41 protein-coding genes (1 of these 41 running past the window's edge) are annotated in these 57,671 nt (G+C 28.8%); 8 read left to right on the forward strand and 33 right to left on the reverse strand.

What is annotated here, in order from left to right; translation table 11 throughout:
• Together BN2920_RS19560 and BN2920_RS19565 are read right to left on the reverse strand one after the other, a co-directional pair.
• Positions 1-347, reverse strand: the 5' end (the start) of a protein-coding gene (locus BN2920_RS19560; protein ID WP_058296638.1) for a carbohydrate ABC transporter permease. The gene continues 547 nt to the left of window position 1, outside the view; the window shows 347 of its 894 coding nt (coding positions 1-347); the start codon lies at positions 345-347; its stop codon lies off the left edge, out of view.
• Positions 348-1,342: 995 nt separating this feature from the next.
• Positions 1,343-2,674 carry an ABC transporter substrate-binding protein gene (locus tag BN2920_RS19565; protein WP_058296639.1) on the reverse strand — a complete coding sequence of 444 codons (1,332 nt, stop codon included), beginning with the start codon at positions 2,672-2,674 and terminating at the stop codon, positions 1,343-1,345.
• A gap of 169 nt (positions 2,675-2,843) precedes the next feature.
• Between BN2920_RS19565 and BN2920_RS19570 the strand changes: the two genes are divergently transcribed.
• Complete coding sequence (locus BN2920_RS19570) at positions 2,844-3,704, forward strand: glycoside hydrolase family 16 protein (RefSeq protein WP_058296640.1); 861 nt, start codon at positions 2,844-2,846, stop codon at positions 3,702-3,704.
• 119 nt (positions 3,705-3,823) lie between these two features.
• Positions 3,824-4,723: an SDR family oxidoreductase gene (locus BN2920_RS19575; RefSeq protein WP_058296641.1), complete on the forward strand. Its 900-nt coding sequence runs from the start codon at positions 3,824-3,826 to the stop codon at positions 4,721-4,723.
• Between the two features lie 102 nt (positions 4,724-4,825).
• Here the strand turns inward: BN2920_RS19575 and BN2920_RS19580 are convergent, their stop codons facing one another.
• From BN2920_RS19580 to BN2920_RS19590, 3 genes are all read right to left on the reverse strand, one after another.
• Entirely contained in the window at positions 4,826-6,157 is a 1,332-nt protein-coding gene (locus BN2920_RS19580) for a PTS sugar transporter subunit IIC (protein ID WP_058296642.1), read from the reverse strand.
• 184 nt (positions 6,158-6,341) lie between these two features.
• Positions 6,342-6,647 carry a PTS sugar transporter subunit IIB gene (locus tag BN2920_RS19585; protein ID WP_058296643.1) on the reverse strand — a complete coding sequence of 102 codons (306 nt, stop codon included), beginning with the start codon at positions 6,645-6,647 and terminating at the stop codon, positions 6,342-6,344.
• A gap of 78 nt (positions 6,648-6,725) precedes the next feature.
• Positions 6,726-7,046, reverse strand: coding sequence for a PTS lactose/cellobiose transporter subunit IIA (locus BN2920_RS19590; protein WP_058296644.1), 321 nt, complete (start codon positions 7,044-7,046; stop codon positions 6,726-6,728).
• Between the two features lie 349 nt (positions 7,047-7,395).
• Here BN2920_RS19590 and BN2920_RS19595 point away from each other — a divergent pair, with 349 nt between their 5' ends.
• Positions 7,396-10,062: a sigma-54-dependent transcriptional regulator gene (locus BN2920_RS19595; protein ID WP_058296645.1), complete on the forward strand. Its 2,667-nt coding sequence runs from the start codon at positions 7,396-7,398 to the stop codon at positions 10,060-10,062.
• 67 nt (positions 10,063-10,129) lie between these two features.
• Positions 10,130-10,852, forward strand: coding sequence for a MurR/RpiR family transcriptional regulator (locus BN2920_RS19600; RefSeq protein ID WP_058296646.1), 723 nt, complete (start codon positions 10,130-10,132; stop codon positions 10,850-10,852).
• Between the two features lie 360 nt (positions 10,853-11,212).
• On the opposite strand, the gene BN2920_RS19605 is transcribed toward BN2920_RS19600, so the two are convergent.
• The 17 genes from BN2920_RS19605 to BN2920_RS19685 all read right to left on the reverse strand — a co-directional run bounded on the left by BN2920_RS19605 (position 11,213) and on the right by BN2920_RS19685 (position 32,666).
• Positions 11,213-12,640, reverse strand: coding sequence for a 6-phospho-beta-glucosidase (locus tag BN2920_RS19605; RefSeq protein ID WP_058296647.1), 1,428 nt, complete (start codon positions 12,638-12,640; stop codon positions 11,213-11,215).
• Between the two features lie 52 nt (positions 12,641-12,692).
• Positions 12,693-12,944 carry a SemiSWEET transporter gene (locus tag BN2920_RS19610; RefSeq protein WP_058296648.1) on the reverse strand — a complete coding sequence of 84 codons (252 nt, stop codon included), beginning with the start codon at positions 12,942-12,944 and terminating at the stop codon, positions 12,693-12,695.
• Positions 12,945-12,964: 20 nt separating this feature from the next.
• Positions 12,965-13,306, reverse strand: coding sequence for a Lin0368 family putative glycerol transporter subunit (locus BN2920_RS19615; protein ID WP_058296649.1), 342 nt, complete (start codon positions 13,304-13,306; stop codon positions 12,965-12,967).
• A complete protein-coding gene (locus BN2920_RS19620) occupies positions 13,307-13,678 on the reverse strand; it encodes a Lin0368 family putative glycerol transporter subunit (protein WP_058296650.1) in 372 nt (123 codons plus the stop codon).
• A 432-nt stretch (positions 13,679-14,110) separates the two neighbouring features.
• The gene (locus tag BN2920_RS19625; RefSeq protein ID WP_058296651.1) at positions 14,111-16,288 is read right to left on the reverse strand and encodes an N-acetylmuramoyl-L-alanine amidase family protein; all 2,178 of its coding nucleotides are present in this window, start codon (positions 16,286-16,288) and stop codon (positions 14,111-14,113) included.
• Between the two features lie 444 nt (positions 16,289-16,732).
• On the reverse strand, positions 16,733-18,145 hold the full coding sequence (locus BN2920_RS19630) for a glycoside hydrolase family 1 protein (protein WP_058296652.1): 1,413 nt from the start codon (positions 18,143-18,145) through the stop codon (positions 16,733-16,735).
• 248 nt (positions 18,146-18,393) lie between these two features.
• Positions 18,394-18,702 (reverse strand): PTS sugar transporter subunit IIB, encoded by a 309-nt coding sequence (locus BN2920_RS19635; protein WP_058296653.1) that lies wholly within the window; start codon positions 18,700-18,702, stop codon positions 18,394-18,396.
• Positions 18,703-19,093: 391 nt separating this feature from the next.
• Positions 19,094-20,452 carry a 6-phospho-beta-glucosidase gene (locus BN2920_RS19640; RefSeq protein ID WP_058296654.1) on the reverse strand — a complete coding sequence of 453 codons (1,359 nt, stop codon included), beginning with the start codon at positions 20,450-20,452 and terminating at the stop codon, positions 19,094-19,096.
• A 344-nt stretch (positions 20,453-20,796) separates the two neighbouring features.
• Positions 20,797-21,732 carry a phosphate ABC transporter substrate-binding protein gene (locus BN2920_RS19645; protein ID WP_058296655.1) on the reverse strand — a complete coding sequence of 312 codons (936 nt, stop codon included), beginning with the start codon at positions 21,730-21,732 and terminating at the stop codon, positions 20,797-20,799.
• Positions 21,733-22,067: 335 nt separating this feature from the next.
• Positions 22,068-23,375, reverse strand: coding sequence for a PTS sugar transporter subunit IIC (locus BN2920_RS19650; protein ID WP_058296656.1), 1,308 nt, complete (start codon positions 23,373-23,375; stop codon positions 22,068-22,070).
• A 273-nt stretch (positions 23,376-23,648) separates the two neighbouring features.
• Complete coding sequence (locus BN2920_RS19655) at positions 23,649-23,957, reverse strand: PTS sugar transporter subunit IIB (RefSeq protein WP_058296657.1); 309 nt, start codon at positions 23,955-23,957, stop codon at positions 23,649-23,651.
• A gap of 82 nt (positions 23,958-24,039) precedes the next feature.
• Positions 24,040-24,360 carry a PTS lactose/cellobiose transporter subunit IIA gene (locus tag BN2920_RS19660; RefSeq protein ID WP_058296658.1) on the reverse strand — a complete coding sequence of 107 codons (321 nt, stop codon included), beginning with the start codon at positions 24,358-24,360 and terminating at the stop codon, positions 24,040-24,042.
• A 258-nt stretch (positions 24,361-24,618) separates the two neighbouring features.
• Positions 24,619-24,918 (reverse strand): PTS sugar transporter subunit IIB, encoded by a 300-nt coding sequence (locus BN2920_RS19665; protein WP_058296659.1) that lies wholly within the window; start codon positions 24,916-24,918, stop codon positions 24,619-24,621.
• A gap of 31 nt (positions 24,919-24,949) precedes the next feature.
• On the reverse strand, positions 24,950-27,637 hold the full coding sequence (locus BN2920_RS19670) for a sigma-54-dependent transcriptional regulator (protein WP_058296660.1): 2,688 nt from the start codon (positions 27,635-27,637) through the stop codon (positions 24,950-24,952).
• A gap of 541 nt (positions 27,638-28,178) precedes the next feature.
• Positions 28,179-29,123: a DMT family transporter gene (locus BN2920_RS19675; RefSeq protein WP_058296661.1), complete on the reverse strand. Its 945-nt coding sequence runs from the start codon at positions 29,121-29,123 to the stop codon at positions 28,179-28,181.
• Positions 29,124-30,044: 921 nt separating this feature from the next.
• Complete coding sequence (locus BN2920_RS19680; protein WP_058296662.1) at positions 30,045-30,977, reverse strand: N-acetylmuramoyl-L-alanine amidase family protein; 933 nt, start codon at positions 30,975-30,977, stop codon at positions 30,045-30,047.
• 222 nt (positions 30,978-31,199) lie between these two features.
• Entirely contained in the window at positions 31,200-32,666 is a 1,467-nt protein-coding gene (locus tag BN2920_RS19685; protein ID WP_058296663.1) for an oligosaccharide flippase family protein, read from the reverse strand.
• Between the two features lie 542 nt (positions 32,667-33,208).
• Between BN2920_RS19685 and BN2920_RS19690 the strand changes: the two genes are divergently transcribed.
• On the forward strand, positions 33,209-33,808 hold the full coding sequence (locus BN2920_RS19690) for a TetR/AcrR family transcriptional regulator (RefSeq protein WP_058296664.1): 600 nt from the start codon (positions 33,209-33,211) through the stop codon (positions 33,806-33,808).
• 7 nt (positions 33,809-33,815) lie between these two features.
• On the forward strand, positions 33,816-34,520 hold the full coding sequence (locus BN2920_RS19695) for a hypothetical protein (protein ID WP_058296665.1): 705 nt from the start codon (positions 33,816-33,818) through the stop codon (positions 34,518-34,520).
• A gap of 94 nt (positions 34,521-34,614) precedes the next feature.
• Here the strand turns inward: BN2920_RS19695 and BN2920_RS19700 are convergent, their stop codons facing one another.
• The 3 genes from BN2920_RS19700 to BN2920_RS19710 form a co-directional block, all read right to left on the reverse strand.
• Positions 34,615-35,310, reverse strand: coding sequence for a sugar phosphate nucleotidyltransferase (locus tag BN2920_RS19700; protein ID WP_058296666.1), 696 nt, complete (start codon positions 35,308-35,310; stop codon positions 34,615-34,617).
• Positions 35,311-35,414: 104 nt separating this feature from the next.
• Complete coding sequence (locus BN2920_RS19705) at positions 35,415-37,265, reverse strand: NTP transferase domain-containing protein (protein WP_058296667.1); 1,851 nt, start codon at positions 37,263-37,265, stop codon at positions 35,415-35,417.
• A 281-nt stretch (positions 37,266-37,546) separates the two neighbouring features.
• Positions 37,547-40,573 carry an N-acetylmuramoyl-L-alanine amidase family protein gene (locus tag BN2920_RS19710; protein WP_058296668.1) on the reverse strand — a complete coding sequence of 1,009 codons (3,027 nt, stop codon included), beginning with the start codon at positions 40,571-40,573 and terminating at the stop codon, positions 37,547-37,549.
• A gap of 302 nt (positions 40,574-40,875) precedes the next feature.
• On the opposite strand from BN2920_RS19710, the gene BN2920_RS19715 reads away from it, so the two are divergent.
• Positions 40,876-41,880: a YeiH family protein gene (locus BN2920_RS19715; RefSeq protein ID WP_058296669.1), complete on the forward strand. Its 1,005-nt coding sequence runs from the start codon at positions 40,876-40,878 to the stop codon at positions 41,878-41,880.
• A gap of 123 nt (positions 41,881-42,003) precedes the next feature.
• Here BN2920_RS19715 and BN2920_RS19720 read toward each other — a convergent pair whose 3' ends face one another.
• From BN2920_RS19720 to BN2920_RS19745, 6 genes are all read right to left on the reverse strand, one after another.
• A complete protein-coding gene (locus BN2920_RS19720; RefSeq protein ID WP_058296670.1) occupies positions 42,004-42,399 on the reverse strand; it encodes a hypothetical protein in 396 nt (131 codons plus the stop codon).
• Positions 42,400-42,904: 505 nt separating this feature from the next.
• Entirely contained in the window at positions 42,905-44,914 is a 2,010-nt protein-coding gene (locus BN2920_RS19725; RefSeq protein ID WP_058296671.1) for an N-acetylmuramoyl-L-alanine amidase, read from the reverse strand.
• 511 nt (positions 44,915-45,425) lie between these two features.
• A complete protein-coding gene (locus tag BN2920_RS19730; protein ID WP_058296672.1) occupies positions 45,426-47,744 on the reverse strand; it encodes an N-acetylmuramoyl-L-alanine amidase in 2,319 nt (772 codons plus the stop codon).
• Positions 47,745-47,917: 173 nt separating this feature from the next.
• Complete coding sequence (locus tag BN2920_RS19735) at positions 47,918-48,187, reverse strand: ATP cone domain-containing protein (protein WP_058296673.1); 270 nt, start codon at positions 48,185-48,187, stop codon at positions 47,918-47,920.
• Between the two features lie 375 nt (positions 48,188-48,562).
• Positions 48,563-49,066, reverse strand: coding sequence for a hypothetical protein (locus BN2920_RS19740; protein WP_058296674.1), 504 nt, complete (start codon positions 49,064-49,066; stop codon positions 48,563-48,565).
• Positions 49,067-49,154: 88 nt separating this feature from the next.
• Positions 49,155-49,835 carry a hypothetical protein gene (locus BN2920_RS19745; protein ID WP_058296675.1) on the reverse strand — a complete coding sequence of 227 codons (681 nt, stop codon included), beginning with the start codon at positions 49,833-49,835 and terminating at the stop codon, positions 49,155-49,157.
• Positions 49,836-50,087: 252 nt separating this feature from the next.
• Between BN2920_RS19745 and BN2920_RS19750 the strand changes: the two genes are divergently transcribed.
• Positions 50,088-51,746: a DNRLRE domain-containing protein gene (locus tag BN2920_RS19750; protein ID WP_058296676.1), complete on the forward strand. Its 1,659-nt coding sequence runs from the start codon at positions 50,088-50,090 to the stop codon at positions 51,744-51,746.
• 58 nt (positions 51,747-51,804) lie between these two features.
• On the opposite strand, the gene BN2920_RS19755 is transcribed toward BN2920_RS19750, so the two are convergent.
• On the reverse strand, positions 51,805-53,400 hold the full coding sequence (locus tag BN2920_RS19755) for a peptide chain release factor 3 (RefSeq protein WP_058296677.1): 1,596 nt from the start codon (positions 53,398-53,400) through the stop codon (positions 51,805-51,807).
• A 717-nt stretch (positions 53,401-54,117) separates the two neighbouring features.
• Positions 54,118-57,543 (reverse strand): InlB B-repeat-containing protein, encoded by a 3,426-nt coding sequence (locus BN2920_RS19760; protein WP_058296678.1) that lies wholly within the window; start codon positions 57,541-57,543, stop codon positions 54,118-54,120.
• Between the last annotated feature and the right edge of the window lie 128 nt (positions 57,544-57,671).

The following is a 57,671-nucleotide window of genomic DNA, read 5'->3' on the forward strand; positions in this document are numbered from 1 at the left end:
GAAAAGATTATAGCTTTATAAAAAGCGCCACCTTTTATTGATTTCTTTAATAGAACAGCTAAAGCAAGTCCTATGATTATTGTTGGTATTACAGTCCCTATCATAAATGCTAATGTATTTTTTAATGCCTGATAAAACATCTCATCTGACGCTAATGCCTTATAATTATCTAACCCAACTATATTATAAATTGAGCTCATATAATCCCAATCAGTAAAACTTATAAATATGGATTTAACCATAGGATAAATCCAAAATATACTCAAAGGAACTGCTGCTGGCAAAACAAATAATAAAATAGTTAGTATTTTTTTTATCTTTCCATTAACTCTGCTTTGATTAATCATAAAATTCACCCGCTCTTCTTATAGTTCATTTTTTGAACGTCTTAATACTATCATCGTTCATTGTTCAATACAATATGTTCATGCTTTTTCTTTATCTAAATATAATTTAAATAAGGGACGTACTAAGTTTAGAGTGAAATAACCGAAATAAAGCCCTTATGTTGGGCGGTGCCCTGCATTCAAAAATGAAGCTTTAGAATTCTTAATGTAGACTTGTTCCACAATTGTTTGTCCAATTTTACATTGGAGCAAACATTTGTGGATGCAAGTCTGCATGTTTGAATTCTTAGCTTCATTTTTCTAGCAAGCGAGCCACACATAAGGACTTTATTTCTTTGTTTCATCTAAATTCTAAGCACCTCATTATTATTTTTGTAAATAAATGCATTTTAAAATTACATCATAGTTATTTATACATGTTAAAAATTTAAAAAGTTAATATTTTATAATTTTTAAAAATGTATGAATCTATAAAAGAAAACTTCTTCATTAATAGATGAAGACGAGCTATGTTCGTAGCTCACCAAGCATTATATAGTCAAATAGCATCTATGCTGCGATTCGGATCTTTCCTTATTTATTGGGCACTACAGAAATTTTATAAGCAATTTCATAATTGCTACAAATATTTGAGAACCATATTTTTAGACATATAATATTCCTAAAAATATAAATTATACCAAGAAAAATTGGTTATTTGTGATTTTAGAGAAAAACAAAGAAATTGAATATATGAATACCCGACTCACATTCGTTCGCTGGGTAAGCGATTCACACCAAATCAAAGATTTGGGTTCTCTGCTTATGCGTAGTATTGTATTAGAAATTTTAGCTTTTAAATTCTTTGGCAGAGGCTGTTCCAAAACTTGTTTTTGGAGAAAACATTTTTGGGCACAACCTCTTTCATTAGAATTTTGGGCTGAAATATTTACGCAATCGAGCATATCATATATTGAATTTCGGTTGTTATACTCTAAACTCTGATTCTACGTCCATTATTTATTAGCACTATCAAGAGCCTTTTGTGCTATTTTTTGTGCTTCATCTAATGCTTCTTTAGCTGATGCATTTTCTATTTCAACTTTATCAGCTGCTACTTTTAGAGCATCATAAATCTTACCATCTGTCGGGTCACTGAATACAGAACTAGCATGTGATGCTTGTGATGTTGGGAATGCTGCTTGCGGATTTTTTGAAATATAATCCTTAAAAGCATCTGTATCTGCACTCAATTTATTAACTGATATATATCCTGATGCTATTGACCATTTAGCACTTACTTCAGGATTTGTGAAATATTTTATAAATTCATATGCACCTTGAACCTGTTCTTCATTAACACCTGCTGGAACTGAAAAATATCTTCCTTCTGCTACTGGTTTAGCTTCCTTACCTTCTTTAAATGCAGGTTGTTCCATTGCTCCAAGTTTTGTGAAATCTAAATCTCCTTGATCCCCTGATGATCCAGTATATCCAGCTGCTTTACCTTTAACTACATCATCTATTGTTGCATACCAATACTCCCAACCTTGTCCAGATGAATGAATTTTCATAGTTTTATCATCATGAATCCATTTTCTAAAGCTTTCCCAAACTTCAACCCATTCATCTGAATTAATAGTTACTGTTTTTCCATCTTCACTTAATAAGCTTCCACCATTGCTTAATGATGCATCAACTAAATTATCTGGTCCCCACATTGGTTCCCATCCATAAAATTTTACTTCATCACCATCTTTTTTAGTTAATTTTGTTGCTGCTTTTGCAAGATCCATCCATGTCTTAATTTCTTCTGGATTTACTCCAGCATCTTCAAAACTCTTCTTGTCATAATATAAAAGTTGTGTAGTTCCATACGCAGGAAATCCAATCAATTTGTCTTCCTTTTTTACTATATCCATAAATGACTCTAAATAATTTTCATCATTATAATCTGAGTCGTTTGTTGTGCATTTGCTTAAATCTGAAAGCAAATCTTTATCTGAAAGAATTTTAACTTTATCGCTTTCTAATAATGCTAATGCTGGAGTTTTATTTCCTGCAATAGCAGCTTGTAGATTTTTAAATGTAGTATCATAATCTTCTTGAGCTACACCTTTTACTATGTATTTATCTTGTGATTTATTAAAATCACTAATTATGCTTTCCATATTTTCACCTAGTTTTCCACCAAGGCCATACCAGTATTCTACAACTATTTTTCCATCTTGCTTTGCATTGTTTTCATTCGATGCATTAATACTAGTGTTTCTTCCACATCCTATAAAACTACTACCAATAATTGTTATCATTCCTAGTGTAATTAATTTTTTTAATATTTTATTCATACCATATCCCCCTAATTTGTTCTTGAGTTCATTTTTTGAACAACTTAATATTATCAACGTTCACTGTTCAACACAATAAGTTCATAGAAAAATCTTCTTTAATATGTATTTTATATGAGATTAATAATGTATAATTAACATATACTAAAAGTGCTTTGGAGGGTATTACATGAAGAAATTTAACATTAAATCTATTCTAATCTCAGTTCTAATTATTTCATCACAAATTATTTTTACAAACTGTACATATGCTGATGACATAGCCGATTCTAATAAAAATAATAGCTTGAAGCTTATCTGGAGTGATGAATTTGATGGAGACACTATAAATACTAATAATTGGACCTATGATATTGGGAAAGGTAATAGCGGATGGGGAAATAATGAATTGCAATATTATACAAACAGAAATGATAATTCAAGAATTGAAAATGGTAACTTAATAATAGAAGCAAAGAAAGAAAATTTTGGTGATAGCCAATATACTTCTGCTAGATTAAAATCTAAAGGACTTCAAGAATTTACTTATGGAAGAATTGAAGCTAGAATAAAACTTCCATCCGACCAAGGAATATGGCCAGCTTTTTGGATGCTTGGAAGTAGCTTTAATGGCGATGAAGACTGGCCATATTGTGGCGAAATAGATATTATGGAGAATGTTAGTAAGCAAAAAGATATATATGGATCTATCCATTGGAATAATAATGGACCAAATACTTTTGGTTCAAAATTATCTATAGAAAATGTTGAAGATTACCATGTCTATGCAATAGAATGGACTCCTTCTTATATTAAATGGTATGTAGATGATGTTTTATACAACACAGCTATAATAGGTCCTGTGCCCTTAAATAATAGTAGCTACTATATCCCAAATGATACTATTAAAAATAATGAAGCTTTTCACAAACCATTTTTCTTATTACTAAATGTTGCTGTAGGCGGAAACTGGCCAAAATCACCTGATAACACAACAAAATTTCCTGCAAAGATGTACGTAGATTATGTACGTGTATATGAATCTAATTAATATACAAACTAAATTTATAGATTAATAATAATAATAATAATAATAATGTTGTTGTTAAGTATTTAGAGTTTAATCCTCTGCATATATTTTATTAGATTAATATATATGGAGGATTAAATTTGTCTTTTAAATATAAATATTTAGGATACAAAGAGGAATGTAAAAAAAAGCCAATTTCTTTTTTACCACAACACCAAAATAAGCAACCTGGACTTGAGTACTTAATGAACCCACCTCCTATTTTCGATGATCCCAACTATAAAGGAAGTAACAAATTAACTAATAAAGTTTCTGTAATCACTGGCGGAGACAGTGGTATTGGAAGAGCTGTATCTGTAGCATTTGCAAAAGAAGGTTCACACATAGTTATTGTATATCTCGATGAGCATAAAGATGCAATTGATACCAAAAATTATGTTGAGTCTTTAGGTAGAAAATGTATTCTGCTTTCAGGAGATATAAAAGATGAAAAGTTTTGCAGCCAAGTAATAGAAAATACAATTTCTAAATTTGGACATTTAGATATATTAGTTAATAATGCAGGCGTTCAATATCCTCAAAACAAATTAGAAGACATCTCATCAAAACAGCTTGAAGATACCTTCCGCACAAATATATTTTCAATGTTTTATCTTACTAAAGCTGCATTAAAATATCTTAAAAGAGGTTCCAAAATAATTAATACAGCATCTGTTACTGCTTATAAAGGGCATAAGCTTCTTATTGATTATTCAGCAACTAAAGGTGCTATAGTCACATTCACCAGATCACTGGCCCTTTCACTTATTTCCCAAGGAATAAATGTTAATGCTGTTGCTCCAGGTCCTATATGGACCCCTCTGCAGCCTTCAAGTTTCTCTGCTGAGTATATAACAACATTTGGTACTGATACCCCTATTGGAAGAGCTGGTCAACCTGTTGAACTTGCTCCTGCATATGTATATTTAGCTTCTGACGATTCAACTTATGTTACTGGTGAAGTTCTTCATATAAACGGTGGCTCATTTATCACTTCATAATTTTAAATTTAAAAATAAAGCCCTGTGTTTTTTCAAACATAGGACTTTACTTTTAGAAATTTAATCTCAATATATTTTAAATTGTTAATAAAAGGGCTTTAATTAAGCTTGAACTCCATTTGCTGCATCAAGTTCTTGTTGATAGTTCATTGTATCTATCTTCTTAATGAATGGGAAGTAGATAACAAATCCAACTGCCAATAATACTGCTTGTGCTAAAGCATATTTAAATCCACCTAAAATGAAACCTGAAAGTATTGGTGGAGTTGTCCATGGTGGTAATTGTCCACCCATTGGAGGAAGTATTCCAGTACTAATTGCTAAGTATAATAATATTGCATTTACAACTGGTACTGCTATAAATGGAACACCTATTATTGGGTTCATTACTATTGGAGTACCAAATAATATTGGTTCATTAATGTTAAATAAAGCTGATGGTGCTGATAATTTACCTAGTTGCTTAAATTGAGCTGATTTTGCTAGGAAACACATAAATATAACTATACCTATTGTTTGACCAGAACCTGATAAGTTGATAAAGTTGTCAAGGAATTGCTGTGTAACTATGTGAGCACCGTGAGCTAAATCTAATGTACCTGCTGCTTGTAAAGCTGCATTGTCCATAGTGTTAGCTGTCAATAAAGTACCAACCATTCCACCAACAGTAACTCCCCCATGAATTCCAAAGAACCATAAAAATGGAACGAAGAATGCGATTAACATTGCTCCACCTAATGAATCTGAAGCTCCTTGTAATGGTGTTTGTACAAACTTATAAATCATTTCTGGTAATGAAGTATTAAATCCAAATTTGAATATTCCATAAATCAAAGTTGCACCTATAAGGATTGCAGCTGCTGGAATTAATGCTGAGAAAGAGTTAACAACACCTTCTGGCACACCTTCTGGCATTTTAATTCTTATATCCTTGTGGATAAACCAAGCATATATTGCTGCAACAGATAAAGAAACTAATATAGCTGTAAACATACCTTGTCCACCAGTCCATGTCATTGGAATTACGCTTCCAACTTGTACAGATTCTGTAGCGCCTTCTGGAGTGAACATAACAAAATTATTATTAAGAATTAAATAAGTACTTAATGCAATTGTTGAAGCTGACATTGGCTCAACGCCTTCATTTCTTGCATAAACATAAGCCATACCTATAAGACCTACAAGTGCCATTATATTCATTGTAGCACCTTGACATTTGTATAATGGATCATTCCAGTTTGGACCAAATGTATTTGCCATAAAGTTAGTGAATGATTCCAATGGAAAAGCAGCTATTAATAAAAATAACGATCCAACAATGTTTAATGGTAATGTGTAAAGCATACCATCTTTTAAAGCTATAATACCTTTCATGTTAACGAATTTCATTATAACTGGAACTACTTTTTCGTTTAATGTTTGATTAAAAGACATGATAAATTCCTCCTTTAAAATATAATTTAAATTTTTTATAAATAATTACAAATAAATAATTTGTTATTATTATCCCTTATATGATATCTACCCCTTAACCTCTTTACTTCCAAGAATACATTCCCCTACCTCAATTTTTTATGATTCTTAGAAATATTTTTTCATTGGTATAGTTGATTAATAATTATTTAACTAGCTTTAGAGCTAATTCTAATACTTTTGCACCATTCATCATTCCATAATCAATCATAGGAATAACTTCAACTGGTACACCAGCTGGGTCACATTTTTCCTTTACTTTTGATAGTGTGTAAGCTACTTGTGGTCCAAGTAATGCTACATCCATACTATCTAAATGTTGATCAATTTGAGATTCTGGATATGCATTTATCTCACATTCTACTCCCTTTGCTTTAGCTGCTTCCCTCATTTTGCTTACTAATACACTTGTTGACATTCCTGATGCGCAAAATAATTTAATCTTTGTCATATTTAATTCCTCCCTTTTATTTTTATATATAATATATTTAATAGACTATCATTTTATTGTTATTATTGATTTAATTAATTATTTAGCTAATGTGTTTATTATTTTTCTTAACTCCATAATTTGCTCTATTAAATTTTTTTCAGTAATTGCTGTCATTAAATGATCTTGAGCATGTACAAACAATATAGAAAAATCAACCTTTTCTCCTGCTGCTTCTTTTTGAAGCATTTCTGTCTGAGAATCATGAGCTTTTGATAATGCTTCATTAGCTAATTTTATTTCTTCATCTGCTTCATCATACTTACCTTCATTTACTTTACCTAATGCCATATATGCATGATTCTTACAATCTCCTGCATTTATTATTATGTTCATTATTGCTAATTCTAATGGTTCCATTACTATACCTCCTAGTTTCTTCTATCGCTTCTTACACTCATATATAGAGCAATTCATGTGCCAAACACTATCCACTGTGTTTATTTTTTAATAGCAATTTATTTAAAGGTCTCGGTATTTCTATACTTGTCCAATATTATTATTTTTTTATAAATTTTATAATTTATAACGTATTTTTTAGTGTTTCTAGTTTCTTTTTAGTGTGTGTGAGAATATTTTAGTGTTTTAAATTTTAGTCATATATTTAAACACTAAAATATTTATAATTGACCTTTTAATTTAAATTATGTTATTATTTTCATATAATGTAATAGTTATCAATGAATTTAATATTTCATGGAGGTTCCAAATGACAAAGAAAGAGTTAATATATCAAAAATTTCTCCAATTGCAATTTTCAGAAGGAATAGATACGAAAAGTTTATCCGAAATAGCGAACATGTCTAGAGCAAATCTTAGTCATGAACTAAATGAATTGTGTAAAGAGGGTAAACTAATAAAATCTACTGGGAGGCCTGTATTATACTTCTTAGCTTCCCAAAAAAAATCAAATAATGATTCACAATTAGATTTATTATCTAAAAATAATATCTCATTAAAACCTGCAATTGAACAAGCTAAAGCATCTATTCTTTACCCTCCAAAAGGAATGAATTGTTTGATTTTGGGTGAAACTGGTGTTGGTAAATCAATGTTTGCTTCACTTATGCATAATTACGCCATAGAAATGAATGTAAAATCTGAAGATTCTCCTTTTATTACATTTAACTGTGCTGATTACTCTAATAATCCTCAACTATTAACCTCACAGCTTTTTGGGGTAAAAAAGGGGGCCTATACTGGTGCTGAAAGTGATAAAGAAGGCCTTATAGAACAAGCTAATGGTGGAATACTTTTTTTAGATGAAGTCCATAGATTACCACCTGAGGGCCAAGAAGCATTATTTATATTTTTAGATACCGGAAACTTTAGACGTATTGGTGATTCTCAAACTAGATCTTCTGATGTTTTAATAATTTCCGCCACAACTGAAGATCCTGGCTCTGCACTTTTAAATACATTTAGAAGAAGAATTCCTATTATAATAAATATTCCTTCTCTTAAAGATAGAACCCTAGAAGAGCGTTTATTTCTGATAAAAAGCTTTTTTAAGCATGAAAGTATTCGTTTAAATAAAGAATTATATGTATCATTAAATACTCTTAGGGCATTACTTTCCTATGAATGTACAAATAATATAGGACAATTGAAAAGTGATGTTCAAATGCTTTGTGCAAAAGCATACTCTGAATTTTTAACTAATGTAAGAATTGATGTTAGAATCAATAGCAGCACCCTTCCATCTTATATAAAGGAAGGTCTTTATAAGGAAAAGGAGCATAGAGTATTATGGAATAATTTAATGAGTGAAGAAATCGAATTTTTCAGATTTAATGGAAATAACACAGATAATGATGAATTATTTAGTAGCAATGAAAATACCATATATGATTTTATTGAAAATAAGTTAGAAAAATTAAAATCTCTTGATATTTCTGATATAGATATTGAAAATATACTAGAAAAAGATATTGCAAAACACTTTCAAAACAATTTTTCTATGATATCAAAAGATTTTAATAAAAAAAATCTTTTGACAATAATTTCTCCAGATGTACTAGAATGCTATGATGATATTGTATCTTATATTTCTGAGAATCTGAGTTTAACATTTGATAACAATCTTTATACAGCATTTGCTCTTCATGTTAATACTTTAATTGAAAGAGTTCATAGCAGAAAAATGATAAATAACCCTAATCTAGATAAAATACGAAATTTGTATCCAGTGGAATTTTCTATTGCATTAGAAGTAAAAAAAATGTTAGAAGACTTTTTGCATCGACCAATTCCAATTGATGAAGCTGGATATATTACATTATTTTTAATACCTGATGTTACTATAAAAAATAATATTCCTGATAAGGTTAAAATAATTTTAATTGCTCACGGTGAATCAACAGCTACTTCTATGTGTAATGTAGTTAATACTTTACTTGGTGAGAACTATGCTATTCCAATTAATGCACCAATAGATATCCCCCCATCAAAGGTCCTTGATCATTTAAAACTTATTATAAATGAAAATCCATCTGATTCAGGATACTTATTACTAGTTGACATGGGATCTTTATTAACCTTTGCAGATACAATTCGTGATGAGTTAGGTGTCAAATTAAAAATTATATCACTAGCTTCAACTCTACATGTTTTAGAAGCTACACGTAAAGCATTACTTGGATTATCCTTAAATGAAATTTATAATGATGTAATTATGATTAATTCTTACTTACAATTACATAAGAATTTAAATAATCATTCTGTTCCAAGTAACAAACGCTTAATTATCACAGCCTGTTTAACTGGTGAAGGTGGCTCTGCTGCTATAAAAGATTTCTTAACTGTAAATTTACAATATCCTAAAGATTTAATTGATATAATATGTTTAAACTGCCTTGATAAAAATGATTTTATAGAGATGGTTCATAATTACGAATATTACAATGAGGTCCTATTTTTAGTATCATCTTTTCCTGTGGATTCTTTAGGAGTTAAACAATTTTCTATGTCTGACACCATTAGTGGTAAATCATTAAATGAAATGCAGAATTTAATTAATACTAAAATAGCACTATCAAATATTCCTATGATACTGAATGAAAATATTCCAAACATTTCAGGAACAGAGTTAACCGATGATATTAATTTATTTTTATCTGAATTACAAACTAAGCTTTCCATTCATTTAACTTCTGAAAAGCTTGTTGGTATAACACTTCATCTATCATTCCTTATTGGAAGGCTTAGAAATAATGAGAAAACTGTGGTATATCCTAATAAGGAAAATTATATAAAAGAAAACTTTTCTCTTTATAATATAATAAAAGAAAGTATCATATTCATAAGAAATAAGTATAACATTGAATTCACTGACAATGATATATGTTATTTAATACAACATTTCTCTTCTAAATAAAGACATCAACTTATGTTAATGATATAATTAACGTAATTGATCATTATAATGAGAAAGGTTGATTATTATGTTTAGTAATGAAATAATAAAAAACTTGAATGACCTAGAGCTAATGCTATACAGATATATAATGAAAAACATAGAAAAAGTAGTCTATATGAGAATTAGAGAATTGGCTGATGAAGCTCATGTTTCAACAACAACTATATTAAGATTTTGTAAAAAGCTTAATTGTAACGGTTACTCTGAATTTAAAGTAAAATTAAAACTATACATTGAAAATAATGATAATAAGAAAGTTAATGGCGATAAATCAATAATTATTGATTACTTCAAAAAATTAAATACTGAAGAGCTTGATGAAAAAATTGAAACTATATGTGAATTAATAAATTCATCAAGCAATCTTGTATTTTTAGGTTCTGGAACATCAGGTATAATTTGCAAATATGCTGCTAGATATTTTTCAGCTATTGGTAAATTTGCCACTTATATTGATGATCCATATTTTCCAACAAATTATAAGACATATGAAAATTGTGTCATTATAGTTTTATCAGTATCAGGAGAAACTCAATCTGTTATAAATTTAATTAATAATTTTAAAAGAGAAAATTGTTCAATTGTCAGCATAACTAACAGTGAAAATTGTACAATTTCCAAAATATCTGATTTAAATATTTCATATTACATACATCAAGAAAAAGTTGGAATAGCAGATATAACTACTCAAGTTCCTGTAATGTATATAATCGAAAATATTGCTAAAGTACTTCATAACCAATACTAAATCAATGTCAACTTATCGATAGAATTCAGATGGATTCGTTTACGTAAATCTATCTACATTGCCGATAAACTTAATTATCATATAAAAAATATATAAGAAAATAAAATCTGTTACTTTTACAAATTTTGGTTTCATTATTATAATTTTTCTGATATATCTAGCATTTTATTTTTAATAAAATAAACATATTGCTTACCAGTACATAGAAACACTCCAAAGTAAAAAAGTCTATAGACTAGATAATTAAAATCTAATCTATAGGCTAATTTTTTATAAATACTTGTTTAAATACATATATTGTTTCATCTAAGATATAAACATGATTTATTATAAAATATTAATTTATTTTGCTGTTATCTATTAAAGTTCTTCACCATTTGTAACTATAACTTTCTTATACCAATCAAATGATTTTTTCTTGCTTCTATTTAAAGTTCCATTACCATCATTATCTTTATCAACATAGATAAATCCATAACGTTTCTTCATTTCTCCAGTAGTGAATGATACTAAATCTATGCATCCCCATGGAGTATATCCCATTAAATCAACACCATCAAGTTCAATTGCCTTTTTCATTTCTCTAATATGAGCTGCTAAATAATCAATTCTGTAATCGTCGTTACATGTTCCATCTTCTTCTTTAACATCTATTGCTCCAAATCCATTTTCAACAATAAAAAGTGGAAGTTCATATCTTTCATATAATGTGTTTAATGAATATCTTAATCCCACTGGATCAATTTGCCATCCCCAATCACTTGCCTTAACATAAGGATTCTTAACGCTTGCAGAATGTCCAGATAATAAATCTTCAGTATTCTCAGCATCAGATTTAACTGCATTTGACATATAGTAACTAAATCCAATATAATCAACAGTTCCCTCTGCTAAAATCTTAGCATCTTCTGGTTCCATTTTTATGTTATAGCCCTTTCTTTCCCATTCCTTAAGAGCATATGAACCATAATGTCCTCTTGCATGAACATCACTGAAGAAATATCTATCACGCATTGATTCTACTTGTAACATCATATCATCCGGATTACATGAGTATGGATATATTGGAACAAATGAAACCATACATCCAATCTTGAAATCAGGATTTATTTCATGACCTTTTTTAACAACCAATGCACTTGCAACTAATTCATGATGGGCTGCTTGATACATTACTTCTTCTCTATTATCTTCTTCTTCAAATTGAACTGCTGAACAAGTCCAAGCGAATATATCTACTCCTGTTTGTTTTTGATTATTTATTTCATTAAAAGTCATCCAATACTTAACTTTATCCTTGTATCTTTCCATAACAGTTGTAGCATATCTTACAAACATATCTATAACTTTTCTGTTTCTCCAGCCGCCATAGTTTTTGTATATTCCATATGGAATTTCAAAGTGTGATAATGTTATTACTGGTTCAATGCCATATTTAAGCATCTCATCAAACATGTCATCATAGAATTTTAATCCTTCTTCATTTGGTTCAAGTTCATCTCCATTTGGGAATATTCTTGACCACGCTATTGATGTTCTAAAGCATTTGAATCCCATTTCTGCAAATAATGCTATGTCCTCTTTATATCTATGATAAAAATCTATTGCTTCATGATTTGGATAATTCAATCCTTCAATAACTCCATCTGTTATTTTTCTTGGAACTCCATGTGCACCTGCAGTCATAACATCTGCTGTACTAGGACCTTTTCCGCCTTCATTCCATCCACCTTCTAGTTGGTGTGCTGCTACAGCTCCACCCCATAAAAAATCTTTACTAAATGCCATAATTAATTCTCCTTTTCTAGCTGTGATTTATCTATAAATTAAGTTTTATTAATTAACTATATTTTTTATTATATCTAATTTTATGATATAGTATTATACTCGCTGATATAAATGATATAGAATTAGCCATGAGTACTGGTATATCTTTATTAATCATTCCATAAACAGCCCAAAGAAATATTCCTATAGTAGTCATAAAATACATACCAAGTGATATTGCTTCTGTATCTTTAGTTTTTACCACCTGAATTACTTGTGGTAAAAATCCTAATGTCGTTAATGTTGCTGCAATTGTTCCTATCATACTATGATGCATCCAAATTATTAATTTATTACTGTTAAAACGTATCCACTTAACACTGTAGCTACTATTACTGCAATTAATGTACCTTGGGCTTCTTTTATTTTTCCCCCTTGTATCTTAGATGATATAAGCATAGCAATTCCAACTGATATCGCCATATCAATCCAGACACTTCCACTTTGCTTTATTAATGAATTCTCTATGCCATGATTTAATACCCACATAGTTCCTGGTATGATTAAAGCAGCTATAAATCCTCCAGGTGATCCTAATTTATCTACAAATTTTCTCCAAAATAATATTACTAATATTCCAAATATTGCACTTCCAAATATAGTTGATAATACTTCCCCATAAGTCATTTAAGATTCACCTGTCTTTTTATTTTTTTGTATGCATCCACCAACTATTCCAGCTATTATTCCACCAATAGATACACAAATTAATGTAGGAAATGAGCTTTTAAGACTACTGATTCCATTAAGTATAATATCTCTAGTTATTAGAGACAGTCCTACAACAACTCCCATATCAATAAATACTGCATTTTCCTTATTTTTTGTTAACCCTAAATAGTGATTTATATACCACATACTTCCTGTGAGAGTCAAAGCTGAAATCCAGCCACCCTTGGCTCCAAATATGTTTACAAATATTCTCCATCCACCATTTATCACAATTGCTGCAGTTGAAAGGCCTATTACACTTTTAATAAAAGATTTTACATCTTTCATTTTAATCCCCCCATAACTTCAAATTGCACTATTAATTACCTAACTTTACTATAACATAATGGACTTCCTTTTTCTCATCAATTCAAGTTTTAGTAACATATAATTAGAAGTAGTCATTTGTTTTTTTCTATAACGTATTGTTTTAGTATTGATTCCCAAAATAATATCTATTATAAATTGTAAGTATACTTTTTAGATATAAGTATATTTAAAACACTTAATTTCAATACTTATTTATTTTTAATATATATGTTTCAATAATAAAATTTCATTTAATATGTTTACAGGCTAAGTAAATACCAGCATACAAAATGTATAAAAGTAATTGCAACATATATATAATTTTCAGGAAATTCAGTACTTAAATTATAAAAGACCACTAATTCAAAATTAGTAGTCTTTTATAATTTAGTTAATAAATACAAATATTTATCAACCTATTTCTTCAGTTGTTTCAAATTCATATACTATTCTTTCACCATTAACTGTTAATATTATTTGGTGCTTACCTTTATTAATTTTTACTCCATTGTTAATCGTCATTCTAATAACATCACTAAAACCATCCGGATTATTAGGAGATTCAGTTGTAAAGTTTGCCTTTCCACTAAGATTTGTTATTTCTTTACTTGTTATATCATAGAAAATATCTACAACTTTATTTAATTTAAATTCAACATATGGTCTTCCTCTGTCATCTGTATTTACTTCTGCATCTATTATTTTCAGCTTTTCTTCTTCTGGTTTATTTTCTTCTTCTTTATACTCTGGAATTTTTATATATTCAAAGTATAATGATCTATTTTTATATTCATCTTCTGTCGCCCAAGCAATATATTTTCCATCTGCAATATCTTTATCTTCTATATTAATTATATTTGTACCATAACTAATATCTTCCTTAGTTCCATTTTCATAAATATCACTCGGATCTTTTACACTTGTATCTTCTGAAACATGATCTAATATAGAGTAATATATTGTACCACCTTCATCAAATCTAAGTTCTAATTGTACAGCATCCTCTGTTGTTCTAGAAATTGAACTTCTTAAAGTATTAGGCGCAGATAAATCTACATAAAAGTCTTTTTCTACAGTAGTGCCATCCTCTAAAGTTATTATTCCTGTAAATGAAGTCTTATCAAAAGGAATGTGTCCTGATTTCATGTATACATTATAAGTTTTATTATCTTTTGTTTCAACATTCCCTAATGTCAAAGTTCCTTTTGGACATGTAACTACAAAATTCTCTATGTTAAGTGGCTTATCTGTAGCTTTATTAAGTTCAAATGTAAACCAATATTTTGAGGCAAAAACATCACCTGGAATTATTTCTTTATTAGGCTTTATATCCTCTATTTGAATTTCAGAACTTTGAGAGTCAGAAATTACTTCTGAACTTATAGTTTCAGTTTTTATCGGTGTAACTTTTCCCTCTACATCTTGAGCTACATATTGTATTGTATATGAGCGACCTTTTTCTAAATTTGATATATCAACTTTATTGCTTCCAACCTTCATTTTTGATTGTGATCCTAAATCTAATATATCATTAACAGTCAAATTAGCATTTGATGAAAAGAAGCTTCTGCTTGGCTTGTCTTCAGTTAAAACATAATAGAATATTCCTTCTGCATCAGAAATATAACTTAAATCTGCTACATCATCACTTAATCTTCTAACCTTTTGATTTGTTATTAATGGACAATCATATTTACTTTCAAAATCTTTATCTATAGTCTTTCCTGATGGTAATGTAATATGTAATGTATATATTTTATCATCATAATAAGCAGTTTTTAAAGTATACACTTTATTCTTATCTTTTCCTGTTGGAGTTTCAACACTAAAAATTGTCATATCATTAAAGCCTGGGCATGATATAGCAAATGCTTCTTTATCTAGAGTTTTAGATGTTGCATTATTTAAGTAAACTTTTATAACTCCATTTGTTACAGTTTCGATCTTATCAATTTTTGTAGTTTTGGGCTTACTTGAGCTTGAACTACTTGATGAACTTGAACCACTTGATGAGCTTGAAGTACTTGATGAAGTATTATCTGAGTTGCTTGTACTATTAGATGCATCTCCATTCACATTATTGGTACTTTCTTTAATGAAACCAGATTCGTCTTTAGTAAATACTTTGCCCACTTTCGGTTCTTCATTACTTATGTTCTTTCCACTCTCATCAAAAGTATAAATCCTACCATCTATCATTACATTTCCTTTTAACATGGCACCATTATTCGCTAAGCAATATATATTTCCATCTACTTCTACTGTACCAGTCTGCATAGCACCATTTTGATTTGTAAAATACCAAGTACCATTATCATTAATCCATCCAGTTTTCATAGCACCATCTTGACTTGCAAAATACCAAGTTCCATTATCATTTATCCATCCAGTCTGCATATATCCTGTACTTGGATTAAAATAATACCAGTTATTATTTATATTTCTCCAACCCACAGACCATGAACCACCTTCTGTATTCCACCATCCATTAGAATCTTGTTTCCATTCTGCATTTGCACTAATTGGCATTAAAACTGTACTAACCATTATAGACATTGCAATAATTCTTTTTAAAAAGTCTCTTTTCATAAGTTTTATATTTTCCCTTTCTGCTTTAGTATTATTTTAAACATTAACCAATTTAACATATCTTTTTCTATATATTAACATTTATTCGTTTTATAATATTAGATTACTATGTATTTTTACTTTTTTCAATAATTTTCCCCTATTTTTTTATAATAATTGTATATTTTATTTTTAAAATATATGTTTTAATTTATGATTTACATTAAATCCTTTTATTTCCATTGAATGTTTTAACAATACTAATTAAAACTTATATATAACTCATACTATTAATACAACTTTAAATATAAGTTTAATTCTTAAAAAATACATTTAATCTTCAGAATTAATCTTAAAGAAATAGATTAAACTAATTAAATAATTTTTTAAAAATGATTATGGACCTGGCTAAAAATAGAAATATAATTTCTGTTTTAGCCAGGTCCACAATCCTTTTAAATATTATTATAACTCTTTTCCATTTGTTGAGATTACATTCTTATACCAGAAGAAACTCTTCTTTCTTATTCTTCTTAAATCCTTAAGATCAAATTCATCTCTGTTAACATATATAAATCCGTATCTCTTTTTGAATCCTTCATGGGTACTTATTAAATCAATAGCTGACCAAGGGCAGTATCCAATTAAATCGACTCCATCAGATATAGCTAATTGCGCCTGTTCTATGTGCTTTCTTAAGTATTCAATTCTGTAATCATCATTTATAGTATCATTTTCTTCAAGTTTATCATAAGCACCTAATCCATTTTCAGTTATAATTATTGGAAGTGCATATCTTTCATAAACTTCTCTTAATGTATTTCTAAATCCTACAGGATCTATTTCCCATCCAAATTCAGTCTTTTGTAAATTTGGATTAGATACGCCTTTAAATACTCCACTTTCACCATGTCCACTTTGTTGATCTCCACCAGATCTTTCATTAGCTATTTCTCCAGGAAATTCCTCTACTGTAGCAGTATTATAATAATTAAATGCTATAAAATCTGGTTTACCACTTCTTAAAGCTTCCATATCTCCTTCTTCTATTGTTGGTTCTATTCCTTTTTCAACCATGTAGCTCCAAGCTATTGCATTATATCTTCCATGTACAGCCATATCTAGGTATAACCAATTTCTTATTGCTGAACAATTGCTTGCTGCAAGTATGTCTTCTGGTTTTGAACTTGCTGGATATACAGTACTTATATTTGGTGCAGGTCCTATTTTACCATTTGGACACATCTCATGACATAGCTTCATAGCTTTTGCTTGAGCTATTAGCATATGATGGTTTTGCTTGTATAATTCCTTTTGAACATTATCTGTTTCAATTCCATCAAGTGTTCCAATAACATCACCAACAAGAGTCATCATATTTTGTTCATTTATAGTTAACCAATACTTAACTCTGTCGCCATAGTTCTCGAACATAACTTTTGCAAAATTCACAAATGCATCAATAGTTTCTCTATTTGACCATCCACCTTTTGTTTGAAGTGCTGCTGGTAAATCAAAATGATACATTGTAACTATTGGCTGTATATCGTATTTTAAACATTCATCTATTAAATTGCTATAGAATTCTATTCCTTGTGAATTTATTTCTCCAACTCCATTCGGAATAAGTCTTGACCATGAAATTGAAAATCTATAAGCTTTAAATCCCATTTCTGCAAATAAAGCTATATCTTCTTTATAATGATGATAATGGTCACTTGAAACCTTAAAGTCTGGTGTTCCTTCTGGTATTTCTTTTATATCCTGCACAGAAGGACCTTTTCCATATTCTAAAGATGCTCCTTCAACCTGATAAGCTGATGTTGATGCTCCCCATAAAAAGTTTTTAGGAAATTCTTTTAATTTTTTATGAAACATAAAAACAACTCCATTCTTAATTAATATACTTATTTAGTTGATTTGATTATACCATCTAATAAATAAGAATTGTGCCATATACCTTGTTTAGTGACATCTTACAGATTTATGTTATTTGTTTTATGATAAAACACTACGTTTTATCACTTTGCATATATAAAGTAAAAGAGGAATTATATTTTTAAAATATAATTCCCTTTTTACTTGAATTTTATAATAATAGTAAAGTATCAATAATAATTTACTTATTATTTGCCTGCCAATTTTAAAGCGAAGTCTAAAACTTTTTCACCATTCATCATTCCATAGTCAACCATTGGAATAACATCTACTGGAACCCCCTTAGGTCCACATATTTCTTTAGCCGACGCCAATCTGTACCCAACTTGTGGTCCAAGTAATGCTACATCTACGCCATCTAAATTTGCATGCATTTGGCTTTCTGGGAATGCCACTATATCTGCTTCAAGTCCTCTTTTGCTAGCTGCATCCTTCATCTTATTTACTAACAAACTTGTTGACATTCCTGCTGCACAAAATAGTCTAATTGTTACCATAAAAATCATCTCCTATAATATAAGTTATCGTTTATATTTATTAAAACGTTTAAATTTGAATTTTAAATTGTTTTGTTTTATCCTATACTATATTATATAGCAATATGCGTGCCAACTTTATATAAAATCATTATTTTTTCTTTATCCCCTATATTTCTAGGCTTACATCTATTGAACTTCATTATTTGTTCTATTCAATGTGTTTTGTTTTAAATAAAAAAAACGAAACACAGCATATATGTGTTTCATTTTTTATAAAAAAGAATAGGTAGCTATCTTATGAAATAATATCATAAAAAGTGGCTACCTATGCTTTTTATATAAATTTTATATTATAGGGCTTACTTATAAAAAAGTATTTATATGATAAATACACATTGTCTATTCTAAATTATTTATTTTCAATTTCTGCTATTTTATCTGCAAATTGTGGTAAGTGTTTTTTATGTGCAACTAGCATTTCATCTAATAATTCTTTTGCTATTTCACCACTTGGTACTAATGGATTAATTGTGAATGCTTGAAGTGCTCTTTCATAGTTTCCTGTAACGGCTGCAGATATAGTTAATTCTTCCATAGCTTTCATCACTTGAACCATTCCTCTTGGTGCTGAATCAAAATTTCCCCAGTTAATTGGTTGTGGACCGCTTGAAGTAATTATACTTGAAACTTCGACAATTGATTCATATGGTAAATCATGAATAGCACCATTATTCTTTGTACTTACTACCATGTTTGTCTTCTTATCATTTAATATTGAAGCTATAAGCTCACAAGCTGCATCACTATAATGTGTTCCACCTCTTTTGGTTAGCTGTTCTGGTTTATAATCTAAACTAGGATCCTTATATAATTCAAATAATTCAGCTTCGGTTCTCTTAACAACCTCTGCTCTTGTTTCACCATTCTTATATTCTTCAAGTTCATCTTTTAACATATCGTCTGTAATATAGTAATATCTATGATATGGACATGGTAGTATACCTAAATCTTTAACTTGTTCATAATTGAATTTAATATCTTTTATATTTGCTACACCAGAATCTTCTTGTTCTTGCTTTTGATCTGGATCATACAATTTTCCTATTAATTCTTCAGTTATTTCATTTCCTTCTTTATCCCAAACTCTGTGCCAATGGAAATGATTTAATCCCGCAAATTTAAATGTTAAATCTTCTGTATTCTTATTTAAAACTTCTGCACATCTATGTATACAGTTTATTGGAACATTGCACAAACCTACAGTCTTCTCCCATCCACCGTATTTAATGGCAGCTTCTGTAACCATTCCTGATGGATTAGTAAAGTTTACAAGCCATGCATCTGGGCATAATTCTCTCATATCATCAATGATATCTAGTATTACTGGAATTGTTCTGAATGCCTTAAACATACCTCCTGCCCCATTTGTTTCCTGGCCAATTATTCCATGACTTAAAGGTATTCTTTCATCCTTTATTCTTGCATCTAAAAGACCCACTCTAAATTGAGTAGTAACAAAATCAGCACCTTTTAATGCATCTCTTCTGTCTAGAGTTAATACTACTTTCCAATCAAGACCTGCTGCCTTAACCATTCTTTGAGCCATTGCTCCTACTATTTCTAATTTTTCTCTACCTTCTTCTATATCTACAAGCCATATTTCATTAATAGGGAGTTCATCTTTTCTCTTTATAAAACCTTCAATTAATTCTGGAGTGTAACTTGATCCTCCACCTATAGTAACTATTTTAATTTTATCCTTTATCATGCTTAAGTCCCCCTTCTTCAATTCACAATTCACGATTTACAATTAAATTTTAAGATTATTAGCTATGCATAGCCTTGTTATACCTTTACATTATCATAATTTTAAAATAATTACTTCTATTTTTACCTTTTAGTAACACTTACCTTATTGTTGTTATTTGTTATAAAAAAAAACATCCTGTTTTAATCTATATAATAATTGTTTTATCTCTATATAAACTAATTTTCATGAGTATGAATAAAAAAGTTATGTATATATAATTTTAGATTAAGCAAAAATAAAGGCCTCATATTCTGCAAAATGAGCAGAATTGAGACCTTTATTTCATACTAAACTTCTAATTACTATTTAGCTTTTATTTCTGATCCATTTATAAATCCTAAACTTTCTAAACTATCAACATTATCACTGCTTGTAATAAATTCAATGAATTCTTTTGCTGGAGTAGTTGCTTCTCCTTTTGTATACATATGTCCATATGACCAGAATGGATATGAGCCATCACAGATATTTTTAGTTTCACTAGTTACTCCATCTATACTTACTACTTTTAATGCTGATTTAGCTTCATCACTATTCATATAAGCTAGTCCTAAATAACTAATTGCACCGTCATTTGCTTTCATTGCTTCAAGAACTGCACCATTTGAATCCTGCATTACTCCAAGTGAATCATTTTCTAAAGAAGCATCACCATCTAAAACTGTTTTTTCAAAAGTAGCTCTTGTACCAGAGCCTGATTTTCTATGAACTATAAATATTTCTTTATCTGGTCCGCCAACTTCCTTCCAGTTAGTAACTTTTCCTGAGAATATATCTTTAATTTGATCTTTAGTTAAGTTATCAATTCCAAGAGAACTGCTTACTACTATTCCAAAACCTTGTCCCACAACTTGATGATCAACTAATTCCTTAGCTTTATCTGCATCTAATTTTTCTTCTGCAAATACATCAGAATTTCCTATATTTACACTTCCTTCTGATACTTGAGAAAGTCCTGTACCTGATCCTCCTGCTTGTGCACTTATTTCTACATCTGGATATTTTTCATTAAACTTTTCAATTGATTTTTCCATTAAAGGAAGCAATGCAGATGAACCACTTATTGTTATTGCCCCACTTAACTTTTCTTCCTTTGGAGTTTCTTGTTGTTCTTGTGCTTGTTTATTGTTATCCCCTTCTTTATTAGCACCATCGCTGCCTCCACATGCAATCATGCTAAATCCCATCATTCCAACTATTAATGTAGTCAATATTACTTTTAATGATTTCTTTTTCATCATCTTTACCTCATTTCTAAATTTTGAATGATTTAGTTTTTATCTACAGGATTAATTTTATCTTTGTAAAGTTAATAAATTATTATGGTTATGTTAAAGTTAATTTTAGTTTTGTTTTATATTTTTAACATAAGATTTTTCAATCTATCATAGAACCAATAAATAAAAATTATAATCAAAAAGAATATTTTAATATTTGAAATAAAACAAATAAAAAGACCTTATCCCCAAGAATAAGGCCTCTTATATATATTTCATCATTAATATTAATGAAGATATTTATATATTATATAATTTTTTATGTTTGGATTATTTAATATATCTAATTCTAATGCTTAGTTTTGTGCTGACTTTTCATTTTCATAGTTCATGTTATCTACTTTCTTAAAGAATGGGAAGTAGATAGCTGTTGAAATTGCAATTACAACTACTTGGAATAATGCTGTTCTCCATCCACCAGTTAAGAAACCACTGATTATTGGTGGTGTTGTCCAAGGCACTACAACTCCTGTATATAATGGAATTAATCCCATTGAAATCGCTAAATATTGTAATACACCTATAACAACTGGTGTTGCTATAAACGGAATTGCCATAAATGGATTCATAACTATTGGTGTACCAAAAATAACCGGTTCATTAATGTTAAAACATGCTGGAACTATTGCAAGTTTTCCTAACTGCTTAGATTGTGCTGATTTAGCAAGGAACAGCATACAAATTACAAGACCAATTGTTGCACCTGCACCTGATAAGTTAACTACACAATCCTTAAATTGTTGTGTAACTATACGTCCACCATTTTCTATTGTTAAAGGTAATCCAGAATCAATGATTGCTTGGTTAGATGTAGCATTAGTAATTAATATACCATCCATTACTCCACCAACAATTGTTGAACCATGAACTCCAAACCACCATAATGATGGTATTAAGAAACACATAACAATTACTCCACCAAGTGAATCTGATAATCCTTGAAGTGGTGTTTGAATCATTTTATAAATCCATTCAATAAAAGTTGTATTTAAACCATATTTAAATATTGTATATATTATAGTAGCACCTACAATAATAACTGCTCCTGGAATTAAAGCTGCAAAAGAATTCGCAACACCTTGTGGAACTCCAGCTGGCATCTTAATTGTGATATTCTTTCTTAAAAACCATGAATAAATCATACCTACCAATAAACCTATAATAATTGCTGTAACCATTCCTTCTCCACCTGTCCAGGCTTTAGGAATAACTTCACTCACTTTTTCTCCTGATTCAAGTGTAACATAAGAATTAGTTGTTAATAAAAATACTACTAAAGATATAACTCCTGCTGAAAAAGGTTCATGCCCCTCATTTTTAGTATACACATACGCAATTGCCATAGTTGCAACTAATGCAATAATTTTAAATGATGCACCATATGCTTGCATTAACGGCTCTGTCCAGTTTGAACTCAGCATACTTGCCATCCAATCATTAAATGGTTGATATGGTATTTGAGCTAGTAATAAAAATACTGATCCTATTAATGTTAATGGTAATATAAACAATATACCATCCTTTAATGCTACCACCGGTTTTAAGTTTACAAATTTCATTACAGCTGGTATTACTGTTTCATTAAGCTTTTGACTTATAGACATACGTGTCTTCCTCCTTTGTTTCTTTCGCATACTTTCAGTATACGTTTACTTAAAGTTTATAAATTTATCAATGATAACTAAATATATAAATTCATATATTAATTAAATTTATACCTTATAAGATATTAGTTAGTCATTGGATTTATCTTTTTCTAAAGTTACACACTCCTTAGTTATTAATGAAGAAGGTAAGATTATATCTATATCTTTATGTAATGTTCTTAAATTTATAAATAAAAACTTTCTTCCTCATTAGCAACATGGTTTATAGTACTACTTTCCTGCTAATTTTAAAGCAAAATCTAATACTTTTTCTCCATTCATCATTCCGTAATCAACCATTGGAATTACATCTACTGGTACTCCCTTAGGTCCACATATTTCTTTAGCTGCTCCTAATCTATATCCTACTTGTGGTCCAAGTAATGCTACATTTACTCCTTCTAAATGCTCATGCATTTGTCCTTCCGGGAATGCTGCTATATCTGCTTCTATTCCCTTTTTAGTAGCAGCTTCTTTCATTTTATTTACTAATAAGCTTGTTGACATTCCTGCTGCGCAAAATAATCTAATTGTTACCATAATTTATTCCTCCTAAAATCCTTATTGCTTTTATTTGTTTCCTAATTTATTATCTATGCTAATAAGTAAATTAAAAATTTTATTATTTAACTAATGTATTAACAACTTTTCTCAATTCCATAATTTGAGTTATTAATGATTTTTCTGAAATTGCTGTCATTAAGTGGTCTTGTGCGTGTACAAATAATACTGAGAAATCAATTTTTTCTCCGCCTGCTTCTTTTTGTAAGAAGAATGTTTGACCATCATGAGCTTTTGCTATAGCTGCATCTGCTAATTTCATTTCTTCATCTGCTTCATCATACTTTCCCTCATTTACAAGATTAAGTGCTGCATAGCAATGATTTTTACAATCTCCTGCATTAACGATTATGTTCATAATTGCCATTTCTAATTCATTCATTTTTAATTACCTCTTTCCTAAAATATATATTTAATTTCTAATTATTTTTTTGATGTGTCTTACACTAATATATAAAGCAAGTTGCGTGCCAATTTTTAAAAATGCAAAAAATTTTTTAAGTTTTTTATAAATCTGCGCCATTTCTAAGTTTTCTATCTATTGTTTTTATATTTTATATGTTTCATATAAAAAACACATATATGAAACACATTAAAAATGTGTTTTATATATGTGATATCTCCAACAAAAGTGTTTCAATTATAAATTTAAAGCATCAGTTAATACCTTTTCTCCATTCATTAATCCATAATCAATACTATCTATAATCATAATTTTAATCTTATCCATATTATATTTACTTAATATTTGTTCTTCTAAGTATCTAATCTGAGGGGCAAGTAATAAAATATCAGTTTCATCTTTATATTGCTCAAACTTTGATTCAGAAATTGCATTAAACTTTATATCCAATCCTTTTTTATCAGCACTTTTTTTCATCTCGCTTAATAACATACTGCTAGAGAATCCACCTGCACATATTAATGTTATTGTCCTCATGATTTTCTCCTTTCATAAAAATGAAAATATATTATTTTATTGTAGAGCCCTCTTTTAAAAATGTCATTATCCTGCATATCTCATCATCAGGAATAATTATTGAATATTTTGTGTTTAATGGAGTACATGCATTTTTAACAGCTTTATATAACTCCATATTTTCTTTTATATACGTTTCTTTATTCTCAAATTCATCTCCTGGCTGATTATCCATAATCCTATCTATCATACATGCAATATGCAATGTTATTCCTATAAATATATTATTGTTCAAATAAACATTAAGATCTTCTTTAATTGTATTATTAAACTTCTTTATATCTTTTATTATTCCTTTTCCATCAACATGATTTAATTTTGAATCAAGTGTTTCTTCCATTTTTATAAGAGTTTTCTCCACATCAATAAGCTTTTGTATTTCAGGGATACATTTACCACTCATTATATCATCAAGCATAAACTGAGGGTATTCAACATCCAATTCAAAAGGGCCAACAAAACAAATTATTTCATAGCTAAATTTTAATTTATTTATTCTTTCATAAATATTCTCTTTACCTATAAAATTAATTGGTATTATCTTAATTAAATTGCTATCAAAGTTTAAACTCTTTTCAAGCATTACTTTAATAGTTTTTGCTCCTCCCTCTCCAGTTGTACATACTGTCATTATGGCTAGTTTCTTTTCTTTAGTATCTGGTTCATAGTCTAATATGTTATTATCATATAAATTATTAACTTCTAATGTTTCTTTATATACTTCATCTAAAGGATATCCCATCATAGATTTTCTTGCAGCCTCTATTGCATGAAGAGTACTAACTAACGGTATAGTTCTTGTTCTTATGTTAAATTCCTTTTCAATTTCTCTTCCAAACGTTGTTAATGAGCCCATATCAACTAGAAATAATATATCAGATTCAATTGAGTTTTTTCTTATATATTCTTTAGTTTTTTCTAAAACGCTCTTTGGTTTTTCTTCTATAGGAGCATTTATTCCAAAAATATTTTTACATCCAAGTAAGCTGCTTACTGCATCTGCCATTGATGTTGCTGTACTTATTCCATGAGCAATTATTATTACCATTATATTATTGCTAGCAATTTTTTCTGTCCTATCATTATATACTAAAAACATTGTCATAAATCCTGCTTCATCAATTGGCATACTTACATCAATACTTCTTTCAAGTATCTTTAGTGATTCTAAAGCAGCGTTAAATTCTTTTTCATAGCTTTGCCTTATTGTATTTAATCGTGGGTTTATTATTTTTTTATGACGTCTAATTCTATCTATTGAGTTGTTTATATGAACAGCCAATCCATAGTATATTTTCTTATTTAGCTTTATTTTTAATTCTTCTTCATAAAATAAAATCACTTCTTCAATGGCCTTCATAATTTCTGGTTCAATCATATTTCTGATGTTTGTTATATCAATTTTATAACTATCTTTATTTGCATATTTAGTAAAATAATCTTCTATATCTTTCTCTATTTCATCTTCTAAACTTATACCTTTTAATCCTTTATTTTTAAGTTCCCTTGTTCTTCTATCTATTATTTCATATATATTTTCATCATTTGAATTTTCATCAAAGAACATTCCATCTTCATCTTTATCAAATATACAATATCTCTTATTTATGTCTATAAGCTTATTCCATAATTGTCTGTGCTCTACCTCTTTATATAATCCCTCTCTAATATATGGTGGAAGGTCCAAACTGCTTATTCTTATTTCACTATTTTTAGATGACAAAAAATCTGCATATGCTTTTGCACAAGCTAATTGAACATCTGATTTAAGCTGACCAACATTAGCTGGACAATCATATGATAAAAATGCTTTTATTGAATTTACTGAAAGCTTAATGCTTTTTTTAAGTCTTGCAGATTCATCAATCATAAAACCTTTTATTAAATCGAATCTCTCTTCCATAGATCTATCTCTTAAAGGTGGAATACTTATCACCATAGGTATTCTTCTTGTAAACGTCCTTAATAGCGTTGCATTTGGATCTTCAGTAGTAGCAGTTATTATAAGAACTTTAGCACTTCTTTCACTTTCAGTCTCACCAAGTCTTCTGTATATTCCCTTATCTATAAATGTAAAAAACATTTCCTGACCTTCAGCAGGTAATCTATGAACTTCATCCAAAAATAAAATTCCCCCATCAGCCTTTTCTAAGAGCCCTGCTTTATCGTGTTCTGCACCAGTATAAGCTCCTTTTTTTACGCCGAATATTTGCCCCAAAAGTAATTGTGGGTTATTTGCATAATCAGCACAATTAAATGTTATAAATGGGCTATTTTCACTTTTTACTTTTGATTCTATAGAATATTTATATATTAATGAAGCAAAAGTTGACTTACCAACCCCAGTTTCACCCAATATTAACATATTCATTCCATTTGGTGGATATAATATAGCAGCTTTCGCTTGTTCTATAGCAGAATAGAGGCTTGGATTCAGCTCTGAAAATCTATCCAATATAGATTTCTTAGGGTTAACGTTTTCTTTAATTAGATACTTAAATAGTGTTGGTTTTCCTTTTATCTTTGATGCTTTTTCTTCTGAAACAAGCTTGTTTAAATCATTACTAACATTCGCTCTATTAAGGTTTAGTGCTTCTGCAACTTCTATTGCAGATACACCATTTTGATTTAATTCGGTCATCTCCTTCAATTTTTCTAATATTACTTCGATTCTTTTCATGCTTATTACTCCCTTTATATGATTTCGACATATAACTCCGATAAACCAAATAATAATTTAAAATATATATTATATAATAGCATATACACATTACTTTATCTATATATGATCTTGCTTTAGCTATAGTCATTTTCCATCTTTCTGCATAAATCTGCAATATTTAAAACAAAATTAAACTAATCATTTATCATTTCTATATTTTTATTACTAAAAATTATAGAATCATATCATACGCCATTTAAGTATTAATTTATGTAGACAAAATGGATACTAACAGATTAAATATTCATTAATATCCATAGTCATAAATCCTTTTAATTTGTTTTCCTTTATGCTCTGTAAAATATTTTTGATATTTCATAATCATATTTATTATCATAAATCCACCATTTAAGTACCCACCAATATAAATTCTATAAGTGCCCATATCTTGATTAGATTTTATATAATAAAATGAGCACTATACAGAAAATTCTATCAGTACTCATCTCAATAACTATTCTGTTATATTATTTAATAACAATTTTAGAACAATATATTACTATTTAGGTTCCTTTGCCACAAAGTAAACACCTACAATAACTAATAAGGCACATGCTATTACTTTTATATCTTTAGTCAGGTCAAATCCCTTTGTTAAAAATAACTTATCAAAGATTATTGACCACACAACGTAAGTTATGTTTATTCCCATGGCTCTTGTTGGACCTATTTTATATATTGCATTATAGTAACATAAGTATGAAACAGTTCCTGTAAATGCAGTCGCTGCAATCCACCAGAAAGCATTATCCTTTAGAACTTCTAAACTAATCCCTATTCCACCTACAATTGGAACTAATATTAATCCATATACAATAGCTGATGTTAACTGTCTTATTTGAAGTGCATATTCTGATGTTACAATTTCATCCTTCATGCCATAAGCACAAATTACACATTCACTTCCCCATCCAAAAACACAAAGAAAAGCACATAAAAATCCAGCTATATTTATAGAACTTTCTCCTGGTTCATATCCAAGTAAGATCACCCCTATAACTGCACATAATAGACCAATCCATGCTTTTTTATTTATCCTTTCCTTCAATAAAAAATATGACAATATAGCTCCAACTGCTGGATATAAAGATGAAATAATAGCAGTATACGATGGTCCGATTAAATTGATGGCTAAAAGATATCCTGTCATACCAATTGGCCCACCCATCAATGCAGCTATAGCTACATATAATGCACTTTTAGTTTTCAGCGCTTTGAATAGACCACTTAATTGTCTTTTGGCTGCAAGAAATAAAAAGGTCCAAATAGCAGAAAATGCATCATGAAAAAATGCTGTAACAAAGGCAGCTACAAAAGCAGCTTCTACTGGTGAAAAAATAGTCATTGCTCCGACTATTCCCATTAAAACAGTGTCAGTTCCCCACATTATAGCTGAGCACATCCCACTAAATACTCCTAATTTATAGTTCTCATTTTTGTTCATAACTTATGTTCCTCGCTTCTAACAATATAGCTAAATCAATTACAAATTAATAATATTATTATACACTATATTTTACTTCCAATAAATATATTGTGTAGAATAAGAGTTTAGTGGAAAATAACCGAAATTCAATATATGATAGGTTCGATTGTAGGGAAATTTCAGCTAAAAATTCTAATGGCAGAGGCTGCACCCAAAAATGTTTGCTCCCAAAAGCAAGTGTTTGGACAAACAATTTTTGAACAGCCTCTGCCAAAGAATTTAAAAGCTGAAATTTCCAATACAATACTACGCCTATTCATATATTGAATTTCTTTGTTTTCTCTAAAATCATAGATACCTAATTTATTTTTGTTATAATTTATGTGGTTGCTTAGAAAAGCCATGTATTCCTAAATATATAAGAAAAATTCCGAATTGTAGCATAGCTGCTCTTTGGCATATAATGCTTGGTGATGTACGAACTTAGCAGTATAGCCCCTATTCATCTAATGATGAATAGGTTTCCTTATAAGTGCACATTCGTAAGAATTTATATTCTGATATTTATAAATTTATATCTTTTTACAAATGTAAAATATTAACTTTTTAAATCTTTAACATCTATAAATAACTATTCCTTAATTTAAAAATGTATTTATGTATAGCAACAATAATACCACTACTATGAATTTAGATGAAACAAAGAAATAAAGCTCTTATGTTGGCGGTGTCTTGCATTCAGAAATGACGCTTTAGAATTCTTCATGTAGACTTGTTCCACAATTGTTTGTCCAATTTTACATTGGAGCAAACATTTGTGGGTACAATGTCTGCATGTTTGAATTCTTAGCTTCATTTTTGTAGCAAGCGAGCCACACATAAGAGCTTTATTTCGGTTATTCCAATCTAAACTTTCTACGTCCCCTATTTATATTATGTCTATATAAGTTCTCCTCTATTATTAAAGTTATATTCTTTTCCATCTATAGTGATCTTACCTTTTACCATTTCACCTTTTTCATTAAAATAATAGGTATGCTCATTATCATTTAACCATCCTATTTTCATTGAGCCATCTTTATTCATGTAATACCAATTATTATTGCTTTCCAGCCAACCTATTTTAAAGTGTTTTTTTACTGGATCAATATAGTACCATTTATCATCATTTTTTATCCATCCTAATTTTCCTTCGCCCAAAGCATACATACTTATATTAATACTACCTACAATCTTATTGTCGTTATATATAGTGCCCATTACTCTCCCTGTTCCGCCGTTTACAATGGTTACATGTCCATCCTCACTTACTATCAATGTATCAATACCATAAGATAGCCACTTAGTATCATTATACATTTCTTTATTAATAGAGCATTTTAAATCAAAATTATCTCCTACATTAATATTATCAGGAATTCCTATCACTTTCACTTTAGTGTAATTTATACTTAGTTTCAATATTTCACTATTATCTTCTTTGTTTTTAATCCTTATTAAATTATTACCTTCATTTAAGTTTACTATCATTGTCATATCATCACTATAATCTATCTCTCCTGCAATAGCATTATCTTCTCCTATAGCAACCAAGTCATTCATATACTTTAAAAGTTTTTCCTTAGAATTGTCATTATTATTTTCTATATTAAAAATAATTTCTACTTTATTTTGATTATTACAAACATTTATTTTGTATATATTGCCTTCCTGCTTGATTTCCTCCCCAGTTAAAGTTTTCAAATCATTTATCTTGTATTCATTTTTACTTACAGCTAATGCATACGATTTATTGTTTGAATACTGAAAAAATAAGAATATACCTAAAAATAGCACACATATAACTATAAATCTTTTACTTCTAACTAACATTCTCTCTCCTCCAATTGTAAAATATTTACATATTAATTATACAATATTTCTATACTTTTACAAGGAAGCAACTTTTTCATCTAGCGTATACTAATCAACATAAAACTTATCCTTTTTTCAAAATCATTAAAAAATTATATATATATCTATACAAAAAAAGATAAGAACTAAAAAAATACATTTTAATTCTTATCTTTTTTATTTTAATAAATTATATGTTAACTACTTTATTTTTTTTAATTTCAATTTTCTCAATATTTTATCAAACAATTCAAAAAATATTGTATCTTTTGTAACAACAAGTATAGCCAAATATAATAAACCACATAAGACTACTTGTATTGCACATGAAAGCAACATGTTTGATACAAACATCTTAACTACAAATGATATAGGTATAAATAACAATGAATAATATAAATATTTCATATTTTCTAATGAAAATAGCTTTACGTCTAGCTTTATCACTTTCTTAACAAGTCTATACTCCAAGAATATAACTATTGTATTTGATAAAAGCGTTGTTATAATAGCTGTTTCCATAGTAAATTTGCCTACTACAGATAATAATACATTGAATCCCAAGTTTATTACTCCACCAGTTAAAACCAAATAAGCATCTGTTTTTTCTTTTCCATGAAGATAAATCATTTGATTTGCAATTATCTGCTCTATACCTAAGCTTATCATATATATAGAAAAAATTATCATAGCTGATGCTGCTGGCATATATTCCGGTCCACTAAATATATATATTGCTTCTTTTGATACGCATAACAATCCAATTGCTGATGGAAATAACAATATAAAATAAATTTTTATAACTTTCTTAAGTAAATTTAGATAATCATCTTTTTTGTTATTGCCTAAATAATTTGATAATCTTGGCATTGTTACTTGGATAATTGTAAGCATTACTGTATTTACCATAGTCATTATTTTTTGTGCTAAATTATAATATCCTACATATGTTGTGCCACCCACACTATTTTTAAGCATTAATTTATCTAATTGAGTATAAAGTATACCTGTGTTAGATAATATAACTAAATAAAACATTGGTTTTATATGCTTTTTGAATTCTAGGTTACTAAAATCAAATTTAACTATTCTTTTAACATATACAAAACTTATTATATTATTTATAAAATTAAATCCTACAACTATTAATAAATAGAAGTAAAAATCCTCACCACTTCTTACCCCCAAAATAATAAGTACAGAATAAATTATTCTTATTATCATTGTCTTAATAGTTATAAATTGATAATTTTCTAAAGCTTCATTTACCCATTCCACATAAAATGCGTTAACTGCTATATTGAAACTTAATATGAAACAAGTTAAGTAATACGGCTGACTTCTATAGTTGATCCATATAAATGTCATATATATTGCAGTTACTAAAAAATTAGTGAATAAACTAAACACAAATAAACTAGTAAATGTTTGACTTAATTTTGTTTTATCTTCACGAATTTTGCTTAATTCTCTCAATCCATATTGATAAAGACCAAATGCTGCAAATATTAAAAAGTAGTTATTTAATGATTCAGCATAACTAAAATATCCATAATTTACATCACCAATAGCTACTGTAACTACCTTCATTACTAGCATTGGTAATATTAGATTAAACATGTTTAATGCTGCTTTAAAAATAGCATTTTTTGAAATTGATTTAGCCATAACTTAGCCTCCATTTAACTTTGCTTTTACTATTGTATAGTTTAGCAGTTTTAATGTCAAATCATAGTATATTCAAATAAAATTTCATAGCTAAATAATTATTTTTTTATAATAGGCTCAACAACAAAATGTGCTCTTGACAGAATTAAGATGTCAACGCATGTTTATTACATTCTAAAAAATTCTTGCTTCATATTGTCAAGCATAGTTTTTAGTATTGAGTCTTATAATCTACATGTTAAATCAAGTATTTGTATATTAAATTTTTTTGTAATCATTTTAAATATAAAAATATGACAATATAAACTTCACTTATCTTTGATTATTAATGTCATGAAGCGACTCTTATAAATAAAAATTATCTTATAATAGAAAAAATCAACAAATTAAATGTCAAATATGCTTTGTACATAATTGTACATTTATGGTATAATTAAACTAACAATTGTTAGTTTTAAATATAAATTGTATTTTTATTGTATATACTTGTTTTTTTAAACACTTATATGGATATTTGTTTGGAAATTTATATAGGAGGTCAAATGAATACTAAAGAAAATATCATAGAAGAATCCTTGAATTTATTTGCAATTAATGGATATGATTCTGTTTCCATTCGAGATATAGCTAAAAATGTTGGTATTAAAGGGAGTTCTATTTATAATCATTTTGACGGTAAGGAAGAAATCTTTAAAAGCACAGTTTCTAAATATTCAGCATATATTAAAAGTTCATTTAAACTTTTAACCAAAGACAGTCTTTTAAAAACCAATGAAGAAGATATAACAGATGAGATTTTCTTGCAAGAAAGCATGAAAGTTTTTGATTTTCTATTAAAAGATTATTATTGTGTGACGTTAAGAAAAATCCTTACTATCGAACAATATAAAAATGAAAGTGCATCACAACTATTCAACAAACTATTTATTGATGATGTATTAGAGAATCAGAAAAATTTATTTGCATATTTCATTAATAAAGACATCTTTATTAATGAAGATCCATATATTTTAGCTTTAAAATTCTATTCTCCAGTATTTTTATTATTTTATAAATATGATAGTAATTTAGGGGATAAGTATAACATTGTATTAAAGAAACATATTTTAGATTTTAAACATTATTATTCTTTAAGGGGTTGAATTTTTAATGAAAATTTTAGTAGTTTATGAGAGTAATGAAAAAAGTACTGCAAATCACTATGCCAGTTTATTTATAGATGAATTAAACAGGTATTCTAATAATGTCATTTCTGAAATTCATTTAAATTCTATTTTTTTTAAAGATTTATTATCTATTAAAGATATTCTCGTTGATAAATATCATTCATCAAATCCATATGATTGGTCGCTAAATATGCCCACTTGTTTAGAATATTTCCATTTCATTGCATCACAAATAGAAAATTCTACATTAGTTTTATTTGTTCCTTCTGAAAACGATACTAAACATGAAAGGATGAAATTCCTTTTAGATATCTTATCTAATCAATGGATGCCACACAAGTGCAATAAAAATTTCCATAATAAAATTGGAATTATACTATATTACCTACATGACGCTTCATTTCACAAATATATTAAAGATATGAAGTATGATTTACTCCTATGGGGATTAAAAAATGTAATGCAAGTAGAGTTATTGAAATATAAACATATGGATTATGATCTAAATCTATTAAAAATTACATTAATGGCTAACAAAGCTTATAGCTATTCAAAGGATTTATATATTAATAAATGTTTTTTCATAGAAAATCTTAAAAATAATATTTATTTTAAGAAAAATAAATTTAAGCTCCTTCTGATGAAAGCAGGTATAATGCGAAATTTGTTATTAAGTAATAAATTATAACTTTAATCTTATTTATTCATATGATTATAAAAATAACGTTATATAGAATTTCTACAATTCCACATAACGCTATTTTTATATAAATTTATCTTAACTAAATATTTAACTTTTCTTTTAAGTATTCTAAATCCTTTAATGAATCAATTTCAAATATATCATTAGGATTTATCTTTTCAATTCTTACATCCATATTAGGTAAATTATCTACTGCAATGTTATCCCAATAGATAGTCATATCTCCTACTTTTTCAACTGCTCTTTCAACTGCTTTGCCTATAAGAATTCCATCTTCTTCAGTCCAATAAGATGCTCCAGACATTATATAACTTGGTTCATCATCTTCTGTGCCTATATCAACTTTAACCACCCTATTATTTTCATCATATCTTAATATCCATTCGTTAACTATATTTTCTTTACATGCAGAATAATAAGTTGAATGTGCAGGCTTTTCTTTTGGCAGGAAGTTTCTTGTTATATATTGATCTGCATCAATTACAAATGCATCTCTTAAATATTCTCTTACCAAATACATAGTATATATATTATTATAAACATCATATTTATCATTTACTACTTTAATTAAATTGTACTTTTTAACTAAATCATCAAATTTTTCGTGAAGATATCCTGTCAAAACTATTATTTCATTAACACCTATTTCTCTTAAATTTAAAATTTGTCTTTCAAGTAATGACATTCCGTTTACTTCAATTAATGATTTAGGCGTATTATTTGTTAGAGGTCTAAGTCTAGTTCCCATTCCTGCTGCCATAAGAATTGCTCTCATATTCTATCTCTCCAATACTAATGCTTATTTATTTAATTTCCATTTTTATGTTTTATAAAATCAGATTTATATTAAATTTAAACTTATTTGTATAATATTTTTGTTTATAATTTTTTTAAATATTCTTTTGCTCTATTGTATCGATCCATTCCATAAGTTCCAAAGTCATCACCTTCAGCTTCTTTTATTAATGTCCATACTGCCCATAAAAAATCTTGACATATTTGATGTATAATAAGTCTTCTTCTTGAATCGTCATCTGCATCTTTTCCATTAAAATATAACCTAAACATTAATTCAATATCATCTTCTGAAAAATCATTTTCTAAAGATAATGCAGCTAGATCCCACATATCATCATTTATTCCACCATATTCCCAGTCGATTAAAAATATTTTTCCATTTGTATCCTTAACTAGATTGGCTGCAACTAAATCATTATGAGATGGTACAAATACTCTATTACATATTTCTAATTCTTTTTCAAGATCCATAACTTTTTCTCTTACTATATCATAATCTTCAAAAAAATCTCCATTATCTTTCTTTAATATATCTTCATACTTTTCAAGTTCTCTAAACATATTAAAGTGATTATCCATATGAAAATGTTTATCGTTATGAAGATTTCTAAGTATAGTAGTTACTTGTTTTAAATTTTCTTCTTTTTTAACACTTCTTGGAGTTAATGTTTCTGCATTTTCTATAAATTTTGATATCTTAACACCTGTTTCAAGATTAAAGTATGGAACCTCAACGTTGTATCCTCTTTCTGACGCAATTGCTGAATTGAACATTTCCGTATTTCTATTAATCATTTCTTCTGTTCCTATACCAGCAATTCTTAATATATATCTTGTTCCCTTAACGCATATTCTATAATTCTTATTAGTCATACCTCCAGCTGGTGTAACTTCTGTTATATCATCTGAATTAACTTTTAATGCTTCGCATACTATATTCTTTATTTTATTCATTTCATATGCAACTTCTCTTCTACGAATTGTTGGATATAAATGATTTTTTATCTTTTCATATCCCTTTGGAGAATCTATATCCCCCCAAGCTAAGTCATCTATTTTAACAAATCCTATATTATAGTTTCTGCCAACATCCAATAGCACATACTCATAATTTAAATATGGATTGACATTATCTTTAAACTCTTCGAGCATCATCTTATATAGTTTGTAAGATATTTTAGTAAGGCCTATCATTTCTCCATCTATTCGGTTAAATTGATGAATATCCTTTGACATCTTATATAAGTGATTATCTCTTATTTCAACAAAAGCTTCATCTCCTGATCCACTTTCATTAGTTATAAGTACACAGTCTCTCTCATTGCTTTCACATAGTTCTCTTATAGCACGACTTTCAAAAATCAAATCATTTTCAATAAGTAAAAAGTCATCTGTTATGTATTTTTTAGCTAAAGATAATGAATGCATTGTACCAGTCCACTTATATTTATCACTCTTAACAAGCTTTACATTCTTACTATTTTTGAAATATTCTTCATAATAACTGCTTTCATATCCAGTAACAATAACTACTTTTGTTATTCCATTTTCCTTTAGAATATTCATTGTTCTATCTATTAATTTAAAATCTTCAATGCCAAGCATTCCAGTTGGTTTTCCAAATGATTCTACTCTTCCAGCTGCTAATATTACAGCTTGCTTTATAATTTTCTTTTCTTCTTCATGTAGTTTTAATCTTGTATTCTTAGCATTAGCAAGACTCTTTTCCAATACCTTCATTCCATTTTCTGTGACTTTATATAATATTCCTTTATTAGTATTTATTCTATCTATAAGTCCATCAATTGTGAACTCTTTAAGTATTGAATTTACCTTACCAAGTGACATATTAGTTCTCTTTGATAGTTCTCTTTGATTTATATTAAAATTTTCATTTAAAGTTTTAAGTACTTCCAATCTATCCTCTAACATAAATTAATCCCCCATATTTAATCCGTTCATTATTTGAACTATGATAATTATATTATTATTTCTTATATTTGTCAACGCGTCCTGCTCAATTAGCAATTGTCATTTATCAATGGTCAATTATCAAATTAAAATCCGAAAGATTTTTTAATCATATCCAATTCTCACTTATTAGTTTTACTTCTAATAGTTAAAATCCAATTTTTAATGTATATAGAAAAAGGCTGCCGCAAATTATTTAATGCGGCAGCACTCCTTCATTGAGAATTGATCATTGATAATTGTTAAAATATCTTTCCGTCAATTCCAAAATTATAAACTTTTCCATTAATAGACATACTAGTGTTAGTTACCATCTGCCCTGATGGTAAGAAATATTGCCATCCATTGTCTTTTTTATCATATAACCATCCAGTATGCATAGTTCCACTTTCATCAAGATAATACCACTTTCCATCTTGGAATATATAGCCACTCTTTCTTTCTCCTGTAACTGGATCTAAGTAATATCTCTTTCCAGTAGAATCTGTGATCCATCCAGATTGCTTATATCCTTTAGCATCTAAATAGTAATATTTATAGTCTCCATATTTTCCAACTGTAATCCATGAGTTTTTCACTTGTCTACCTCTTTTATCGAAATAAACATCTTTGCCTTTTACTTTTCCCCATTCTTCATACTTAGATGTATCTACCCAGCATTCATTATATTCATCATAGAATACATCCTCATCATCATCATCAGTATCTTCTACAACATCATCAGAATCTCTTCTTACTATTTTTACAGTATATGTCTTGCTTGTAGTTCCATCTTCTGAAACAACTTCTATTTCTACCTCTGTTTCTTGTTGTCCTTTTAGACTTATTACTTTTGGCGAACCATTGAATTTTTCATCATCTATATATACCTTCGATTTACTATCAGAAGGTATTGGTGTAATTTCTACCTTAGATACATTAAGCTCAACACGTACTTTAGTAGTCTTTTCATCTGGATCAAAATCATATTCACCTGGATCAACAATTAAGTTACTTAATCCAGAATCTGAACCTTTGTCATTATTATTTATTACTAAAGTATATGTTTTAGTTGAAACCTTATCTGTAGCTGTAACTTTTATTTTAACTGTTGTCTTTCCAGAACCATTTAATGGTATTTTAAGAGCCTTTCCACTTTCCATATCATAAGAATCACCAGTTTCACTAATAGTAGCTGTTATTTCTTGTACTTTAGCATTAGTAACTGCTGTAATTTCTGTTGATTCATTTTTCTTAGGTACAGTTACTGTATATGCATACTTATCACTAGAAAAACCTTTATTTCCATCTGAATCTACTAACTTTCCACTTTCAACTTCTAAATCTTTTAATGATGCATCGCTTGATATTTCCTCATTATTGTCAGAGTCATCTATATTCTTTTGAATATAAAATACATACTCATGTCCTAATTTATATGGGGTAATACTTTTAACTACTGTTGTGTCATTGCCATTTTCATCTTTTTCATATTCAATCTTATCATAGTATGACTGTACAACCATTTTTTGATAATCAGCTACATCTATATTAGATAATGAATTACTTTTTTTGCTTCCAGGGGTAGTATTTTCATTATTTTTTATTGATTCTTTAGCTTCTACTAATTGAGAGCTTGAAGTAGTTTTGCCAAACCAAACTCTTATATACTCATTCTTAGTTGTTTGTGGTGATGTTAATGTAACGTCTACTCTATCCTTAGAATACATATCATAAGTATATCTATCTTCATTAAAATCTATTTTAGTTTCTCTTCCAGGTTGAGTTAAATATGCTGAGTCTCCAAAATCTAATTTAATTGGATTTTCATCACCATTACCATCAGTTATAACATTGAATCTATATCTTACTAAAACCTTGCTATAATCTGTTATAGCACCATTCTGAGCTTTAAATCCTTCTATTGTAATTACTTTATTCAATCCATTAAAGTCTACAAACAGTTTCCCATCCTTCATTACTGTATCTTCATCTTTATATTTAAAAGCTATTGTTCCTTCAGTCACTCCAAGTTTTGGATCTATAGAAATCTTTTTAGCTCTAGGATCAATATGAATGTTACCAACATAAGTTAAATCACTTTCATTTGGATCTCGTGTAAATTCTTTTTCTACATATGCTATGACATCTTTTTCATCTGCATATTCATATTTAGTTAAACCTGCATCTCTTAATGTATAATCATTATCCACATTTAATTGGTTGTAGTTAATTTCCATAGCATAAGATTTAACCAAATTATTTCCATCTCCACCTATACTATTTTGAAATCTTATTATAAGTATTGCTTTATCAAATTGACTCTCTAAATATCCTGAGACTTGATTACCTTGTGTTTGTGATGTAATTTCATTTCCATTAAGTAATAATTCGGCATTTCCACTAACATTTCCATTAAAATTAATTATATATTTTAATGTTCTTGTTGAGTCAGGAATATTAAATATATATTTTAATGGATATCCTTCAACTTTTTCAGCTTTATCATTATATTTGAAGGGCTTTACATTATTTGTTTGGTCAGAATTATTAAAATCCTGCTCATTTTCTCCAATCCAACTTATTATATCAATATCTTGTATTGTACTACTTATTATTTGTGTAGCATGATAAATAGTAATTGTTTCACTTTTACCACTTGGATAAGTTTCTGTTTTTGGTGCTTCTAATTTTTCAGTTCCATCTTCTAACTTTACTTTAGTTACACTTGTTTCTTTGATTTTATATGAAACTGAGTTAACACCATAAGGTAAACCTGCAATACTTATACCTATGTATTGTTTTCCACCAATAGTCATAGTATGCGATCCAAATCGTGCTTTAGCTGCATCCACAACACTAGCATCTCCATCTACATGCAATTCACATCCTAATTTGTCTTTTAATTTTGAGTTAAGCATCTCGTAACTAGATGCTCCAGATACATCAACACCGTTTATTGCTGTAAGTATTAATTGTTGATCTGTAACTGCAGTTTCTCCAGCACTCATTTTAGTTAGTAATTCACTGTCACTTACACCATTATATTTAGATTTTTCCACTGCTACCCATACATAAGGCATACCTTGTTTTAATTCAAATTCTTTGTCACCTTTTGATATAGACTGTACTTCTCTCCCTTGAGTAGTCTGCCCAACAACAGTCACATCTTTATATTGAACTGCTGCATTTGCCTTTTCTTCATTAATTGCTAAATTAATAGGCAAAAATGAAATTATAGTCGCAAAGAATACAAATAGTGATAAGATTCTCTTGCCTTTCTTGCTCATTTGTTGTCACCCTCCCAAACTGTTTTAGTCTAAACTTTCCCAAATAAAAATTGTTTCTTTTATAAGTTTATAATCGAATTATTTAAAAGTTTCTTTATAATAATTATTTAGTTCTTCAATAAAAACCTGAACAGCTTTTGAAATTGTAATATTCTTTGGAGTGATATATGAGAAATATCTAATAAGATTATCATTTTTAATATTTATTTTACTTATGATTATATCATTATTGTACTTATAAATGAAAAAAGAGGAATAATAAGTTCATGCATTATAATTATAAAGGAAGGATGAATTAAATAATGAAGAATATAAAAGAAATACTGCCTGGACTTTTAGTATCAGTATGCATTGGACTATTAAGTATTTTTTTATCTAGATTTGTTCCTAAATTAGGCGCAGCAACTATATCAATCTTTTTAGGTATGCTTGTTGGAAATTTATTTTTAAGTCAAGATATTTTCCAAAAAGGATACAAATTTTCAGAAACTGATCTTTTATCATATTCTATAGTTCTATTAGGAGCAACATTGAGTATCTCCACTTTAATGGAATTAGGAGCTGGTGGAATATTATTTATAATTGTTCAAATGACTATAACAATAGTTGGGGCTTTATATATAGGAAAAAAGCTTGGATTTGGACAAAATTTTAGATTTATGATGGCTAGTGGCAACGCAGTTTGTGGATCATCTGCTATAGCAGCAACCGCACCAGTTATAGATGCAGATGATAAAGAAAAAGGAATTGCAATTACTATAGTTAATGTAACAGGAATATTCTTAATGTTTTTACTGCCTATAATTGCTCAATTCTTATATAAACATTCATTGATGCCAACATCAGCATTAATAGGTGGTACATTACAATCTGTAGGTCAAGTTGTGGCAAGTGGTGCCATGGTAAATGAAAGTGTAAAAGATCTTTCTACAATATTTAAAATAGTAAGAGTTATATTATTAGTAGTGGTTGTACTGATATTTGGTCATATAAAACACAAAACCAATGAAGAGATAGTTGAAGAAGAAGTACAGGATGTAAAGAAAGGAAAAATAAATGTTCCTTGGTATGTTATAGGATTCTTTATAACATGTGCTTTATTTTCTATGGGATTCATTTCAAATGATGTTTCTTTGCTTTGTAAGGCAGCAAGTAATAAACTTGAGATATTCGCTTTAGCAGCAATTGGACTAAGGGTAAATGTTAAAGATTTAATTAAGCAAGGGAAAGCTGTATCTCTTTATGGATTATTTGTAGGTCTACTACAAATAATTTCAGCAGTAACTTTAATATGGTTATTTTTATAGATGAATTATAGATTTCAAAAAAGACTGAAACAATATTTTGATAATGTTTCAGTCTTTTTTCTATTTTAAAATAATTTATACTTTTAATTAATGACTCTATCAATCTCTAATTATATATGTCCTTTAACACTTTCCCTTAAATTGCGTCTTGCATTTAGAGCAAGTTATTGTTATCTTTCCATTTCCTCTTGGCACACGTAATTTTTGTTTACAATTTGGACATTTAAAATATTTATATGTTTTTAACTCTTTTGCTCTATTAGATTTTCCTTTAACAAATGCAACTATCTTATTTTTTACATTTAAATATTTATAATACTCCTGCTGTCTCTTATATATATTTTTTGAAAATATTCTAAACATATATAAAACTATAAATACATCTGATATTAACCTTAATATAAATAATTTTGAAGAAAATCCTCCTATTAGCATTAACACTAAAGATATTATTAATAAAGCTATAGATAATTCATCTACTCCATATCTTCCATACATAAATTTTCTTAACCAATTCATCTCAAAAATACCTCCAAATCCCATTTCTAATTTATCTAAGCTATATTCATATATTTCAATTATTATGTTCAAATTCACTATATACTTTTTAATATATTATATCAATAAGTAATTTGTAAATAATTTTGAAACAATATAAATATATTGTGTAGAATCAGAATTTAGTGAATAACAACCGAAATCAATACAATTTATGGAAAACTATATTTTAGGCATGGAATATTACTAAAAACATAAATTATAATTAAAATTGGCATTGTATCTCTGATTTTAGAGAAAAACAAAGAAATTCAATATATGAATATGCGTAGTATTGTATTGAAAATTTGAGTTATTAAATTCTTAGACAGAGGCTGTTCCAAAATTGTTTGTACAACACTTGTTGTTGGAGCAAACATTTTTGGGCACAGCCTCTGTCTGTAGAATTTTTAACTCAAATTTTCCTACAATACGAGCATATCATATATTGAATTTCGGGTGTTATCCTCTAAACCTAGTACATCCCTTATATATTTGAAGCTATTGCATTAGCTATTGCTGTTGCAACCTTATCTTGATAAATTGGATTTGCACAATTTGCTGCTTCTGTAGGATTTGTTATAAATCCTACTTCTACCAAAACAGATGGCATTTTTGTATTTCTACATACAAAGAAGTTATTATCCTTAGCCCCTCTGTTATATGCTCCTGTTTGATTAGATATTGAATTTACAATTGATGTTGCTAATGTTCTACTTGTAGAAACTTTTGATGAACTTGTTGCTCCACCAAAGCTTGCATCTTGACCATTTGAACTATAGTATACTTCAACACCATTTGCTGAAGCAGCTCCTGCTGAATTATGATGTATACTTACAAAGAAATCTGCGCCAAAATTGTTTGCTAAATTAACTCTGTTAGTTAAACTTTGAGTTACACCTAATGTTTCTCTATCTGAAGGATTTCTTGTTAATAATACAGTATATCCTTTTTCTTCAAGCTTTGTTTTCAATTTAAGAGATGTTTCCATATTTAAGTCTCTTTCAGCATAAGTGATTCCATTATGTGTTGCATATGCTCCATCGTCTCCACCAAAGTTATGACCTGGATCAACAACTATTACTTTACTTGAAGATGGACCACCAGAACTTACTTTATCTCCTCGTTTACCATCTGATCCAATTTGCCAGCCATCAATAACTGTGCTGACAGCTAAAGCACCAGAACTTGTTAAATAATAATAATCTGAATTATATACAATCCATCCAGTAGCCATTGCACCATTTGAATTTAAATAATACCACTGGTCTTTAACTTTTGCCCATCCTGTTGCCATTGTTCCATTATCATGGATATAATACCAATTACCATCAGGTCTTATCCATCCAGTAACCATATCTCCATTTCCCGAGAAATAATACCAATTTCCGCTTATTTTAAACCATGATGTTCTCATTGCTCCACTAGTGTCTAAGAAATACTTCTTACCATTAATAAGTTTCATTCCTGTAGACATAGCTCCATTACCTTCTAAGTAGTACCAGGTTGATCCATCCTTAAGCCATCCTATTTGCATTTCACCACTTGGCTTTAGATAGTACCATTTGCCACCTATATTACTCCAACCAGTTGCCATAGCTCCACTACTATAAAGATAATACCAATCATTTCCCGGTTTTATCCATCCTGTAGCTTTACTTCCATTAGATCTATAGTAATACCATGTTCCATTTTCTTTTTTCCATCCTATAGTTGATGAAATATTTGATGGTTCATTTACCGGCTTTGCTACTGGTTCAGTAGCTTGAACTGCCTCTGGAATTACAACATTAAAATTTGGTGGATTATTTGTTGTTTCTGAACCATTATTTGAGCTATTATCATTTTTATCAGAATTTGATGAATTATCTTTAATTTCCTCATCTTCTGTAAGTGTAGCCCCTGAGTAGCTTAATAAATCACGATATAATTTATTAACTTCTTCTCCGTATGTAGTACTTGGAGCCCAGTTTCCACCTAATGAATTTACTGTAGTTGCTTTTCCCTTTATTGTAGCGAAATGCCTTGGATCTTCTGTATCACTTCTTGGATATCCCTTAGCCCCTGCATAAAGAGCTAAATGATCTAAATGTGCCTTTACACCTTGCTCCCATGTATCAAATCTTTGATGAGCATCTGGATTATAGTCATCTCCACCTGAACTTGTTTTCAATCCACATGGATTATGGTATGTTGAATCTAATACACCTCCAAAATTTCCATATCCAGTTTCTTTAGCTGATTGTACATATGCTACTGCTGGATTTACACCACCATGCTCTTCTGCATAGTCAAAGTAAATTTGAGCAAGTTCAATGAATTCTTCACTTGCATTCTTCGATTTCGCCCATTTTTCTGCTTGCTTTACTGTAACATTAGTTTCAGAAATTATTTTTATATCTGTTAATGTTGCAGCGTCAACTTTATTCATAGGAATTAAAGCTAGTACCATAGCAAATGCGAGAAAAAGTGCTGTCACAGTCTTATTAGTCTTCAAAATCGCTTCCTCCAATCCTTCTTGTTAATTATCACTTCCCAATGATTATTTAGATTAAGATATCTGTTTAAAGTACTAAACTCTAAATCTCGATACTTTTCTACATATATACTATACAAGTATAACATCAAATTTGGGTACCTTGTATTACACGTTTCCCTATGATTTTAAAATTTTCAATACTTAATTCTATTTATTTATTCTATAATAATTTTACATGATACATTTTTCTTTATTATAATTATTTAATTATAATTTTTATTAATATTTTATTTTCAAATATGTTACTTTTAGATATATTAGTTTTTAATATAAATACACATCTAGCAATGATTTTAACTATATTACTACTAAATACCTTTTATGGCTTTAACTTATATTTATATTTAATACTCAATTTTCTTCATATAAAAATATGCCCATCTTATAATAAACAGTATTATTTTTCTGTCCATTATAAGATGAGCATATTAATTTGATTAACTCTTATACAAATATTAAATTTTAATTTTTAATATCTAGCTGATATAGCATCTGCTATAGCTTTTGCTACTTTTGTTTGACTATTTGGATCAGCACATCTTGCAGCTTCTTCTGGATTAGATATAAAGCCTACTTCAATTAATATTGCTGGCATTTCAGTATTTCTAACTACTTTAAATGCACTATCTTTAGCTCCTCTGTTCGCTGTTCCAACCGCACTTGCTATATTGCTTGAAACCGCTGCTGCTAAGTCTTTACTCTTTGCAAGTCTTTCAGCACTGTATCCACCACCAAAAGTATCATCTTGTGCAGATGAACTATAATAAACTTCAACACCTTTTGCTGTTGCTCCAGCTGTGTTATGGTGTATACTTACAAATAAATCAGCATTAATATTGTTTGCAATATTAACCCTATTAATTAAGCTTTGAAGTTCAGCTGTAGTACTTCTATCACTCTCTTCTCTTGTCATAATAACAGTATATCCTCTGCTTTGAAGTTCTGACTGTAACTTTAATGCAGTTTGCATATTTAAATCTCTTTCTGAATAGTTAATACCATTATGAGTTGCATATGCTCCATCATCTCCGCCATAATTATGACCCGCATCAACTACTATTACTTTTTTGCCAGCAGTTGGCTTATCATGTATTATTGTCGAATTATTATTGTTAGTATTACCACTGTTACTATTATTATTGTTTGATGATGAATTATTAGAAGATGAATCACTTCCTGTTCCTGGTGTTGCATCTGTCTTTCCATCATTACTAGATGATTTAACTTTCTTACCATCTGAACCCAATTTAAATCCATCAATTGTTGTATTAGTAACAAGTTTTCCTGTTGTTGTATCTAAATAATATTCATCCCCATTAGATTCAACCCATCCTGTTGTCATGGCTCCACTATTTGACATGTAATACCATGATCCATTTAAATTAATCCATCCTTTAGACATTGCTCCTGTATCATATAGGTAGTACTTTTTACCTCCTACATTAATCCAGCCTGTTGCCATATCTCCGCCTGAATTTAAATAATACCATACATTATTTACACTTATCCAGCCAGTTAGCATTTTACCGCCATTATCAAATGCATATGTCTTAGAATTTATAATTTTGTATCCTGTTACCATGGTTCCATCACCTTGAAGATAATACCACATATTATTATCTTTAAGCCAGCCTGTCTTTAAGGCTCCACCATTTCCAAAGTAATACCATTTTCCACCTATTTCTTTCCATCCTGAGCCTTCACTCATTGCTCCAGAACCATCAAAATAATAAAGGTTATTTCCATCATATAATGTTCCTGTTGCCATTTCTCCAGATTGCTTAAAATAGTACCATTTATTATCTATCTTTTTCCATCCCTTTACCATTGGTCCTGCTTCATCAAAATAGTACCATTTTCCATAGTCATTTAGCCATCCTGTTAGCATTACCCCATCATTTTTCATCATATACCAGTTATTATTTTCCTTAAGCCATCCAGTTGCTTTGGTTTCATCAGATTTATAATAAAACCATACACCATTTTCTTTTTTCCATCCAATTGTTGACTCTTCATTAGGTGATGTATCTTGAGTTTCTTCCACTTTCTTTAATTGAATAACTTCTGTTGCATTCAATCCGCTTGGAATACTTTCTGGTTTAGCAGGATATGGGGTACTAGATGATTGATTACTGCTATTGTCACTATCGTCATCGAAATCATCTTCTATTTCTTCATCACCTATGCTTACGCCTGAATATTTAAGTAAATCTCTATATAATTTGTTTACTTCTTCTCCATACGTACTACTAGGTGCCCAGTTTCCACTTAGAGAATTAACAGTTTTTGCGTTTCCTTTGATAGTTGCAAAATGCCTAGGGTCATATGTATCACTTTTAGGATATCCCTTTGCCCCAGCATATAGAGCTAAATGATCCAAGTGAGCTTGTACGCCTTCATCCCATGTATTAAATTTTTGATGAGCACTTGCATCATAATCTCCGCCTCCAGATGATGTTTTTAATCCGCATGGATTATGATAACTCTCATCTATGACTCCACCAAACTTACCATACCCTGTTTCCTTAGCAGCTTGTACATATGCTATTGCCGGATTTACATCACCACAGTCTTCTGCATATTTAAAATATAATTCTGCTAAATCTACAAAAGTATCAGTTGCACCCTTTGATTTAGCCCATTTAGCTGCTTGTTTTTCAGTTACATCCGTATCTGATATTATAGAAATATCACTAATATTAGCTGCTTTTGCATTTAATGTCGGAACCATACTTAGTAACATTGGAAACATAACTACAAAAGTAATAAGTTTTTTTTGTATTTTCAAAATGGTTCTCCCCCTCTCTTATTAGATTTTAGCAAAAAATGATATATGATTAAAGAGAATTTTAAAAAATATAAACTATTTTATCATTATTAAGAAAATTTTAATATTATGCAGTAATAAGACAGCTATTTCAAGATTTATTTTTTCTTAAAACAGCTGTTTACTACTTACTATTAAAATTCAATTGATCCCTTAAAATATGCATCTCCAACTTTATTAAAGCCTAATTCTTTTAATGCATATAACACAATAGAAAATACCTCATAAGATGAAGTTATTTCTCTATTTAGTAATGTTAATTTCTTAAGGACTTCTTTTTCAATAACATTTAAATCTGAATCTGATAATGTTTGATTAATTTCATTTGATGCATTTAAAATTGATTGTCTTACTTTTGAAATATTAAATTCTTCTTTATGTCCCTTTTTTTTGATTATATCCATAAGACCTTCCCCCTCTACTATATTCTACAAATTAAAATATATTTCTTATATTTATATTATAATATATAACTTTTAACTATTAAACAATAATTTGCTTATAGTTCATTTTTAAAAGAATTTAAATAGGCACAAAAAGCAAATAAATTAGATAATTAATATAATATGCGTACGAGTTATAGAAATATAGCCTTCTGATTAATTATTATAAGGTTTAATATAGTAATCTATAAGCAATCTATAATTATATATTTATGTAAAATAAAAAGGCGCAGAAAAATCTTTCAATGTTCTTCATACGCCCAACTTTTTATATTAAACTAGCCTTCATAAACTCATTTATAATTATACTATTTGATTAACCTATCTTCCTATAATCTATTTACGGCAACAAGACTTACAAGACTTCCCAGCACAACAACATTTACATGGATCAAAAACAAATGTTGCATCGAATTCAACTTCATTACCACATGATTTTGCTTTAAATGTTAATGTTTTTGAATCTCCTGGTTCTAAATCTTCATCTGGTTTAAAGCATAATCCACCATTTCCAAATATGAATGTTCCAAAATCATGGACTACTTTTTTCCATTCATTTTTATAAGGATTATAGTACCAGCCCTCACCATAATCAGGCTCTATCTTAATATCTGCGCTTCCACAACATTTTAATGCTTTAAATTTAAAACATTGTGTTGATGATTTACATACATAAATTGCTACATTCTTTGGATCAAGTTCAACATCTAATGCACAGTTTATTTTTGTTGAAGGATGGTAATAACCTTTTTCTCCTTCACTTATTTCAGTTGTTTCTGTTACTTCAGTTTCAGCTCCATCTTGTGCGTTTACTAGTACATCTTTTTCATTTATTTCCATATATTTTTCCTCCTAAGTTATATTTTAAATATCCTCTGTATTGTATAATATGGTTCTCTTTATAAAAGTGTTACTTATTTTTTACATATTATTTATTACATTCTTTACAGCAATTACATGGATTATAGCTAAATACAGCTGCAAAATTAACGCAACTATCTGTGCACTTATCTATTACTGTAAAGTGTAAAATATCAACATCCCTAGGATTTAATTTGCATTTAGTATATACAACTACTCCGTTTCCAACTATTTTATATCGTCCAAGCCTTCCAACCATTTCTGAACAATGACGATCTCCTTTGTGATTAATCCAAACTTCTCCACATGATTTCAATACTTTAAATGTAAAATATTGAACTCTTCTAGGACATAAATAAATAGCTCTATTCTTATTATCTAATTCAACTCGTAAATTACATTTTATTGAAATATGTGGTTTTTCTTTATTTCTGCAATGACTTGTACACGTCATATCATAGTCATCTGATGTGATATGACATTCTCTAGATGATGTAGTATCACACTCATCTGATGATGTCATATTACATTTTCCAGATGATGTTACATCACATTTTTCAGATGAAGTCATATCACATTTCTCAAATGATGTTACATCACATCCTTCAGATGATGTCATATCAGATTTCCAAGATGATGTAGTATCACATCCTTCAGATGATGGCATATCACATTCATCAAGTATCATATCACATTCTTCACATATATCTTTAATTCTTCCTTTATATCTTCTATCATTTACTTTCATATCATATCCTCCCCAGTTTATCTTCTTGTATATTATTCTTTTCAACCACAAAGTACTATTTAATTACTTTCCTATAACTTGTAAATAAATTTAGACAGAAATCATACTTTATAATATTCTGATATATTAAATTTCGTGTTAAAAAATTCACTTAAAAATGCTATTGTATAATAATTTACTTTGATGCATGAACCTAATACTATCAATATCATATTATGGCTATATAGAACTATGTTTAAGGAGATAACGGATTTGGCATATTCAGTTCGGGTTAATTGTGAGAATTCAACTTATGTTAGCAAATCTCATTCAAATACCAACTATTCAAATGATAAAAGCTTAATTGTTAGCTTACTGAAAGGACAAGATCCCAAAGTAAATGCAAGTATTTCTTTATTAGCTTTTCCTGCTCTTAATTTAGAATTCAATAATATTAATCATGCTTATCTATATTTGTTTTTGGAAGATATTAAAACTGTTACAAATAAATCTACTAAATTGAATATTATTAGTGATTTTGACTATATAGATATAGAAAAGGTTAATTGGAATAACTATTCTGGAGACAGTCTATCTAATAAACTCTTCATAGAAATTTCTGTTTCTCAAATAAATTCATACATTAAATTTGATGTTACAGACCTTATAAACAATTTATCTAAATTTGATATAAACTATAATTTATTAATTTCTCCTATAACACCATCAACAAGTACTTTTGTTAAGTTTAGCTCATGTAATTCAAATAATCCTCCATATCTAGTTTTAGAAAAATTTGAAGATGATTACTCAAAATTAAGTACTGAGAATACTTATGATAATGCCACAACATCAAATGATAAAAATACTTATACTAAAGATACAACATTAGATTATGAGAATTCTTATGACGATGCCAAAGCTTTAAGTGATGAACATACTTACAATGAAAAAAGTAACAATTATGAAATAACAAATGATATAATTGATAACATTAATTTAGATAGTGAAGATAATATAGATACATCAAATTATATAAACTTTAAAGATAATGAATATAGTACAGATAGTCATCTTAATATTGATTTTGATTACGACTCCAACGATAATAATTCTAATGATCTTCCTCCTAATAACAATAACTTTAATGAGATAATAGAAAAAATAGATAATATCTATAATATACTAACCAATAATATTACTAATATAGATGAGAAATTATCTAGATTTGATACTCAATTTATAAATTATTATAACATTCTTAATGAATTATCAGATATGGTAGATAATCTAAATAATAAAACAGAAATAATTAATAATAGCCTTTCTTCTTCTAAATACATTATTCAAGATTTATCTAGCATTATTAAAAGTATTAATAACAAAATTGATCTTTTAGATAATAACTTTTCATCATCTAATGATATACTACAAGATTTAACTAATATAATTAAAAATCTTAATAATACAGCTAATATATTAGACAATAGCTTTTCATCATCTAGTAATCTTATTAATGACTTGTCTAATATCATAAAAAATATGAACAATAAAACTGATACTCCCAAAAAAGATGTAAGAAGCTCTGATGATAAACTTAGCAAATTATTTGATATGGTTAACCCCAATTCCCCTATCTTAGATTTTGGAAATATTATATCTATGATGGATACAATAAAAGATACATTTGGGACTTCAAAATCAAAGGCTGTTATAGACACAAATAATACAATTGATGACTTTTCTGATATTGCTAAGCATATTTCTGATAAAATTAATCAAATTAATGATAAAGCAGATTCATCTGATAAAAAAGTTGAAGATTCATTTCAAGAATTAAGTAATAGTATTCTGAATGCTATAAATAAGAATATATCTTTATTAAGTAAAGATATTAATGACTCTAAAAATGAAGTTTCTGATAATGAATAAAAATTAAAAGACCTCTTGGATACTTTTATGAATATCCAAGAGGTTCCTTGTAAATTGCTTATGCTTCACTCTTACCAACATCAGAAAGAATTAATCCATCATTATGGTCAAGAGCCCAGCTTATACCCCAGTCATTTTGGAATATAAGAAGATTTCTGTCTTTAATATCTTTAACTTTTCTTGTATCTGAAGTTAAATTCAATGAATCCATATCAACGTCTTTGTTTTCAATCCATCTTACATATCTATAAGAGTTTCTTTCCATCTTAACATCAACATTGTATTCATTTTTCAATCTGTATTCTAACACTTCAAATTGAAGAACACCAACAACACCAACAATTATTTCTTCCATACCAATGTGTATTTCTTTAAATACTTGTATTGCACCTTCTTGTGCTATTTGTGTAACACCTTTTATGAATTGTTTTCTCTTCATAGTATCAACTGGTCTTACTTTAGCAAAGTGTTCTGGAGAGAATGTTGGAATTCCTTCAAATTTAAATTTCTTTGAAGGACTGCATAAAGTATCTCCAATTGAGAATATACCTGGATCAAATACACCTATTATATCTCCTGCATATGCTTCTTCAACAATTTCTCTATTCTCAGCCATAAATTGTTGTGGCTGAGCAAGTTTTATTTTCTTACCGCCTTGAACATGATAAACATCTTCACCTTTATTAAACTCACCTGAACAAATTCTCATGAATGCGATTCTATCTCTATGAGCCTTATTCATGTTTGCTTGTATCTTAAATACAAATGCTGAAAAATTCTTATCAAATGGATCAATAAGTCCTTCTGATGAATTTCTTGGAAGTGGTGATGTTGTCATTTCTAAGAAATGTTCAAGGAATGGCTCAACACCAAAGTTTGTTAAAGCTGATCCAAAGAATACTGGAGTTAATTCTCCCTTTCTTACAGCTTCAATATCAAGTTCATCACCTGCTATATCTAAAAGTTCAATATCTTCCATTAACTTATCATGAAGTGCTTCACCTAAAATTTCTCTGAATTTTGGATCATCTGGTGTTCCTTCAATGGCCTCAACTTCATTTTGGCCATGGTTTCCACCATTAAATGCTATGATTCTGTTGTTATCTCTTTCATATACACCTTTAAATTCCTTACCTGAACCAATTGGCCAGTTCATTGGATATGTTTTTATTCCAAGTTCATTTTCTATATCATCAAGTAAACCAAATGGATCCTTAGCTTCTCTATCCATCTTGTTTATGAATGTAAAGATAGGCATTTCTCTAAGTGATGCAACGTGGAATAACTTTCTTGTTTGATCCTCTATACCTTTTGCTGCATCTACAACCATAACTGCAGAGTCTGCTGCCATAAGAGTTCTGTATGTATCTTCTGAGAAGTCTTGGTGACCTGGTGTATCTAATATGTTTATACAGTGTCCACCATAATTAAACTGCATAACAGATGAAGTAACAGAAATACCTCTTTGCTTTTCAATTTCCATCCAGTCAGATACTGCATGCTTAGAAGCCTTTCTCGCTTTAACTGAACCTGCAAGCCTTATAGCTCCTCCATATAATAAAAACTTTTCTGTAAGTGTAGTCTTACCAGCATCCGGGTGGGATATAATCGCAAAGGTTCTTCTTTTTTCAATTTCTTGTTTATAATCAGCCACGTTTTTTCCTCCTAAAATCTTATATAGTATATATTAATCATCTATTTAATATCTTAAACATTTTATTAAAAATATCACAAATCTCTTAAACACTTTATTAAAAATATCACATTGGCATAAATTCCCCTATCTAAAATATTTCAAATACATAAAAACTGTAATAACCTAGTACTATTAATCTTTGCTTCTCACATAAAATATGTGCTAAAAATACTATTTAACTGAAATATTATATCATAATAAATTTTCAATGTACATTATTTGCAAAAGCAGCAATGCTACTAAAATAAAGTCTTTCCACATCTTAAATCATTTCGCATCTAAGAAAAGTATGCTAGTACAAATATTTTAGACTAAAGCAGAATAAAGTAGTTCTATTATATTTTTAAAACATTTCACCATGTAAAAATAAACAATAGTAATATACAAATCGAAATAGTTGTAAATCGATACTATTTAGTTATCCCTCTGTAATCTAGCGCGAACAATCTTATTTGTAATTTTTTAGGATTATTATGCATTTATTTCTTGAAATATCATTAAATCTAAATCATTCTATAAGATGCACCCATTGAAAAATTCTTTAATACCATACATAAGTTTAGTAACATACATAACAAAATAAAAAACTGCCTTAAAACTAAATTAAATACTTTTATTATATCTAATATAGCCTTAAGGCAAAGCTTACTTAATTATTTTTTGTTTTTAAATATATTAAATTCTGCTTACAGTAACTGTATAAACATACTCACCTGATGATATCTTACCTGTTACATTAACTTTAAATGTATATGTTTTTAATAATGTAGCAGTATCTTTTACATCAAATGTAGTATTATAAATAAGATCCGTAAATATAATTGTTCCTTTCTTTTTACCTGACTCTTCTGTTATTACAAGAGATCCTACTTTATTATCTATATTTTGATTTGTTGCTGATATAGTATATGCCGTATTAGTAGCTTCAAGAGTAGTCTTCATTACTAATTCGGCTCCACTACCTGTTGTTACATTAACATTAAATTTTGGTGCACTACTTCCTGCTGTAATTGTACAATTATCTGCATCTATACTATAGCCAGTTGTTGGGAATTTTACTGTAAGAATATACCCATTATCTGTTCTAATAGCAGTAGATCCACTTGCCTTAATTCCACCATCTAATGCATCCAATACCTTTTGTACTTCTTCATATTGAGTCTGTGCCTTTTCTAATGCAGTTATATATGCTTGTATTTTAGCACTATCTATTATATCGGTATAGTTAGTTCTTATAGTATTTAAGGTCTTACGTACTTCTACAAGATCATTATTTCTTAATGATGATGAAATTTTAGCCGAATCTATATTCGTAGTAATTACTCCTTCACTAACTACTGGACTCATGTAAAGAGAGTTTATACTCTTATCAACAAATTTTAGTGTATATTTTGATAATTTATCTTTGCAAGTACTTCCTTCTGCAGCCAATTCATTATATCCATTTCCAATTAGGCCACCATTTTCATCTCTAAGTTTTAAATCATCTGAAACAATATTTCCATCAGTAATTTCTTTCTGTAATTTGTTCAATGCTTCATTAATTGAATTATATTTGTCTCTAATTGATTCAAGCTTAGTTAAGGATACTGTTTCACCTGTATCTAATCCATTATTAATAATATAATCATTAAAGCTGTCAATGTCCTCTTCTAATTTCTGTTTAGTTTTAATAATAGTTACTGCTTGAACTACTTGTGATTTTATTAATGATTTATCAGTTTCAAGAATATTTACTAATTCTGAAATATTATCATCGGATAATGATGCTGGAACACTCTTGAAATCTTTAAATTTTGTTTTATTTGATAACAATGAAACATATTTATTTGAAATTGGAACATAACTCTTAGTAACATTATCTATTCCGATAACTTTATAATCATCAGCTTCGAAATTAACAGCAGCACCAGTAGTTGACTGTTCTATATTACTAATCATACTATTTAATTTCTTGCCTTGTGTAATTACTGTATCAACAGCTTTTATTCTATTCTCAAGATTTGTTCTATCTATTAAGCCTGGTGTTAATGATTTAACTTTTTCTAATGCTATTGTTCTTAATTGATCAATAGTATATGAGTCACCTTCTCCAGAAATCGTAACTTTAGCTGAGCCATCATTTTCAAGCAATATATTAAATGTTATTGTATTAGTAGGATCAAGCTTAGATACCTTTTCTAATGCAGATACATAGCTTCTAGCTTCTTTAAGATTTGCTGCTGCTGAAGTATTTGTTCCTAACTGTTCAACCCTAAACAACAATGTTTCATATTCACTTCTATAAGGATCATTTGCATTAATCTTATCTTCAATTTTCTTAATTAAAGCTGCATTATTTGTAGAATTAGCTTTTTCTGCTGCTTCAACTTCTTTTGTTATATCTTCTAATTCCTTTGCCTTATCAATCAATCCGCCTAATGATGTATTTTCTGCATTACCTACAATTGTTCCAACACTAGAAACACCAAGTTTAATGTTAGTTGCATCAGTTACTAATTTACCAATTGATCCATTACCTTCAATTACGGAATTAACTGCGCTTGAAGCTACATTAACTGTATTTACTGTTCCATTTAGCCTAATCTTTGAAATTAGCTCAGTAAGATTTAATGTATCAATTGTTGCACCACTATTTATTGTTACAACTTCATCAGTCTTAACATTTACCTTATTATATCCTGTACCTGCAAGAGTTACTCCTCTTTCTATATTAACTATTTGTGCAGTACTTCCATTTCTAAGTGTAACTGTAGAATTTGTTCCAGGTCTTAATACTTCAATGTAATTAACTTGACAGTTATCTAATATAATATTGTCTCCACCATTTATTACAATCTTATTAGCCTTAATATTTTGTAATGTAATTTCTTTATTATTTGTTGCTATTCTTATTGTACTATATGTGTTACCCTTCATTAATTCTGTACTTGTACTATTATTTATAATAGCTTCATCACCAACTATTACTGGTAATTCACCATTATTGGTTCCTGATCCAGAACCTGAGCCGTTTCCTGAACCTGATCCGTTTCCTGAGCCGCCTTCTCCAGATCCGCTTCCTGATTTTTGTCCACTTATTGTTATTCTAATACTATCAGTTATTCCTGATCCATCCTTAGCAGTTGCCTTAACAATAACCACACCATTTTCTTCAGCAGTTAATAATCCATTATCGCTTATTGTAGCCTTTCCAGTTTCACTTTCTACTGACCAATCGACCTTCTTATTATCAGCATTTACCGGTAATACATCAACGCTAAACTTCAATGTTCCCTTATCAGTAGTTATTTCCTTCTTCTTGCCTTCTGGTGCAATAGTTATATCTTGAACTTTTACTATTCCTAAATCTTCTGCATTATCATCAGTAACCTCAATTTCTTCCCATACAGCATATAATTTAATATCTTTTTCTACTTTTATTTCATCATCATAGTCATAGTCTTCTCCATCGCCGTTTTTCTTAGTATTCCATTCTACAAATTCATAGCCTTTCTTAGTTGGCTTATAAAGAGTTATGGTATCCCCATCTTTAGCATTTTTAATCTTAAGATCTTCGCCATCATCATCTTTAAATATAACTTGGAATTTCTCTTTTGGTGCTAAAGGATCATATGCTGTTACTGGATTTGTTGAGCTTGAATCATCTTCTGATGAGTCTATAACTTGTGAAGGGTGTGCGATATTATCATTTGTTCCATACCAATCAAATGATTTTGTTGGCACCGGTAAATCATCTCCATAAAATACTCCATCTGATCCTGCTGTATATACTTTCCCATTTATTACTACAGTTCCTGTTTGCATGACACCCGAATCAGCTAAAAGATAAATATTTCCACCTATTTGAACTACTCCTGTCTGCATTACACCATTTTTATCTGCATAATACCATCCTGTTCTATCATATATCCATCCTTTTTGTAATTGTCCGCCTACATAATAGTACCAGTTTTCTCCTTGCTTAGACCATTGTCCATTAGTTTGTCCCACTCCTGCATAATTTACACCTGCAGCTAGTACTGTTGTTGGGCATATAGAAAAAATGCTACTTGTTATTACACTTGTAGCTATTAACTTCTTTAGAAAATTGTGCTTCATTAAGATAACCTCCTAATTCCTAATGTTTATTTTACTATCTAATCTTTTAATTTATTATCGGAAATTTTGTTAAATTCTATATATGTAATGGAAAAAATCAACTTGAAAAAATATAAAATGAATCTTAT

Source organism: Clostridium neonatale (assembly GCF_001458595.1).
Classification (GTDB): Bacteria; Bacillota; Clostridia; order Clostridiales; family Clostridiaceae; genus Clostridium; species Clostridium neonatale.

Excerpts from the sequence above, each read along its gene's own strand:
- BN2920_RS19610 (WP_058296648.1), bottom strand. The coding sequence starts at position 12,944 with ATGATAGGAACAATTGCAGCAACATTAACGACATTAGGATTTTTACCA.
- BN2920_RS19715 (WP_058296669.1), top strand. The coding sequence starts at position 40,876 with ATGAAGAATATAAAAGAAATACTGCCTGGACTTTTAGTATCAGTATGC.
- BN2920_RS19640 (WP_058296654.1), bottom strand. The coding sequence starts at position 20,452 with ATGATAAAGGATAAAATTAAAATAGTTACTATAGGTGGAGGATCAAGT.
- BN2920_RS19670 (WP_058296660.1), bottom strand. The coding sequence starts at position 27,637 with ATGAAAAGAATCGAAGTAATATTAGAAAAATTGAAGGAGATGACCGAA.
- BN2920_RS19705 (WP_058296667.1), bottom strand. The coding sequence starts at position 37,265 with ATGTTAGAGGATAGATTGGAAGTACTTAAAACTTTAAATGAAAATTTT.
- BN2920_RS19590 (WP_058296644.1), bottom strand. The coding sequence starts at position 7,046 with ATGGAACCATTAGAATTAGCAATAATGAACATAATAATAAATGCAGGA.
- BN2920_RS19625 (WP_058296651.1), bottom strand. The coding sequence starts at position 16,288 with ATGAAAAGAGACTTTTTAAAAAGAATTATTGCAATGTCTATAATGGTT.
- BN2920_RS19580 (WP_058296642.1), bottom strand. The coding sequence starts at position 6,157 with ATGTCTTTTAATCAAACATTAAACGAAAAAGTAGTTCCAGTTATAATG.
- BN2920_RS19720 (WP_058296670.1), bottom strand. The coding sequence starts at position 42,399 with ATGAATTGGTTAAGAAAATTTATGTATGGAAGATATGGAGTAGATGAA.
- BN2920_RS19645 (WP_058296655.1), bottom strand. The coding sequence starts at position 21,732 with ATGAAAAAGAAATCATTAAAAGTAATATTGACTACATTAATAGTTGGA.
- BN2920_RS19600 (WP_058296646.1), top strand. The coding sequence starts at position 10,130 with ATGTTTAGTAATGAAATAATAAAAAACTTGAATGACCTAGAGCTAATG.
- BN2920_RS19745 (WP_058296675.1), bottom strand. The coding sequence starts at position 49,835 with ATGAAAGTAAATGATAGAAGATATAAAGGAAGAATTAAAGATATATGT.
- BN2920_RS19585 (WP_058296643.1), bottom strand. The coding sequence starts at position 6,647 with ATGACAAAGATTAAATTATTTTGCGCATCAGGAATGTCAACAAGTGTA.
- BN2920_RS19570 (WP_058296640.1), top strand. The coding sequence starts at position 2,844 with ATGAAGAAATTTAACATTAAATCTATTCTAATCTCAGTTCTAATTATT.
- BN2920_RS19565 (WP_058296639.1), bottom strand. The coding sequence starts at position 2,674 with ATGAATAAAATATTAAAAAAATTAATTACACTAGGAATGATAACAATT.
- BN2920_RS19595 (WP_058296645.1), top strand. The coding sequence starts at position 7,396 with ATGACAAAGAAAGAGTTAATATATCAAAAATTTCTCCAATTGCAATTT.
- BN2920_RS19710 (WP_058296668.1), bottom strand. The coding sequence starts at position 40,573 with ATGAGCAAGAAAGGCAAGAGAATCTTATCACTATTTGTATTCTTTGCG.
- BN2920_RS19675 (WP_058296661.1), bottom strand. The coding sequence starts at position 29,123 with ATGAACAAAAATGAGAACTATAAATTAGGAGTATTTAGTGGGATGTGC.
- BN2920_RS19620 (WP_058296650.1), bottom strand. The coding sequence starts at position 13,678 with ATGAAAGATGTAAAATCTTTTATTAAAAGTGTAATAGGCCTTTCAACT.
- BN2920_RS19740 (WP_058296674.1), bottom strand. The coding sequence starts at position 49,066 with ATGGAAATAAATGAAAAAGATGTACTAGTAAACGCACAAGATGGAGCT.
- BN2920_RS19660 (WP_058296658.1), bottom strand. The coding sequence starts at position 24,360 with ATGAATGAATTAGAAATGGCAATTATGAACATAATCGTTAATGCAGGA.
- BN2920_RS19635 (WP_058296653.1), bottom strand. The coding sequence starts at position 18,702 with ATGGTAACAATTAGACTATTTTGTGCAGCAGGAATGTCAACAAGTTTG.
- BN2920_RS19655 (WP_058296657.1), bottom strand. The coding sequence starts at position 23,957 with ATGGTAACAATTAGATTATTTTGCGCAGCAGGAATGTCAACAAGCTTA.
- BN2920_RS19690 (WP_058296664.1), top strand. The coding sequence starts at position 33,209 with ATGAATACTAAAGAAAATATCATAGAAGAATCCTTGAATTTATTTGCA.
- BN2920_RS19700 (WP_058296666.1), bottom strand. The coding sequence starts at position 35,310 with ATGAGAGCAATTCTTATGGCAGCAGGAATGGGAACTAGACTTAGACCT.
- BN2920_RS19650 (WP_058296656.1), bottom strand. The coding sequence starts at position 23,375 with ATGTCTATAAGTCAAAAGCTTAATGAAACAGTAATACCAGCTGTAATG.
- BN2920_RS19760 (WP_058296678.1), bottom strand. The coding sequence starts at position 57,543 with ATGAAGCACAATTTTCTAAAGAAGTTAATAGCTACAAGTGTAATAACA.
- BN2920_RS19735 (WP_058296673.1), bottom strand. The coding sequence starts at position 48,187 with ATGGATATAATCAAAAAAAAGGGACATAAAGAAGAATTTAATATTTCA.
- BN2920_RS19695 (WP_058296665.1), top strand. The coding sequence starts at position 33,816 with ATGAAAATTTTAGTAGTTTATGAGAGTAATGAAAAAAGTACTGCAAAT.
- BN2920_RS19665 (WP_058296659.1), bottom strand. The coding sequence starts at position 24,918 with ATGAGGACAATAACATTAATATGTGCAGGTGGATTCTCTAGCAGTATG.
- BN2920_RS19605 (WP_058296647.1), bottom strand. The coding sequence starts at position 12,640 with ATGGCATTTAGTAAAGATTTTTTATGGGGTGGAGCTGTAGCAGCACAC.
- BN2920_RS19615 (WP_058296649.1), bottom strand. The coding sequence starts at position 13,306 with ATGACTTATGGGGAAGTATTATCAACTATATTTGGAAGTGCAATATTT.
- BN2920_RS19630 (WP_058296652.1), bottom strand. The coding sequence starts at position 18,145 with ATGTTTCATAAAAAATTAAAAGAATTTCCTAAAAACTTTTTATGGGGA.
- BN2920_RS19680 (WP_058296662.1), bottom strand. The coding sequence starts at position 30,977 with ATGTTAGTTAGAAGTAAAAGATTTATAGTTATATGTGTGCTATTTTTA.
- BN2920_RS19685 (WP_058296663.1), bottom strand. The coding sequence starts at position 32,666 with ATGGCTAAATCAATTTCAAAAAATGCTATTTTTAAAGCAGCATTAAAC.